68 protein-coding genes, 2 rRNA genes and 1 other annotated feature are annotated in these 55,277 nt (G+C 47.3%); of the genes, 67 read left to right on the forward strand and 3 right to left on the reverse strand.

Annotated elements, in window-relative coordinates; genetic code table 11:
- The 10 genes from A3848_RS19130 to pssA form a co-directional block, all read left to right on the forward strand.
- Positions 1–105, forward strand: a 23S ribosomal RNA gene (locus tag A3848_RS19130); the annotation flags it as partial.
- A gap of 77 nt (positions 106–182) precedes the next feature.
- Positions 183–299: ribosomal RNA gene (gene rrf, locus A3848_RS19135) — 5S ribosomal RNA — on the forward strand.
- Between the two features lie 415 nt (positions 300–714).
- Positions 715–1,887, forward strand: coding sequence for a GNAT family N-acetyltransferase (locus tag A3848_RS19140; protein ID WP_074086499.1), 1,173 nt, complete (start codon positions 715–717; stop codon positions 1,885–1,887).
- A 438-nt stretch (positions 1,888–2,325) separates the two neighbouring features.
- Complete coding sequence (locus A3848_RS19145) at positions 2,326–2,787, forward strand: CtsR family transcriptional regulator (RefSeq protein WP_025707278.1); 462 nt, start codon at positions 2,326–2,328, stop codon at positions 2,785–2,787.
- Between the two features lie 29 nt (positions 2,788–2,816).
- A complete protein-coding gene (gene mcsA / locus A3848_RS19150; protein ID WP_074086500.1) occupies positions 2,817–3,341 on the forward strand; it encodes a protein-arginine kinase activator protein McsA in 525 nt (174 codons plus the stop codon).
- A gap of 28 nt (positions 3,342–3,369) precedes the next feature.
- On the forward strand, positions 3,370–4,434 hold the full coding sequence (mcsB, locus tag A3848_RS19155) for a protein-arginine kinase McsB (RefSeq protein ID WP_074086501.1): 1,065 nt from the start codon (positions 3,370–3,372) through the stop codon (positions 4,432–4,434).
- Between the two features lie 36 nt (positions 4,435–4,470).
- On the forward strand, positions 4,471–6,939 hold the full coding sequence (gene clpC / locus A3848_RS19160; protein ID WP_074086502.1) for an ATP-dependent protease ATP-binding subunit ClpC: 2,469 nt from the start codon (positions 4,471–4,473) through the stop codon (positions 6,937–6,939).
- 227 nt (positions 6,940–7,166) lie between these two features.
- Positions 7,167–8,534 carry a DNA repair protein RadA gene (radA, locus tag A3848_RS19165; RefSeq protein ID WP_074086503.1) on the forward strand — a complete coding sequence of 456 codons (1,368 nt, stop codon included), beginning with the start codon at positions 7,167–7,169 and terminating at the stop codon, positions 8,532–8,534.
- A gap of 10 nt (positions 8,535–8,544) precedes the next feature.
- Positions 8,545–9,615, forward strand: coding sequence for a DNA integrity scanning diadenylate cyclase DisA (gene disA / locus A3848_RS19170; protein WP_074086504.1), 1,071 nt, complete (start codon positions 8,545–8,547; stop codon positions 9,613–9,615).
- Positions 9,616–9,680: 65 nt separating this feature from the next.
- Entirely contained in the window at positions 9,681–10,418 is a 738-nt protein-coding gene (pssA, locus tag A3848_RS19175; RefSeq protein ID WP_074086505.1) for a CDP-diacylglycerol--serine O-phosphatidyltransferase, read from the forward strand.
- A gap of 149 nt (positions 10,419–10,567) precedes the next feature.
- On the opposite strand, the gene A3848_RS19180 is transcribed toward pssA, so the two are convergent.
- A complete protein-coding gene (locus tag A3848_RS19180; protein WP_074086506.1) occupies positions 10,568–10,963 on the reverse strand; it encodes a nucleoside triphosphate pyrophosphohydrolase family protein in 396 nt (131 codons plus the stop codon).
- Positions 10,964–11,178: 215 nt separating this feature from the next.
- Here A3848_RS19180 and A3848_RS19185 point away from each other — a divergent pair, with 215 nt between their 5' ends.
- The 25 genes from A3848_RS19185 to tuf all read left to right on the forward strand — a co-directional run bounded on the left by A3848_RS19185 (position 11,179) and on the right by tuf (position 37,509).
- A complete protein-coding gene (locus A3848_RS19185) occupies positions 11,179–12,267 on the forward strand; it encodes a PIN/TRAM domain-containing protein (protein WP_074086507.1) in 1,089 nt (362 codons plus the stop codon).
- Positions 12,268–12,363: 96 nt separating this feature from the next.
- The gene (gene ispD / locus A3848_RS19190; protein WP_074086508.1) at positions 12,364–13,062 is read left to right on the forward strand and encodes a 2-C-methyl-D-erythritol 4-phosphate cytidylyltransferase; all 699 of its coding nucleotides are present in this window, start codon (positions 12,364–12,366) and stop codon (positions 13,060–13,062) included.
- Positions 13,059–13,547 (forward strand): 2-C-methyl-D-erythritol 2,4-cyclodiphosphate synthase, encoded by a 489-nt coding sequence (gene ispF / locus A3848_RS19195; protein ID WP_074086509.1) that lies wholly within the window; start codon positions 13,059–13,061, stop codon positions 13,545–13,547. The genes ispD and ispF overlap by 4 nt, the downstream gene beginning before the upstream one ends.
- Before the next feature lie 50 nt (positions 13,548–13,597).
- A complete protein-coding gene (gltX, locus tag A3848_RS19200) occupies positions 13,598–15,061 on the forward strand; it encodes a glutamate--tRNA ligase (protein ID WP_074086510.1) in 1,464 nt (487 codons plus the stop codon).
- A gap of 481 nt (positions 15,062–15,542) precedes the next feature.
- Positions 15,543–16,235, forward strand: coding sequence for a serine O-acetyltransferase (cysE, locus tag A3848_RS19205; protein WP_074086546.1), 693 nt, complete (start codon positions 15,543–15,545; stop codon positions 16,233–16,235).
- Positions 16,236–16,289: 54 nt separating this feature from the next.
- Positions 16,290–17,696 carry a cysteine--tRNA ligase gene (gene cysS / locus A3848_RS19210; RefSeq protein WP_074086511.1) on the forward strand — a complete coding sequence of 469 codons (1,407 nt, stop codon included), beginning with the start codon at positions 16,290–16,292 and terminating at the stop codon, positions 17,694–17,696.
- On the forward strand, positions 17,693–18,130 hold the full coding sequence (locus A3848_RS19215) for a Mini-ribonuclease 3 (protein ID WP_074086512.1): 438 nt from the start codon (positions 17,693–17,695) through the stop codon (positions 18,128–18,130). Before cysS ends, A3848_RS19215 begins: the two co-directional genes overlap by 4 nt.
- 39 nt (positions 18,131–18,169) lie before the next feature.
- Complete coding sequence (rlmB, locus tag A3848_RS19220; RefSeq protein WP_074086513.1) at positions 18,170–18,931, forward strand: 23S rRNA (guanosine(2251)-2'-O)-methyltransferase RlmB; 762 nt, start codon at positions 18,170–18,172, stop codon at positions 18,929–18,931.
- A 2-nt stretch (positions 18,932–18,933) separates the two neighbouring features.
- Positions 18,934–19,455, forward strand: coding sequence for an NYN domain-containing protein (locus A3848_RS19225; RefSeq protein ID WP_074086514.1), 522 nt, complete (start codon positions 18,934–18,936; stop codon positions 19,453–19,455).
- Between the two features lie 162 nt (positions 19,456–19,617).
- Positions 19,618–20,262 (forward strand): RNA polymerase sporulation sigma factor SigH, encoded by a 645-nt coding sequence (sigH, locus tag A3848_RS19230; protein ID WP_019908203.1) that lies wholly within the window; start codon positions 19,618–19,620, stop codon positions 20,260–20,262.
- A 485-nt stretch (positions 20,263–20,747) separates the two neighbouring features.
- Positions 20,748–20,897 (forward strand): 50S ribosomal protein L33, encoded by a 150-nt coding sequence (gene rpmG / locus A3848_RS19235; protein ID WP_074086515.1) that lies wholly within the window; start codon positions 20,748–20,750, stop codon positions 20,895–20,897.
- Between the two features lie 20 nt (positions 20,898–20,917).
- Positions 20,918–21,109 carry a preprotein translocase subunit SecE gene (gene secE / locus A3848_RS19240; protein WP_019908206.1) on the forward strand — a complete coding sequence of 64 codons (192 nt, stop codon included), beginning with the start codon at positions 20,918–20,920 and terminating at the stop codon, positions 21,107–21,109.
- A 21-nt stretch (positions 21,110–21,130) separates the two neighbouring features.
- Complete coding sequence (gene nusG / locus A3848_RS19245) at positions 21,131–21,664, forward strand: transcription termination/antitermination protein NusG (protein WP_020427084.1); 534 nt, start codon at positions 21,131–21,133, stop codon at positions 21,662–21,664.
- A gap of 75 nt (positions 21,665–21,739) precedes the next feature.
- Complete coding sequence (rplK, locus tag A3848_RS19250) at positions 21,740–22,165, forward strand: 50S ribosomal protein L11 (RefSeq protein ID WP_020427083.1); 426 nt, start codon at positions 21,740–21,742, stop codon at positions 22,163–22,165.
- Positions 22,166–22,246: 81 nt separating this feature from the next.
- On the forward strand, positions 22,247–22,939 hold the full coding sequence (gene rplA, locus A3848_RS19255; RefSeq protein ID WP_074086516.1) for a 50S ribosomal protein L1: 693 nt from the start codon (positions 22,247–22,249) through the stop codon (positions 22,937–22,939).
- Between the two features lie 68 nt (positions 22,940–23,007).
- Positions 23,008–23,161, forward strand: a sequence feature (ribosomal protein L10 leader region).
- 64 nt (positions 23,162–23,225) lie between these two features.
- A complete protein-coding gene (rplJ, locus tag A3848_RS19260) occupies positions 23,226–23,729 on the forward strand; it encodes a 50S ribosomal protein L10 (RefSeq protein ID WP_074086517.1) in 504 nt (167 codons plus the stop codon).
- Positions 23,730–23,794: 65 nt separating this feature from the next.
- A complete protein-coding gene (gene rplL / locus A3848_RS19265) occupies positions 23,795–24,154 on the forward strand; it encodes a 50S ribosomal protein L7/L12 (protein WP_074086518.1) in 360 nt (119 codons plus the stop codon).
- Positions 24,155–24,294: 140 nt separating this feature from the next.
- On the forward strand, positions 24,295–24,891 hold the full coding sequence (locus A3848_RS19270) for a class I SAM-dependent methyltransferase (RefSeq protein WP_074086519.1): 597 nt from the start codon (positions 24,295–24,297) through the stop codon (positions 24,889–24,891).
- A gap of 422 nt (positions 24,892–25,313) precedes the next feature.
- On the forward strand, positions 25,314–28,859 hold the full coding sequence (gene rpoB, locus A3848_RS19275) for a DNA-directed RNA polymerase subunit beta (protein WP_074086520.1): 3,546 nt from the start codon (positions 25,314–25,316) through the stop codon (positions 28,857–28,859).
- Positions 28,860–28,970: 111 nt separating this feature from the next.
- On the forward strand, positions 28,971–32,582 hold the full coding sequence (rpoC, locus tag A3848_RS19280) for a DNA-directed RNA polymerase subunit beta' (RefSeq protein ID WP_074086521.1): 3,612 nt from the start codon (positions 28,971–28,973) through the stop codon (positions 32,580–32,582).
- Between the two features lie 182 nt (positions 32,583–32,764).
- A complete protein-coding gene (locus A3848_RS19285; RefSeq protein ID WP_020427076.1) occupies positions 32,765–33,016 on the forward strand; it encodes a ribosomal L7Ae/L30e/S12e/Gadd45 family protein in 252 nt (83 codons plus the stop codon).
- A 132-nt stretch (positions 33,017–33,148) separates the two neighbouring features.
- Positions 33,149–33,568 carry a 30S ribosomal protein S12 gene (gene rpsL / locus A3848_RS19290; RefSeq protein ID WP_020427075.1) on the forward strand — a complete coding sequence of 140 codons (420 nt, stop codon included), beginning with the start codon at positions 33,149–33,151 and terminating at the stop codon, positions 33,566–33,568.
- Positions 33,569–33,613: 45 nt separating this feature from the next.
- Positions 33,614–34,084 (forward strand): 30S ribosomal protein S7, encoded by a 471-nt coding sequence (gene rpsG / locus A3848_RS19295; RefSeq protein ID WP_020427074.1) that lies wholly within the window; start codon positions 33,614–33,616, stop codon positions 34,082–34,084.
- Between the two features lie 48 nt (positions 34,085–34,132).
- Entirely contained in the window at positions 34,133–36,211 is a 2,079-nt protein-coding gene (gene fusA, locus A3848_RS19300) for an elongation factor G (RefSeq protein WP_074086522.1), read from the forward strand.
- Positions 36,212–36,318: 107 nt separating this feature from the next.
- Entirely contained in the window at positions 36,319–37,509 is a 1,191-nt protein-coding gene (gene tuf, locus A3848_RS19305) for an elongation factor Tu (RefSeq protein WP_039298612.1), read from the forward strand.
- Between the two features lie 127 nt (positions 37,510–37,636).
- Here tuf and A3848_RS19310 read toward each other — a convergent pair whose 3' ends face one another.
- On the reverse strand, positions 37,637–37,978 hold the full coding sequence (locus A3848_RS19310) for a cupin domain-containing protein (RefSeq protein ID WP_074086523.1): 342 nt from the start codon (positions 37,976–37,978) through the stop codon (positions 37,637–37,639).
- 36 nt (positions 37,979–38,014) lie between these two features.
- The gene (locus A3848_RS19315) at positions 38,015–38,467 is read right to left on the reverse strand and encodes a V4R domain-containing protein (RefSeq protein WP_074086524.1); all 453 of its coding nucleotides are present in this window, start codon (positions 38,465–38,467) and stop codon (positions 38,015–38,017) included.
- 171 nt (positions 38,468–38,638) lie between these two features.
- Here A3848_RS19315 and A3848_RS19320 point away from each other — a divergent pair, with 171 nt between their 5' ends.
- The 32 genes from A3848_RS19320 to rplQ all read left to right on the forward strand — a co-directional run bounded on the left by A3848_RS19320 (position 38,639) and on the right by rplQ (position 55,118).
- Positions 38,639–39,349: a Crp/Fnr family transcriptional regulator gene (locus A3848_RS19320; RefSeq protein ID WP_074086525.1), complete on the forward strand. Its 711-nt coding sequence runs from the start codon at positions 38,639–38,641 to the stop codon at positions 39,347–39,349.
- 611 nt (positions 39,350–39,960) lie between these two features.
- Positions 39,961–40,269 carry a 30S ribosomal protein S10 gene (gene rpsJ, locus A3848_RS19325; protein WP_017692074.1) on the forward strand — a complete coding sequence of 103 codons (309 nt, stop codon included), beginning with the start codon at positions 39,961–39,963 and terminating at the stop codon, positions 40,267–40,269.
- 42 nt (positions 40,270–40,311) lie between these two features.
- The gene (gene rplC / locus A3848_RS19330) at positions 40,312–40,935 is read left to right on the forward strand and encodes a 50S ribosomal protein L3 (RefSeq protein WP_036721840.1); all 624 of its coding nucleotides are present in this window, start codon (positions 40,312–40,314) and stop codon (positions 40,933–40,935) included.
- Between the two features lie 25 nt (positions 40,936–40,960).
- Positions 40,961–41,584, forward strand: coding sequence for a 50S ribosomal protein L4 (gene rplD / locus A3848_RS19335; RefSeq protein WP_074086527.1), 624 nt, complete (start codon positions 40,961–40,963; stop codon positions 41,582–41,584).
- A complete protein-coding gene (gene rplW / locus A3848_RS19340; RefSeq protein WP_039298634.1) occupies positions 41,584–41,877 on the forward strand; it encodes a 50S ribosomal protein L23 in 294 nt (97 codons plus the stop codon). The genes rplD and rplW overlap by 1 nt, the downstream gene beginning before the upstream one ends.
- Before the next feature lie 28 nt (positions 41,878–41,905).
- Positions 41,906–42,736: a 50S ribosomal protein L2 gene (gene rplB, locus A3848_RS19345; RefSeq protein ID WP_074086528.1), complete on the forward strand. Its 831-nt coding sequence runs from the start codon at positions 41,906–41,908 to the stop codon at positions 42,734–42,736.
- Between the two features lie 76 nt (positions 42,737–42,812).
- Entirely contained in the window at positions 42,813–43,091 is a 279-nt protein-coding gene (gene rpsS / locus A3848_RS19350; RefSeq protein WP_039298640.1) for a 30S ribosomal protein S19, read from the forward strand.
- Positions 43,092–43,122: 31 nt separating this feature from the next.
- A complete protein-coding gene (gene rplV, locus A3848_RS19355) occupies positions 43,123–43,455 on the forward strand; it encodes a 50S ribosomal protein L22 (protein ID WP_019908228.1) in 333 nt (110 codons plus the stop codon).
- A 13-nt stretch (positions 43,456–43,468) separates the two neighbouring features.
- Entirely contained in the window at positions 43,469–44,134 is a 666-nt protein-coding gene (gene rpsC, locus A3848_RS19360; RefSeq protein ID WP_074086529.1) for a 30S ribosomal protein S3, read from the forward strand.
- Between the two features lie 2 nt (positions 44,135–44,136).
- Positions 44,137–44,571, forward strand: coding sequence for a 50S ribosomal protein L16 (gene rplP / locus A3848_RS19365; protein ID WP_020427064.1), 435 nt, complete (start codon positions 44,137–44,139; stop codon positions 44,569–44,571).
- The gene (rpmC, locus tag A3848_RS19370) at positions 44,561–44,758 is read left to right on the forward strand and encodes a 50S ribosomal protein L29 (RefSeq protein ID WP_019908232.1); all 198 of its coding nucleotides are present in this window, start codon (positions 44,561–44,563) and stop codon (positions 44,756–44,758) included. Before rplP ends, rpmC begins: the two co-directional genes overlap by 11 nt.
- Positions 44,759–44,801: 43 nt before the next feature.
- The gene (gene rpsQ, locus A3848_RS19375; RefSeq protein ID WP_020427063.1) at positions 44,802–45,068 is read left to right on the forward strand and encodes a 30S ribosomal protein S17; all 267 of its coding nucleotides are present in this window, start codon (positions 44,802–44,804) and stop codon (positions 45,066–45,068) included.
- Positions 45,069–45,107: 39 nt separating this feature from the next.
- On the forward strand, positions 45,108–45,476 hold the full coding sequence (gene rplN, locus A3848_RS19380) for a 50S ribosomal protein L14 (protein ID WP_019908234.1): 369 nt from the start codon (positions 45,108–45,110) through the stop codon (positions 45,474–45,476).
- Positions 45,477–45,514: 38 nt separating this feature from the next.
- Positions 45,515–45,868, forward strand: coding sequence for a 50S ribosomal protein L24 (gene rplX / locus A3848_RS19385; protein WP_019908235.1), 354 nt, complete (start codon positions 45,515–45,517; stop codon positions 45,866–45,868).
- 30 nt (positions 45,869–45,898) lie between these two features.
- Positions 45,899–46,441, forward strand: coding sequence for a 50S ribosomal protein L5 (rplE, locus tag A3848_RS19390; protein WP_074086530.1), 543 nt, complete (start codon positions 45,899–45,901; stop codon positions 46,439–46,441).
- 48 nt (positions 46,442–46,489) lie between these two features.
- The gene (locus tag A3848_RS19395) at positions 46,490–46,675 is read left to right on the forward strand and encodes a type Z 30S ribosomal protein S14 (RefSeq protein WP_036589425.1); all 186 of its coding nucleotides are present in this window, start codon (positions 46,490–46,492) and stop codon (positions 46,673–46,675) included.
- 32 nt (positions 46,676–46,707) lie between these two features.
- The gene (rpsH, locus tag A3848_RS19400) at positions 46,708–47,106 is read left to right on the forward strand and encodes a 30S ribosomal protein S8 (protein WP_019908239.1); all 399 of its coding nucleotides are present in this window, start codon (positions 46,708–46,710) and stop codon (positions 47,104–47,106) included.
- Between the two features lie 30 nt (positions 47,107–47,136).
- Entirely contained in the window at positions 47,137–47,679 is a 543-nt protein-coding gene (gene rplF / locus A3848_RS19405; RefSeq protein ID WP_025706584.1) for a 50S ribosomal protein L6, read from the forward strand.
- 84 nt (positions 47,680–47,763) lie between these two features.
- Positions 47,764–48,132, forward strand: a complete 369-nt coding sequence (rplR, locus tag A3848_RS19410; protein WP_074086531.1) for a 50S ribosomal protein L18 — start codon at positions 47,764–47,766, stop codon at positions 48,130–48,132.
- Positions 48,133–48,158: 26 nt separating this feature from the next.
- Positions 48,159–48,656, forward strand: coding sequence for a 30S ribosomal protein S5 (gene rpsE, locus A3848_RS19415; RefSeq protein ID WP_036652980.1), 498 nt, complete (start codon positions 48,159–48,161; stop codon positions 48,654–48,656).
- Between the two features lie 14 nt (positions 48,657–48,670).
- Positions 48,671–48,856 carry a 50S ribosomal protein L30 gene (gene rpmD, locus A3848_RS19420; protein ID WP_019908243.1) on the forward strand — a complete coding sequence of 62 codons (186 nt, stop codon included), beginning with the start codon at positions 48,671–48,673 and terminating at the stop codon, positions 48,854–48,856.
- A 40-nt stretch (positions 48,857–48,896) separates the two neighbouring features.
- Positions 48,897–49,337, forward strand: coding sequence for a 50S ribosomal protein L15 (rplO, locus tag A3848_RS19425; RefSeq protein ID WP_020427058.1), 441 nt, complete (start codon positions 48,897–48,899; stop codon positions 49,335–49,337).
- Positions 49,337–50,635, forward strand: a complete 1,299-nt coding sequence (gene secY, locus A3848_RS19430) for a preprotein translocase subunit SecY (protein WP_074086532.1) — start codon at positions 49,337–49,339, stop codon at positions 50,633–50,635. The genes rplO and secY overlap by 1 nt, the downstream gene beginning before the upstream one ends.
- Positions 50,636–50,732: 97 nt before the next feature.
- Positions 50,733–51,377 carry an adenylate kinase gene (locus A3848_RS19435; RefSeq protein WP_074086533.1) on the forward strand — a complete coding sequence of 215 codons (645 nt, stop codon included), beginning with the start codon at positions 50,733–50,735 and terminating at the stop codon, positions 51,375–51,377.
- Between the two features lie 4 nt (positions 51,378–51,381).
- Positions 51,382–52,134 carry a type I methionyl aminopeptidase gene (map, locus tag A3848_RS19440; RefSeq protein ID WP_074086534.1) on the forward strand — a complete coding sequence of 251 codons (753 nt, stop codon included), beginning with the start codon at positions 51,382–51,384 and terminating at the stop codon, positions 52,132–52,134.
- An 11-nt stretch (positions 52,135–52,145) separates the two neighbouring features.
- Positions 52,146–52,454, forward strand: coding sequence for a KOW domain-containing RNA-binding protein (locus A3848_RS19445; RefSeq protein ID WP_074086535.1), 309 nt, complete (start codon positions 52,146–52,148; stop codon positions 52,452–52,454).
- Between the two features lie 2 nt (positions 52,455–52,456).
- Positions 52,457–52,672 carry a translation initiation factor IF-1 gene (gene infA, locus A3848_RS19450; protein ID WP_018753971.1) on the forward strand — a complete coding sequence of 72 codons (216 nt, stop codon included), beginning with the start codon at positions 52,457–52,459 and terminating at the stop codon, positions 52,670–52,672.
- A gap of 53 nt (positions 52,673–52,725) precedes the next feature.
- On the forward strand, positions 52,726–52,839 hold the full coding sequence (gene rpmJ / locus A3848_RS19455; RefSeq protein WP_003322638.1) for a 50S ribosomal protein L36: 114 nt from the start codon (positions 52,726–52,728) through the stop codon (positions 52,837–52,839).
- Positions 52,840–52,858: 19 nt separating this feature from the next.
- Positions 52,859–53,227 (forward strand): 30S ribosomal protein S13, encoded by a 369-nt coding sequence (gene rpsM, locus A3848_RS19460; RefSeq protein WP_036721817.1) that lies wholly within the window; start codon positions 52,859–52,861, stop codon positions 53,225–53,227.
- A gap of 19 nt (positions 53,228–53,246) precedes the next feature.
- Entirely contained in the window at positions 53,247–53,642 is a 396-nt protein-coding gene (gene rpsK, locus A3848_RS19465; RefSeq protein WP_020427052.1) for a 30S ribosomal protein S11, read from the forward strand.
- 131 nt (positions 53,643–53,773) lie between these two features.
- Complete coding sequence (locus tag A3848_RS19470; protein ID WP_025706576.1) at positions 53,774–54,718, forward strand: DNA-directed RNA polymerase subunit alpha; 945 nt, start codon at positions 53,774–53,776, stop codon at positions 54,716–54,718.
- 34 nt (positions 54,719–54,752) lie between these two features.
- Positions 54,753–55,118 carry a 50S ribosomal protein L17 gene (rplQ, locus tag A3848_RS19475; RefSeq protein WP_019908254.1) on the forward strand — a complete coding sequence of 122 codons (366 nt, stop codon included), beginning with the start codon at positions 54,753–54,755 and terminating at the stop codon, positions 55,116–55,118.
- Positions 55,119–55,277: the final 159 nt, after the last annotated feature.

Genomic DNA, 55,277 nt, shown 5'->3' on the forward strand with positions numbered 1-55,277 from the left:
CCCAGTATGTAAGACCCCTTGAAGACGACGAGGTAGATAGGTTGGAGGTGGAAGTGCAGCAATGCATGGAGCTGACCAATACTAATCGGTCGAGGGCTTATCCAAATCATAAAACGCAGATTCGTTTCGGATTCAGTTTTCAGGAATGAAGGTTCCTGAAGCATTTACGCTGTAAATGCCCGTTTGGTGGCGATAGCGGAGGGGTTCCACGCGTACCCATCCCGAACACGACCGTTAAGCCCTCCAGCGCCGATGGTACTTGGACCGAAGGGTCCTGGGAGAGTAGGACGCCGCCAAGCAGACAAGACCACTGTTGAGTTATTAACAGTGGCTTTTTTGCGTTGTGCACGGCTGTGGAAAAGCTGTGGATAATTTTCAGTAAGTCCAGAAAACTTACACACATGTGGATACAATTGCAGAGAGCGTTGTTTCCAGATTCCTGAGGTGCAAATACATAATTCTATGGATGAGTCAAGGGAAAAGCCGGATAATCCACGGTTTTTGTGGATAAAAAGTGGATTATGTGGACAAGTATATGGAAATAGTGGATAACTATTTTGCGGGATAATTAATTCAAAAAAATATGAATTAGTTCAGTTTTTTTCTGTGGATAACTTTTAGTGGGGGCCTTTTTCTCGAGATGATTAGCAACAGAGCCTTTTGCTTGTTATACTCTCATAGAGTGCATTACTAACAATGATGAGGTGAGCGGAAGTGGAAATCAGGCAATTGAAATCCGAGGAGTTTGAAGCAAGTCTAAGCTTGTCCGAATATGCTTTTAAATATAAGGTTGCGGGTGAAGAGCGGGCTGAAGAGAAGCTGAAATTTAAGCCGGAAAGAGTATGGGGGGTCTTCGAAGATGAAGTGCTTGGAGCACAATTGACATTGCTTCCGCTTCAGGTCTACATACAAGGCAGGGCCGTTCCTATGGGCGGGATAGGCGGGGTTTCTACATGGCCGGAGAACCGCAGACAGGGGCTTGTAGCCAAGCTTTTATCCCATACGCTGCAAACAATGAATGAGGCAGGTCAGACATTGTCCTTTTTACATCCGTTTTTGATTCCTTTTTACCGGAAGTTTGGCTGGGAGGTCTATTGTGAGTATAAAAAATACTCCATACCAGTGGATAAGTTTCCAAGGAAAACTGAAATTCAGGGGACTGTAAAGCGTGATTCCGCAGGTCTTGATACATTGGAGGAACTCTACAGTAGATTTGCCGCTGAATATAACGGTACTCTGCAGCGTGATGCGGACTGGTGGAAGCGGAGTGTATTGGATGATCAGATACACCACTGTGTTTTTTACTCGAAACTTGGTGAGCCAGAAGGATATGTGCTGTATAAACTAATCAATAATGAACTGATCATTGATGAATTTATTTACTTGAACGAAGTGGCGCGTCAGGGCTTGTGGACATTTCTTGCCAACCACGATTCAATGATAACTGGAGCTTCTCTCAAGCAAGTACCTTCTGATGATATTCTCCCATATTTGCTTCCGGACCCGCGCATTCCACAGGAAAATTATCCATACTTTATGGGGCGGATTGTGAATGCACAAAGGTTCGTGGAGAACTTCAACTTCCGACCCGTTAACAACCTTGAGAGTAGAACTCTGTATATTGAAGATGAGCATGCACCTTGGAACAATGGCTTGTGGTTATGGACTGTATCCGAGGACGGGGCAGCAACGTTAAGTTGCTTGGAAGGGGAAAAGGCCTCTGCTGAACTGAATTGCACCATAGGTACGCTTACTGTTCTGCTGTTAGGGTACAAGCGGCCGGGAGAACTGGCCAGATACGGGCAGCTAAAAGCAAACCCAGCAGAATTGGAATGGCTGGAAAAGGTCATCCCGCAGGCGAAAACGGCATTGTTTGATTTTTTCTAATCCTGTAATTTAAGACTCTCCCGTCTTCATAATGAAGCTGGGGGAGTTTTTTGCCAAATGAAAGTCAATCGAAATCACTATTCAAAACCTTGGTTTATTCACAATGGTTAGAATACAATTGCCCTAAAACGTAAAAAATAAAAGCAACCACTTGGAATTCAGTGAGAATGTGTTATAATATGAAAAAAGTCAAAGAAAGTCAAAGTCAACGCAGCTCGAATTCAATTTATTGAAGGAAGTAGAGACAATGGTGGCAGGCTCTTCATTAATGGCTTTTTTAGTATATCTCCGGAATGATGCTGTATTGCACTCTAAGTACTGAGGTATGAATGTAGTTTCGATTCGTGTCTCTGTTCTTGGGTTAAGTTCTATAGAGATCATTGCCGGACGGATGTACAGTCAGTTGCACTATAAGCTTTGAACACTGGAGGATGAGTGATGCGTAATATCTCTGATATTATCGAACAATATCTGAAGAATATTTTGCATGAAAGTCCCGAAGGTACGGTGGAAATTCAGCGCAATGACCTGGCGGACCAGTTCTCATGCGTGCCGTCTCAGATCAATTATGTCATTAGTACACGCTTTACTTTGGAAAAGGGTTATGTGGTTGAGAGCAAACGTGGCGGTGGTGGATACATCCGGATTCAGCGTTTTGAGCTGCCCCAGAATGTCGCCCTGTACGCACATCTCAATTCTACAATCGGAAAAGATATCGATCAAAATTCCGCCGAAGGACTGATTTATCAGCTGGAGGAGGCCCGGTTTCTAACCAAGCGTGAAGCGTGCCTATTGCGCGCTGCTGTTTCCCGGGAATGCCTGACGGTTAATCTGCCGTACCGGGATGAGATTCGTGCCAAGCTAATGAAGGCTATGCTTATCTCTTTATTGGGCAAATAATGGTCAAATCTTAAGGAGGGACACCGCTTATGCTTTGCCAGGAATGCGGGGTCAAACCGGCTACACTCCATTTCACAAAGATTGTGAACGGAGAGAAGACGGAGTTTCATATATGTGAAAGCTGCGCGCGGGAGAAAGGGGAGCTCATTCCTGGAACTTCTGGAGGATTCTCCATTCACAGTCTGCTGTCTGGTCTTCTGGATCTGGAAGGAGCAGGCAAGGGGAAAAATGCAGCTGCCCAGACCGTACAGAGTCTGAAATGTGAAAATTGCGGAATGACTTACTCCCAGTTCAGCAAGCTTGGTCGTTTTGGCTGCAGCTCCTGTTATAAATATTTTGACAGTACGCTGGACCCGCTCTTCAGACGGGTTCATGGCAGCACCGCTCATGTGGGTAAGCTGCCGAAACGTGCCGGAGCAAAGATCATGTGTAAACGCCAGATTGATGAACTGAAGCAGGAACTGCTGCATAGTATCGCACAGGAGGAATTTGAAACCGCAGCTGAGCTGAGGGATCAGATCCGCCAGCTTGAAAAAGAAATGCCACAAGAGTAAAGTCTTTGATATATAGGGGGGATACGACATGTCAAGTCTCCGGTTTACCGAACAAGCCCTTAGTGACTGGATGCGCTGCGGTGGCAGCCATTCCGAGATCGTCATCAGCAGCCGGATGCGGATCGCCCGCAACCTGGAGCATCTGCCCTTCCCTTTGCTGGCTTCGGCAGAGCAGTCGGAAGAGGTGCTGGACCAGCTCGCTCCTGTTTTCCAAGGAGAAGCAGCTGCGGATTTCGGCAACTTTCAACTCTTGAAACTGGATGAGCTGGATGAGCTGGACAAAAAGGTGCTTGTGGAAAAGCATCTCATTAGCCCTAACCTCGCTAACGAGTCACGGGGTGGCGCAGTCATCCTGAATGAGGACGAGTCGGTCAGTATTATGATCAACGAAGAAGACCATTTGCGCATTCAGTGTCTATTCCCCGGTCTACAGGTCAGAGAGGCTTGGGTAAGGGCGACAGCCATTGATGATATCTTTGAAGGCTCAGTCAATTACGCCTTTGATGATCGAAGAGGGTATTTGACCAGTTGTCCTACAAATGTGGGTACAGGGCTTCGCGCATCGGTTATGGTCCACTTGCCCGCACTTGTGATGACCCACCAGATCAACAGGATTTTATCCGCTGTCAATCAGGTAGGACTCACGGTGAGAGGGATTTATGGTGAAGGCAGTGAAGCGGTAGGGAATATCTTTCAGATCTCCAACCAGATCACGCTTGGCCAGACAGAAAGTGAAATTATCGAGAATCTCCATGGCGTAGTTACCCAGATTATTGAGCATGAGCGCAACGCGCGGGAACGGCTGTTGGTAGATTCCGCTTTGCGGATTACAGACAGAATCAAACGTTCTTACGGGATTTTGTCGTACGCGGCGGTGATGGAGCTAAAAGAGTCTGCACAACGGCTCTCCGATCTAAGGCTTGGAGTTGATCTTGGTATTTTGGAAGGACCGTCGATTTCAGTCCTCAACGAGCTGAATGTAAAGACACAGCCGGGTTTTCTGCAAAAAATGTTCGGCGACGAGCTTACAGCCACCGAACTCGATATGTACCGGGCGAAGCTGCTCCGGGAGACACTGGGATCACAACATTAATTATAGATATTTATTATCCGTGGAGGTGCAGGGGATATGATGTTTGGAAGATTTACGGAACGCGCACAAAAGGTGCTTGCGCTGGCGCAGGAAGAAGCCGTTCGTTTGGGACACAATAACATTGGGACAGAACATATTTTGCTCGGCCTGATTCGTGAAGGAGACGGCATTGCCGCTAAGGCTTTGATCGGTTTGGGTCTGGGTCTTGAAAAAATTCAGGACGAAGTGGAAACACTGATCGGTCGGGGACAAGAGCAGCCTACAAACATTGCTTATACTCCTCGTGCCAAAAAGGTTATCGAGCTGTCGATGGATGAAGCTCGTAAGCTGGGCCACACTTATGTCGGAACAGAGCATATCCTGCTCGGGCTTATCCGCGAAGGCGAGGGTGTAGCCGCCCGTGTACTCAATAACCTTGGAATCAGCCTGAATAAGGCCCGTCAGCAGGTTCTGCAGCTTCTGGGCAGCAGTGAAGCTACTTCGAGCCATAGCGGTGCTCCAGCCAATGTCAGCACGCCTACGCTGGATGGTCTGGCCCGCGATCTGACCGCTTATGCCAAAGACGGCAATCTGGATCCTGTCATTGGCCGCAGCAAGGAAATTGAGCGCGTGATTCAAGTGCTTAGCCGCCGCACCAAAAATAATCCGGTCCTGATCGGTGAACCTGGGGTAGGTAAAACAGCAATTGCCGAAGGTTTGGCGCAAAAGATCATCAACAATGAAATTCCGGAGACCCTGCGTGACAAGCGCGTAATGACTCTGGATATGGGTTCAGTAGTTGCCGGTACGAAATACCGCGGTGAGTTCGAAGACCGCCTCAAAAAAATTATGGATGAAATTCGTCAAGCGGGTAACATTGTACTCTTTATCGATGAGCTGCATACCCTGATTGGTGCTGGAGGTGCGGAAGGTGCGATTGATGCTTCGAACATCCTGAAGCCTGCTCTAGCCCGTGGAGAACTGCAGTGCATTGGTGCCACCACACTGGACGAATACCGCAAATATATCGAGAAAGACGCAGCTCTTGAGCGCCGGTTCCAGCCTATTACAGTGGATCAGCCGTCTCCGGAAGAAGCTGTCCAAATTCTATACGGTCTTCGTGACCGCTATGAGGCCCATCACCGGGTGAAGATCACAGATGAAGCTATCGTGGAAGCTGTGAAGCTGTCAGACCGTTACATTCCGGATCGTTTCCTGCCGGATAAAGCGATTGACCTGATTGATGAAGCAGGCTCCAAGGTAAGACTCAACTCTTACACGATCCCGCCAAATCTCAAGGAACTTGAAATGCGTCTGGATGATATCCGCAAGGAGAAGGATTCTGCTGTACAGAGCCAAGAGTTCGAAAAGGCTGCTGCACTGCGTGATACAGAGCAAAAAATCCGTGAGGAATTGGATACCACCAAGAACCAGTGGAAAGAAAAACAAGGCCGGACTGATTCTCAGGTTACACCAGAGGATATTGCTCAGGTGGTAGCCAGCTGGACAGGTATCCCTGTCAGCAAGCTGAAGGAAGAAGAGACTGACCGTCTGCTCAACATGGAGGCTCTGCTCCATGAACGTGTCATTGGTCAGGATGAAGCCGTGAAGGCAGTCAGCCGGGCACTCCGCCGGGCGCGTGCAGGCCTCAAAGACCCAAAACGTCCAATGGGTTCGTTTATCTTCCTGGGACCAACAGGGGTTGGTAAAACCGAGCTGGCGCGTGCACTTGCTGAAGCCATGTTCGGTGACGAGAACGCGGTAATCCGTATCGACATGTCAGAGTATATGGAGAAGCATTCCACTTCCCGTTTGGTCGGAGCGCCTCCAGGGTATGTGGGCTACGAAGAAGGCGGGCAATTGACCGAGAAGGTTCGCCGCAAACCATATTCTGTTGTGCTTTTGGACGAAATTGAAAAAGCTCATCCGGAAGTATTCAACATTCTGCTGCAGGTGCTGGAAGACGGCCGCCTGACCGATTCGAAAGGTCGTGTCGTCGATTTCCGCAACACACTGATCATCCTCACCTCCAATGTCGGAGCGCAGGCGATCAAGAAGAACTCGACACTTGGCTTTACGGCTGTACAGGATGCCGGAGCGGATTACACCAACATGAAGGGTAAAGTTATGGAAGAGCTGAAGAAGAGCTTCCGCCCTGAGTTCCTGAACCGTATTGACGAAATCATCGTCTTCCACTCCCTGGATGAAAAACACATTGCCGAAATTGTTACGCTTATGTCCGAGGAATTGCGCAAGCGGCTGCGTGAGTATGATGTGGACTTTGTGCTCACAGATGGAGCTAAAGCATTCCTGGCCAAAGAGGGATATGATCCAGCCTTCGGTGCGCGTCCGCTACGTCGGGCGATTCAGAAGCACATCGAAGACCGTCTCTCCGAGGAACTGCTGAAGGGCAACATTCAAAAAGGGGATTCCCTTAACATTGATGAAGTTAATGGTGAACTTATAGTAACAAAAGTGGAAACTCCGATTGCTGTTACACAGGAAAATGAGGTTGGAACAGAATAACCTTTACTTGGTTGAAACAAAGCTTCCGCTTCTCCGTATGGAGAAGTGGGGGCTTTTTTGCGTAAAGGTACCTCGATGTTTAATTAAGCAATCATTCAGGCAGGTTAATGAAGTAGGATTCAAAAGTAGATCTTAAGTGACCTTCCGTTCAGTGTGCAGAAATGGTAAACTTTGAGTAAGAGAAATTTATCCGCAATTTTAGCAAGTTCGGACGGATAGGAGAGCACATGGCAAAACCAAAAACTAAATTTTTTTGTACCGAATGCGGCTATGAATCGCCAAAATGGTTCGGGAAATGTCCCGGCTGCCAGGCTTGGAACTCCATGGTGGAAGAGACAGAAATTGTAGTCAAAACACAAGGCATGAATGCACCGATTTTTCAAAGTAAAGAAAAGGCGCAATCGATCATAAATATAGAAAGTGACAAAGAGCCGCGTATCCTGACAGGCATTGGAGAGCTTAACCGTGTGCTGGGGGGAGGGATTGTTCCCGGCTCTCTGGTACTGGTAGGTGGAGATCCGGGGATTGGTAAGTCGACGCTCCTGCTGCAGACTTCGCATGCGCTGACAACCCAGGGATTACGGGTGCTGTACATTTCAGGAGAAGAATCGGTCCGGCAAACAAAGCTTCGTGCGGATCGCCTTGGGGCGCTTTCTGCAGAGCTTTATGTGCTGTGTGAGACTAATATGGAGAGCATTGAAGAAGCGATTGAGCAGATTCAGCCCCAGTTCCTGGTCATTGACTCTATTCAGACTGTATTTATGCCTGAGGTAACAAGCGCACCCGGCAGTGTGACACAGGTTCGGGAATGTACGACAAGATTCATGCGGATCGCCAAAATTCGCGGGATTGCTACGGTCCTTGTAGGACATGTAACGAAAGAAGGGGCAATTGCAGGGCCACGCATGCTGGAGCATATGGTCGATTGTGTTCTCTATTTTGAAGGGGAGCGTCATCATACGTACCGTTTGCTGCGTGCAGTCAAGAACCGGTTTGGATCCACAAATGAGATCGGGATTTTTGAAATGGGAGAAATCGGGCTTACGGAAGTGGAGAATCCTTCTGAGCTGTTCTTGTCGGAGCGTCCGCTCGGAGTTGCTGGGTCAGCGGTTGTAGCCAGCATGGAGGGAACCCGGCCTGTGCTTGTTGAGCTTCAGGCACTTGTAGCAGCTACCCACTTCCCTTCTCCACGGCGGATGTGTACAGGTATGGACCATCAACGGATGGCTCTGATCATTGCCGTTCTGGAGAAGCGGATGGGGATGTTTTTGCAAAACCAGGATGCTTACTTGAATGTGGCTGGTGGGGTAAAGTTGGATGAGCCGGCTATTGATTTGGCAGTTGCCATTAGTATCGCCTCCAGCTTCCGGGATATTTCAACTAAGCCTTATGATGTTTTTTTTGGTGAAGTTGGACTTACGGGAGAAGTAAGAGGGGTCTCACGTGCGGAAACGCGTGTGAAAGAGGCAGCCAAGCTTGGGTTCCGGAGAGTCATTATGCCCGAGAAAAGCATGAAAGGCTGGAAGCATCCGCAGGATATCCAGATTATTGGCGTCAGCACCGTAGCAGATGCACTAGCGGTCGCGTTAGATTAGGGGGCACAGAATGACAAAGGAATTAGAAAATATGAACGATCTGCTCAGAATGGCGGCACCGGGAACACCTTTCCGGGAAGGGCTGGAAAATGTGCTGCGGGCAAAGACAGGAGCGCTCATTGTTGTCGGATATAGCCCTGAAGTGATGGAAGTTGTCGATGGCGGCTTTTCGATCAACTGTGATTTTTCACCCAATTACTTGTATGAGCTGGCCAAAATGGACGGTGCGATTATTTTAAGCGAGGATTTGAAACGGATTTTGTACGCAAATACGCAACTGATTCCAGATTCCTCCATCTCCTCAATCGAGACAGGAATCCGGCACCGTACAGCAGAGCGTGTTGCCAAGCAAACCGGCAAGCTGGTGGTTTCCATTTCCCAACGCCGCAATATAATCACACTGTACCAAGGCTCCATCCGGTATGCGCTCAAAGAAATCGGTTCGATCCTGGCCAAGGCCAATCAGGCGATCCAAACTCTGGAGAAGTACAGAGCAGTGCTAACACAGAGTTTGACCAATCTGTCTGCTTCCGAGTATGAAGGGATTGTCACTGTCGCTGAGGTGGTTGGAGTTATCCAACGCGTGGAGATGGTGCTTCGGATCAAGATGGAAATCAAACGCTATATCAACGAGCTCGGCAATGAAGGACGGCTGATCAGCATGCAAATGGAAGAACTGGTTGGAAATACAGAGGAAGAAGCATGGCTTCTGTACAGAGACTATGCAAGAGAGGAACAGGAGGACAAAATCCGCGAAATCATCTCCGGACTCAAGCGAACCAGCGACGACGATCTGATGGATGACAACCATATTGCCCGATTGCTGGGATATTCGTCTACGGCGATTGCTTCGGAGGAAGTGGTAACGCCGCGGGGCTACCGCTTGCTGAACAAAATCCCAAGACTGCCTAATGTGATCATACACAATCTGGTGGAAAGGTTTGAAATGCTGCCTAACCTGATGACGGCGAGCATTGCAGAATTGGATGAGGTGGACGGTATCGGCGAAGTGCGCGCCCGTAATATTCAGGACGGACTCAAACGGCTGCAGAAACAAGTTCTTATTGACAGGCAAATGTAAATAACATACAATCACGTAATATTGGAGACGTTGTTGCTCAATAGTAGGAAAATAGAGGTGAAGAAATGATACAAAAATCAATTCCGAGTTTGTTTACCATCGGTAACTTAATGCTTGGAATGTTTGGTATCATGATGGCGTTTGACGGTAAACTGAGCATGGCCGCTATCATGGTGATTATCGCTATGTTGTTAGACGGGTTGGATGGTCGTGTTGCACGGGCGCTGAAATGCGAAAGTGAATTTGGCAAGGAGCTGGACTCATTATCCGATGTCGTTTCCTTTGGAGTTGCGCCGGCGCTGATCATGTACATCACTAGCCTGCAGGATTTGAATTCTGCATTAGGCTGGACCGTAACGGCGATTTTCCCGGTATTCGGTGCGCTTCGTTTGGCCCGTTTTAATGTCCGTCCCGGTATCCCTGGATATTTTGTCGGGTTGCCGATTCCGGCTGCGGGAGGGGTGCTGGCTACACTAGCGCTTTTTCATAAGGATGTATCGGCCCCATTTATGATTGTAGTTACGCTGCTGCTGTCTTATCTTATGGTCAGCACGGTTAAATATCCGAATTTTAAAAAAGTGGGCCTGCCCAAAAAGGCGGTTGTTGGCGCCCCTGTTGTGATTGTTATAGCTGTTGCGGTTGCCGTGATTTTTCCCGAGCAAATCGCCAAGCTAATCTTTGTACTTCTTGCATTGTATGCATTGTATGGTTTTAAACAAAATATCGACCGGCTGACGGCTCGTCGCCGTCACCGTCGTAGACGGCGTTCAGAAGATAAAATATATCACTCCAAAAATGGATAATAAGTTGCTGCGGGACTAACATGCCCAAGAGAACTATAGGATTTTAATAATTATATATGTAAGGAAAAGAGGCTTTGCCATTCCCTGGAATCAGTGGATGGCGAAGCCTTTTTGCCGATCTGGCGGATGGAAAGAGCGCTTCAGGCTATTCAGGAGAAGTTAAACAATCCCAGAGTAGCACATTTCTGTGACTCCTTTTCTACAACCTCGTCCATATTAATGTTAAGCAAATTGCAGAGAGCAGACATATAGAACAGCTCACGGCCCAGCTCCGACGCAACCACCTCACGGCAGTTCTCGCACAGTTCGCCTTCAAGATGGGTTCCTGCAAGCTCCTTGGCTTGTTCAAGCCCTAGACCAGGCTCAAATATCTGTTTCTTTGCGTGCAGCTGAATACAGCCGCATTCGGTAATGGCTTTGACGACTGCACGATTGACGGAAGCGCTGCTCTGCCCGTTCTTGGACATTACATCCAGAAGACTACGGTGACGGAGCAGCAGTTCGGAGACTTGATCCTGGAAGGCCTGTAAACTTGGTGCGCTCATTTTCCATTCACCCCTGGGTTCGTAATTGAGTTCATTATATGTCAGTCCTTCCCCTGTTTTCAACCAGTATTAGAAGTTTACGGTTGCCTTTGCAGCAACGATATTGTTCAGTGTCAGAAAAAATAACGTTCCCCCGGATTACCGTCCTAAAAATTGGAACATACTGGTGATGTATAGATCATTTTAGGATGAATAATAAGGAGGTGCCAGAGGTAATGTGGAAAAAAATGATTTTGATGCTTGCCGCACTTTGCGGAGCCTGGTCAGGGTATACATTATACCATGCGGCAGAAAGAGGATTCCCGGAGGGAATGGGAAAACTGGGGAATAGCTTGCCTGTGCAGGGAAGCATTTTGTTTGCAGTGCTGGGAGCCATTATTTTTTTGTTTGCGGGGACTTTATGCGCGGAATGGGGAGGTTCTAAACTGCGGGAGGCGGTATTGTATTGTTCGCGCATCCCCATGAATGAATTGGCTGCAGGCGCTGCTGGGCTTACGGGAGGCCTTCTCTTGTCCCTGCTGCTATATCCTGCCATGGTTTGGCTTGGAAAGGCAGGAGAGCTGCTGCAGGTCGCTGCAACGCTTACGTTTGGGTACATGGGTCTCCGGGTCGGGCTGGAAAAGAAAGAAGAGTTGGCCTCTCTATGGACAATCGGGCGCTGGGGACAGGCTGCAGAACCGGAAGGCCGCGGCTTGGAAGAGCATAAGATTCTGGATACAAGTGTCATTATAGACGGACGGATCGCGGATATCTGCAAGACGGGTTTCATTGAAGGAACCATCGTAATCCCGGAATTTGTTCTGGAGGAGCTTCAGCATATTGCCGATTCATCGGATCTGCTGAAACGCAACCGCGGACGTCGCGGATTGGATATCCTCAACAAAATCCAAAAAGAGCTGGATGTGAAGGTGCTGATCTACGAAGGTGATTTTGAAGAAATCTCCGAAGTGGACAGTAAACTGGTCAAACTGGCTAAAGTGCTGCGGGGCAAGGTAGTAACCAATGACTTTAACCTTAACAAGGTGTGTGAGCTGCAAGGCGTGTCGGTTCTCAATATCAATGATCTGGCCAATGCGGTGAAGCCGGTGGTCCTGCCTGGTGAAGAGATCATAGTCCAGGTTATTAAAGATGGCAAGGAGCATGGACAAGGGGTTGCCTATCTTGATGACGGAACAATGATTGTGGTCGAGGGCGGCCGCGAATACATCGGTACAACGATGGAGGTTCTGGTAACTAGTGTGCTGCAGACTTCGGCGGGACGCATGATCTTTGCCAAGCCGAAGCTGATGGAAAAAGCGCAATAAACGGTTTCAGAGCAGTGAAAGCTTCTCCAATGGGTTGGAAATAGCCGCCAAACACGTTATGATGGGGGTATACGTGAAGGGCAGGAGAAGGGCAGAATGTCAAACAGTGTAGGTGCCGTGATTGTCGCGGCGGGCAGAGGAACAAGAATGGGGACTGCGGAGAGCAAGCAATATTTGCTGCTGCAGGGGAAACCGATTATCGTTCATACCCTGGAGGTGTTTCAACGGCATCCGCTCATCTCTGAAATCGTACTGGTTACGGGCCAAGAGGATGTGGATCGCTGCCGGGAGTGGGTAAAGGCCTACAAGCTTGACAAAGTGTCATCTGTAGTGACAGGAGGCTCCGAACGCCAGCATTCTGTTCATTTGGGTCTGAGAAAACTGGGGACCACCTGGGTAATGGTTCATGACGGTGTCCGTCCATTTGTGCAGGAGGAAGAAATTACTGCCTGTTACGAGTATGCCAAAGAGATCGGTGCCTCAGTGCTTGCTGTACCCGTAAAAGATACGATCAAGCAGGTGGACGGGGAGGGCAAAGTGCTGTCCACACCCGATCGGCGAAGTCTGTGGGCGATTCAGACCCCGCAGACTTTTCGTCTGTCCGAACTGATTATGGCGTATGAGTCGGCAGAGCGGGACGGATTTCTCGGCACCGATGATTCGAGTCTCGCGGAGCGCAGCGGTATTCCGGTTGCCGTAGTGGAAGGAAGCTACGCAAACATTAAGATCACCACACCGGAGGATCTGGATTTCGCTGAATTTACACAAAGAAACAGGGGAGAGGTACAAACATGATTGCTGTAGGACAAGGTTTTGATGTACACCAGCTGGTGGAAGGCAGGCCGTGCATTATTGGCGGTGTCACTATTCCTTATGAAAAGGGACTGCTTGGGCACTCTGACGCTGATGTGCTGCTGCATGCAGTGAGCGACGCTATTCTGGGAGCCTTGGGACTTGGCGATATCGGCAGACATTTTCCCGATACGGACCCGGCCTTTAAGGATGCGGATAGTCTGAAGCTGCTGGAGCATGTATGGGCGCTTGCCCGTGAACGCGGTTATAAGCTTGGGAATATTGATTCTACTATTATTGCCCAAAAGCCTAAGATGGCACCTTATATCCCGCAAATGATTGAGGTTATCGCTAAGGCACTGGGAGCTGAGACATCCAAGGTGAATGTCAAAGCAACCACTACCGAACAGCTTGGCTTTACCGGGCGTGGAGAAGGGATTGCAGCACAATCTATTGTCTGTCTGCTCCAAGATGTGATATCATCTTGAGATGGCTGTTTGCAGCCTAATTTTAACCATTATGAAGCGGAGGGAATGACATGACGGGTCAAGTCCGGGTGCGTTACGCACCAAGCCCTACGGGACATTTACATATCGGAAATGCCAGAACGGCGTTATTCAATTATTTGTTCGCCCGTAATCTGGGCGGCAAATTCATTATCCGGATCGAAGATACGGACGTAAAGCGTAATATTGCTGAAGGGGAAGAAAGCCAGCTCAAATATTTGAAATGGCTGGGAATGGATTGGGATGAGAGTGTCGATGTCGGCGGTGAATATGGTCCTTATCGCCAAACAGAACGTTTGGATCTGTACCGCATATACTGGCAGGACCTGCTGGACCGTGGTCTTGCATACCGCTGCTACTGCACAGAAGAAGAGCTGGAAGCGGAACGTGAAGAGCAGACCGCTAGAGGCGAGACTCCACGTTATTCAGGCAAACACCGGAATTTGACTGTAGAGCAGCGCCAGGCCTATGAAGCAGAAGGACGTATAGCAAGTATCCGCTTCCGTGTGCCTGAAGAACGCACTTATACCTTTGAAGATATCGTTAAGGGCAGCATTTCTATTAATACCAAGGAAATGGGCGACTTTGTTATTGTGAAGAAGGATGGAATACCAACCTATAACTTCGCTGTGGCTGTGGATGATCATCTGATGGAAATCACTCATGTATTACGCGGGGAAGACCATATCTCGAATACACCGCGTCAATTGATGATTTATGAAGCCCTGGGCTGGGAAGCGCCGCTGTTTGGACACATGACCCTGATTGTCGGTGATGACCACAAGAAGCTGAGCAAACGCAACGAATCCATTATTCAGTTCATTGAGCAGTACGATCAGCTGGGCTATTTACCTGAGGCACTGTTCAATTTTATCGCAATGCTCGGTTGGTCACCGGAGGGCGAAGAGGAGATTTTCAGCAAAGATGAGCTGATCTCCATCTTCACGGCAAACCGTCTATCCAAGAGTCCAGCCGTATTCGATACCAACAAACTGTCGCATTTGAATAACCACTACATCAAGCACGCGGATCCAAAGCGTATCGCGGCTCTGGCTATTCCACATTTGCAAAAAGCCGGAAGATTGCCGGAAACGCTTGGTGAGGAACAGCAGGCCTGGGCGGAAAGTCTGGTTGCTCTGTATCAAGAGCAGATGACTTCTGCATCGAACATCGTGGAGCTGTCCGAGCTGTTTTTCCGCAGTCATGTGGAGCTTGAAACAGAAGCTGCCCAGATTCTGGCCGAAAGCCAGGTTCCTGAAGTCTTGTCCGCTTTCCTGAATAAGGTGGAAGCTACTGACGACTTTACTGCCAGCAACATGGCCGTCCTGATTAAAGAAGTACAGAAAGAGACGGGACATAAAGGCAAAGCGCTGTTCATGCCGATCCGTGTCGCTTTAACCGGACAAACACATGGGCGTGATTTGAATATAACGATAGTTCTGCTGGGCCGTAGCCGGGTCATCGAACGTCTGAAATCGCAGATCAAAGGGGCTTAAGAAGGAATAACCGGAAGATGAACCCCTTGTCAGTCCGTTGTCTTTTAGCTAAGATAGAAGTATATGATAATAGCTGGGATCAGGAAAAGTATGCGTACAAGGGCAATTACCAGAGAGAATAACCGCTAAGGGATTTTCCCTTTGCAGGCTGGGAGTTATTCATTTGTCTGCCGCTGAATATGCGCCTGTGAGCTGCTCGGTTGAGCGTTCCTGCAATGGGATGTTAGACCGCGCCGGGAACGTTGCCGTTACAGACGCCAAGAGGGACAATAGCAATTACTGGCTTTGAAATGTGAATCCGGTGAATCATGCGAAGTCCAAGCAGAGTGGGACCACGGTTAAACGTCTCTGCAGCTTTATGCTGCAGGGGCGTTTTTTGTTGAAATTTATGAATAGAGAGAGAATGTGGGTTGTAGACAATACCTTCCTTATGCGTACCTGTAAACAGGAGGCGGGGAAGTCAAAGAAGAGGGGAACCGTGATGTTTAAGCATATCAAGTCGGACATTCGGGCAGTATTCGACAACGATCCCGCAGCCCGCAGCTGGTTTGAGGTTGTCTTCACCTACGCCGGACTTCATGCCATTTGGGCACACCGGGTAGCCCACTCTTTATATAAACGGCGCTGGTTTACTCTTGCACGCGTCGTTTCCCAGATCAGCAGATTTATGACCGGTGTTGAAATCCATCCAGGGGCAACGATCGGTAACCGCCTGTTTATTGACCATGGAATGGGTATTGTGATCGGAGAAACCTGCGAAATCGGGGATGATGTGATTATCTATCAGGGAGTTACTCTCGGGGGAACGGGTAAAGAAAAAGGGAAACGTCATCCGACCGTAGGCAACAATGTTGTGATTGGCTCCGGCGCGAAAGTACTGGGATCGTTCCGGATCGGCGATAATTGCAATATCGGTTCCAATTCGGTTGTTCTCCGTGAAGTGCCAAGCAACAGTACAGTTGTGGGTAATCCTGGACGGGTGGTCAAACGAAATGGAGAACGGGTATCTGACAGGCTCAACCACACCCAAATGCCGGATCCACTGATCGATTCCCTGCGTTTTTTACAGAAAGAGATCGAAGAGATCAGAGAAAAGCTAGGTACAGAGGACAAACAGAAACAAGAGCAGCGCCGCATAGAAAGCCAGCAGTATATCGGTGATTATGAAATTTAAGCATACCGGAATTCGGTAGAATCCGGGGTCAAACAGAAAGGATTGGGAACAAACATGGCATTGCAAATCTACAACACAATGACGCGCAGCAAGGAACAATTTGTCCCGCAGGAATCAGGCAGGGTGAAGATGTACGTATGCGGTCCAACCGTCTACGGCTATATGCATATCGGAAATGCCAGACCCGTAATTGTTTTTGATACGGTCCGGAACTATCTGGAACAGATAGGGTATGAAGTCAATTATGTGACCAACTTCACAGATGTCGACGACAAGCTGATTCGCAAGGCCGAGGAGATGAACACTACAGTAGCTGAGGTTGCGGAAATCTTTATCAATGCCTATTGGGAGGATCTTGCAGGGCTTAGTGTAAAACCAGCGACTATGAATCCCCGGGTCACGCAGAGCATGGAGTTGATCATTGAGTTCATTAAGGAGCTCGAAGAGAAGGGCTATGCCTATGAAAATGGCGGTGACGTCTATTACCGTACATCCAAATTTACCAATTACGGCAAGCTGTCCCGCCAGAACTTGGAGGAACTGCACTTCGGTATTCGGGTGGAAGTAGACTCGCGTAAAGAAAAACCCGAGGATTTTGTCCTCTGGAAAGCAGCCAAGCCAGGAGAAATCCATTGGAGCAGCCCATGGGGAGACGGACGTCCTGGTTGGCATATCGAATGCTCGGCCATGGCCCGTGAGTTTCTTGGCGACACGATTGATATTCATGGCGGCGGACAGGATCTGCAGTTCCCGCACCATGAGTGCGAATGCGCTCAGACAGAGGCGTTGAGTGGCAAGCCGCTCTCTAACTACTGGATGCACAACGGGTTCATTAACATCGGTGATGAAAAAATGTCGAAATCGCTCGGCAACGGTTTGCTGGTGAAGGATATCCGCCAGCGCTTCAAGGCAGGGACGATCCGTTATTTCATGCTTTCAACCCATTACCGCAATCCGCTGAATTTTACTGAAGAATCCATGCTGTCCGCAGAAAAAAGCGCTGAGCGTATCGCACTTGCGGAGAGTAATGTGAAGCACCGGCTTGAGCTTGATCCAGAAGGGGCCCAAGGCCAGGCAAGCGAGCAGATGACAGAACGGTTGGCTGCCATTGTAGGCAATTTCCATGCCAAGATGCAGGATGACTTTAACACTCCTGATGCCATTACTGCTATGTTTGACTGGGTAAGTCTTGCGAACAATACGCTTGCAAATTCAGAAGCGTTGTCTGCGGACTTCGCTGCGCTGCTGCAAGCTTTTGCCGAAATGAATGGTGTGCTGCGCCTGACCCCGGAGATTGAGGAAGAGGTCGCTGGAGAAGAAGTAGAAAGACTGATCGCTGAACGTGCCGAAGCACGAAAGAACAAGAACTGGGGACGCTCCGATGAGATCCGTGATGAGCTGAATGCAATGGGCATTCTGCTTGAGGATACTCCACAAGGAATGCGGTGGCGGCGGAAATGAGCGGACCATTTAATCTGGAGAGTGCCTGGTTTCCCTATGAGCCCTCCAAGCCGGTCCGACTCCTCTCTCCGCTGGTTCTGGCGTATGCTGGTGATGCTATCTATGAAGTGGCGGTTCGCCAGTATTTGATCTCGCTGCCGAATCTGCGTCCGAACCATTTGCATCGTACTGCGACCGGACTGGTCTCGGCCAAAGCGCAGAGCACAATCCTTACTTATCTGGAGCCGATGCTTACAGATGAAGAGAAGGATGTTGCCCGGCAAGGACGGAATGCCAAATCCGGAACCATTCCCAAAAATGCAGATGTGTTGGAATACCGGCATGCTACTGCCTTTGAGTGCCTAATCGGTCATTTGTATTACACAGGCCAGCAAGCCCGAATCCAAGAACTCGTTGACAGCAGTATACAGTATATGATGAACCGGCCTAAGTAAGGCTATAAGGGTATAGATATTAGAACAGGAGGCATGAACATGGAAGAATTAAGAACAGAAGAGGAAATATTGGCGGGCAAGCATTCAGTGCTTGAAGCGCTTCGTGCCGGTCGTACACTCAATAAGATATGGATCGCCGAAACAGCGCAAAAGCACTTAACAGCACCTATTATTGCTGAAGCGCGTAAAGCGGGAATAGTGATCCAACATGTGGATAAAAGAAAGCTGGACCAGCTTGCACCTGGAGTACAGCACCAAGGGGTAGTAGCACAAGCGGCACCCTTTGCCTATGCAGAGGTTGCGGATATTTTGGCAGCGGCAGAAGCTAAGGGAGAACCGCCGTTTCTGATTCTGCTTGATGAAATTGAGGATCCGCATAATCTGGGCTCCATCCTAAGAACAGCCGACTGCACCGGTGTGCACGGAGTTATTGTGCCAAAACGGCGGTCTGCACAAATCACGGCGACGGTGTCCAAAACTTCTGCAGGAGCTGTTGAATATGTACCAGTCGCACGCGTAACCAACCTCGGACAGACCATTGACCGCCTCAAGGAGCTTGGGGTCTGGGTGGTTGGAACCGATGTGGATACGGATCAGAATCTGTATGCTTCTGATATATTTACAGGTCCGGTAGCCGTGGTAATCGGGAATGAGAATAAAGGAATGGGCCGCCTGATCCGGGAGAAATGCGATGTGCTGCTGAAGTTGCCGATGGCCGGGAAGATCAATTCGCTAAATGCTTCAGTTGCCGCAGGCGTTATTATGTACGAGGTGCTTCGCCGCCGGCATCAGCAAGGATAGATATGGCCGACTGGCGCGATATTCTTCTTGTGGATGGCTACAATATGATTGGCGGCTGGCCTGATCTTGCCGCATTGTCACTTATAGGAATGCAGGGAGCGCGCGACCGGCTGCTGGATATGCTGGCTGAATATCAGGCGTTTTCCGGGCTGCGTGTCATAGCCGTTTTTGATGCGTACCGTGTGCCGGGACTGGGTAAATCCTTTGTGCAGGGGAAAGTCCAGGTGTTCTTCACCAAGGAAAAAGAAACGGCAGATGAATGCATTGAACGGCTGGTCGGTGAGTTCAATCACCGCAGACGGCAGATTTATGTGGCGACCAGCGATTTTGTGGAGCAGCATGTCATCTTTGCGCAAGGAGCGCTACGGATATCAGCCCGTGAGCTGCGGCTGGAAATCGAAGAAAACCAGAAACAGGTTAAGAAGGCCATCGAGCCCGGGAGCATCAGTTCCAACAGGCATTCACTGGAAGAAAAGCTGCCGCCTGAAGTTCGCAAACGGCTGGAGGACTGGCGCCGTCAGTAGAGGGACGGAAATTGAAGCGTTTTCGCGTAAAATACCATAATATGTTATTGAAGATTGATTTTGGACAATCTGCGGTTGACGGTGTAAGGTAACATAATATATACTGATCCTATATTTCGCGAAGTAACGATGTGTCTTGCGTTGCAGCCGGGGGGATTCTTGGTGAGTGTCGACCTCAAGGAAATAATGCTATCCGAGTATGATTTCATAAGCGATGAAGAAATTGTCGAGATCTTCCGTGGTGGCGACAGTGGCGCATTGGAGCATTTAATTAACAAGTACCGCAATTTTGTCCGTGCCAAAGCCCGTTCATATTTTCTGATTGGGGCAGACCGTGAAGATATCGTACAAGAAGGCATGATAGGCCTATACAAGGCGATTCGTGATTTCAAGGGCGACAAGCTTTCTTCATTCAAGGCGTTTGCCGAGCTCTGCATCACCCGTCAGATTATTACCGCAATTAAGACAGCTACCCGTCAGAAGCATATTCCGCTCAATTCCTATGTCTCATTGGACAAGCCAATCTACGATGAGGATTCAGACCGGACACTGATGGATGTCATTTGTGGAACACAGGTGCTTGATCCGGAAGAATTGATTATTAACCAGGAAGAGTTCATTGGTCTGGAAGATAAGATGGCCGAGATTCTGAGTGATCTGGAACGTAAGGTTCTAATGCTCTATCTGGACGGACGGTCCTATCAGGAGATTGCTGAGGATTTGAAGCGTCATGTGAAGTCGATTGACAATGCTTTGCAGCGAGTGAAACGGAAATTGGAAAGATATCTGGAAGTGCGTGACAATTGATGATACAATGTACAGGAAAGGCTCGGACATCGAGTCTTTTTTTAGTGTTTTGAGATTGTTCAATTGAATTGACACGAGATTATAGTCCGTTGCCGTCGACAGCAGGTTTATAGACAGTGCAAATGCTCCATAATGATAGGTAGTAATGGATAAGTCAATCCCAAAAAAAGAAGACCTTCGTTTTATCGGCGGGCTATAACGGCAGATTCTCCTGGAGGATCTGAAGAGGGTTCATGCAATTATGGATTCTGATCTTACAGGATGGACAGTGATTTGGCGTGAAAAGGTAAGGCCAGAGACTACGTACGCAATAAGGCTTCAGCACCCGAAGTTACCCAACGCGATGGGGGAAATCTTTCGTTGACACAGAGGTTGACATTATGCTAAAGTGTTTTAGGTAGGCCTAAATTCGCGGCTTTTTTTAGGATCAATATTTGCGTCTTCTAATTTCATAGTTAGAGGGACGTCTTCGGGAGGTGCACATCATGCGGGTAATTATCACTTTGGCTTGTACAAGTTGCAAACAAAGAAACTATGCGACAACCAAAAACAAGCGAAATCACCCCGACCGCTTGGAGATGAAGAAATTTTGCAAGTTCTGTAACGAGCAAACTCCTCATCGCGAAACCAGATAGTCTTTGGAGGTGTAGTCGGCGTGAAACGTAGTTTCAAGTCTTTGTTTTCCTTTTTCACTGAGAGCTGGAGTGAACTCAAAAAAGTTCGCTGGCCTAGCCGTAAGGAATTGAAAAACTACACATTGATCGTTCTCGGTACAATTGTAGTAATCGCTCTTTACTTCTGGGTTCTGGACATCGGTATTTCCGCTGTGATCGAAAGGATTATTTAGAGAGGTCCCAGGTGGCTTGGTATGGAAAAAAGATGGTATGTTGTTCATACCTATTCCGGGTATGAGAATAAGGTTAAGGCCAATTTGGAAAAACGCGTTGAGTCCATGGGCATGGAAGACAAAATATTCCGTGTTCTTGTTCCTATGGAAGAAGAACTGGTAAACAAGGACGGCAAGAAAAAAACCGTCATGCGTAAAGTTTACCCTGGTTATGTTTTGGTCGAAATGGTTCAAACTGATGATTCATGGTATGTAGTCCGCAATACGCCGGGCGTTACCGGATTTGTTGGTTCGACAGGTTCCGGGTCCAAACCTACCGCTCTGCTTCCGGAAGAAGTTGAACAAATTCTGAAGCATATGGGCATGGTTGAACCTAAAGCGAAGATTGATTTCGAAATTAAGGAATCCGTACGTATTATGGTTGGTCCCTTTGCGAATTTTGTGGGCTCTGTGGAAGAAATTTTGGCTGACAAGAGCAAGATCAAAGTGCATGTCAACATGTTTGGACGGGAAACCCCGCTGGAGTTGGATTTCACTCAAGTGGAGAAAATATAACAGTCGCAAGGGTTTCTTGTGGGAGAACGCTATTTAGTGTTCGAATACCACTATTTTTGCAAGGAGGTGTCACTCATGGCTAAAAAAGTTATTAAAATGGTGAAACTGCAGATTCCTGCAGGGAAAGCGAATCCAGCGCCTCCAGTAGGTCCGGCGTTAGGTCAAGCAGGTGTCAACATCATGGCATTCTGTAAGGAATTCAACGCTCGTACTGCCGACCAGGCTGGCTTGATCATTCCGGTTGAAATTACAGTATTTGAAGACCGTTCCTTTACCTTCATCACCAAAACTCCTCCGGCTGCTGTTCTGCTTCGCATTGCTGCGAAAGTAGAAAAAGGATCCGGTGAACCAAACAAGAAAAAAGTAGCGAAGCTGGGCCGCGCAGCGGTTCGTGAAATCGCTGAAACAAAAATGCCCGACCTGAACGCTGCATCTATCGAAGCTGCAATGCGTATGGTTGAAGGTACTGCCCGCAGTATGGGGATTACAATCGAAGACTAATATGTTTTCGATGAACCGGTCTTGCATGACCGTAATATGTGGGAGGAATTTCCGCTAATACCACAAAGGAGGAACATTTTCATGGCTAAACATGGTAAGAAATACCAGGAATCTGCTAAGCTAATCAATAGCGAAGCGACTTACGAGCCTTCAGAAGCTGTAGAGCTTGTGAAAAAGGCAGCCACTGCTAAATTCGACGAAACCGTTGAAGCAGCAGTTCGTCTGGGTGTAGACCCCCGTAAACAAGACCAAGCAGTACGTGGTGTTGTTGTCCTGCCACACGGCACAGGCAAAACACAACGCGTGCTTGTATTTGCAAAAGGTGAAAAAGCGAAAGAAGCGGAAGCTGCTGGCGCGGATTTTGTAGGTGATCAGGATATGATCAACAAGATCCAACAGGGCTGGTTTGAATTCGACGTCTGCGTAGCTACACCTGATATGATGAGTGAAGTCGGTAAACTTGGTCGTTTGCTTGGTGGTAAAGGTCTCATGCCTAACCCTAAAGCCGGCACAGTTACTTTCGATGTTACTAAGGCTGTTCAAGAAATTAAAGCCGGTAAAATCGAATACCGTCTCGATAAAGCAGGCCAAATTCACGCGCCTATCGGCAAAGTGTCTTTTAATGCTGAACAACTGAACGAAAACCTTAAATCCCTGATCGATGCTCTGAACCGTGCGAAACCAGCTGCTGCCAAAGGTGTATATCTTAAAGGCATCGCAATTTCGTCTACTATGGGACCAAGCGCTCGTGTGAATGCAGCTGCTTTCAGATAAATAAAGGTTGACTCTCTGGGTCATCTTTGATAATCTGTAACAGTTGTGAACTTTAAGGTGATCATTCTTCAACTTGAATATGCTTACCGTAGACAGTAGGTGCCGTGAGGCTTAATTCCCTACCGAGGTGTTGTGATAGAAACAAGAAGTGTATGGCGCTTGCCGGACCACTATCGTTTTATCAAGCCTTCGTGAATCTGCGGAGGCTTTTCTAATGCCTGCGTAGGACGGTGTGGTTTCTTCGAAAACAATCGCCGTAACATAATTTTTCAGGAGGTGTATACAATTGGCAAATGCAAAAGTAATCCAAGCTAAACAGGACGCGGTTGATGTTGTTACCGGCAAACTGCAGAACAGTGTTTCTACTGTTGTTGCGGACTACCGCGGATTGAACGTTGCCCAAGTGACTGAACTGCGCAAGCAGCTTCGTGAAGCTGGGGTTGATTTTCAAGTCCTGAAGAACACATTGGTTCGTCGTGCAACAGCTGCGGCTGAACTGACTGAACTCGATGCCGTTCTGACTGGTCCTACAGCGATCGCTTTCAGCGAAACAGACGCAGTAGTAGCCGCTAAGATTCTGAACGATTTCGCTAAAAAGAACGATGCTCTGAAACTTAAGGGTGGCGTTGTGGAGGGCCGTGTCATCGATGCGGACCAACTGAAAGCACTGGCTGAGCTTCCTTCCCGTGAAGGTTTGCTGTCTATGCTGCTTAGCGTACTTCAAGCTCCAATGCGCAACTTCGCGCTTGCAGTTAAGGCTGTTGCTGAGAAGGAAGAACAAAGCGCGTAAGCCTTTGATTCTAGTATTATAATCATTACCACAAATAAATTTAAATATAAAATGGAGGTTCAATCATGAGCAAAGAAACAATCTTGGAAGAAATTAAAGGCATGAGCGTATTGGAACTGAACGACCTGGTAAAAGCAATCGAAGAAGAGTTCGGCGTAACTGCAGCAGCTCCAGTAGCAGCTGGCGGTGCAGTAGCAGCAGTAGAAGAAGAACAATCCGAATTCGACGTAATCTTGACAGGCGCTGGCGCTTCCAAGATCAACGTTATCAAGATCGTTCGCGAAATCACAGGCCTGGGCTTGAAAGAAGCTAAAGACCTCGTAGACAACGCTCCAAAAGCAATCAAAGAAAAAGTAAGCAAAGAAGAAGCCGAAGCTACCAAAGCAAAATTGGAAGAAGCAGGCGCAGCTGTAGAAGTGAAGTAATATAACTTTTATGGTTTTGCACCGGGAATAGGTGTTATGCCTGTTCCCAGTTCTAGCAACCCCCTTGAACTTGTTCAAGGGGGTTGCTGTATAAGCTATGCCTTGCTAGAAAGAGCAGAACGAAAGGGAGGATATATAATATGTCGCAGCATTATTACTCGCAGCAGCCGGATGCGCGTCATGATAGACGCACCATCGATACGGTTCTAAGAGGAAAAAGCCTCCGCTTTACCAGCGACGCCGGTGTCTTTTCCAAAGGAGATATCGATTACGGCAGCCGTGTACTAATCGAAACGATGGATATTCCGGATGGAACCTCCGTACTTGATGTGGGTTGTGGTTACGGCCCGATCGGGATTAGCGCAGCTTATCTGGCCCCCAAGGGACATATCACGATGATTGATATTAACAGCAGGGCGGTAGAACTAGCTCGTGAGAATGCCCGGAACAATGGGATTAGCAATGTAACCGTATTGGAGAGTGATGTACTCTCTGCCGTGAAGGGACGGAAATTCGATGTGATTGTGACAAATCCTCCGATTCGTGCCGGTAAGACGGTGGTGCATCAAATTTTCGAACAAGCCTATGAGCATTTGAATAAGGGCGGAGCGCTGTGGGTTGTGATTCAGAAGAAACAGGGGGCACCATCGGCAGTAGCCAAGCTTGAGAGCATGTTTGAGGATGTAGAAGAAGTAGGGAAAGACAAAGGCTATCGGATTATTAAAGCACAAAAATAAAAATAAATAGCATGTTGACATGTATTGTCGATAGTGTTATTATTATAAAATGTCAGTATTAAGATAGGCTCCATGTCTTTAGTTTGCTGAAATGTCAAGTAATATATTGTCGCCGGTAAGCGCATGCCGTACGGCAAGTTTTTGCGAATTCAGTTCTCTATGTTCCTGTCACGGCGAGGGTCGCCGGGTCAATAGATAATAGCGCATAAACTGTTGCTTGGTGACGTATAATACCTACGTTTTAGGCAAATCTACGGATAAGGAGTATTTTGGCCGTGGAAAGATGCGCTCTTTTTTCGAAGATTTCGATAAGGGCTTTTCTTTATTTATGGCTGAGTCCTTGTGTTATGGTTCCATTATACGGGTCCAAACAAGGGTTCGCAATCAATTTTTAAGTGAGTAGACATGAGGGGTGAGTAAAGTTGGCAGGACATCTTGTTCAGTATGGTCGACGCACTCGGCGGAGCTATGCGAGAATTAAAGAGGTACTCGAGGTCCCTAACCTGATCGAGATCCAACAGAAATCGTATGATTGGTTTTTGGAGGAAGGTTTGCGTGAAATGTTCCAGGACATCTCGCCAATCCAGGATTTCACAGGCAATTTGGTACTTGAGTTCATTGATTACAGCCTAGGCGAACCGAAGTATACGGTTGACGACGCTAAAGAGCGGGACGTGACATATGCGGCTCCTCTGCGTGTGAAGGTGCGGCTCATCAATAAGGAGACCGGTGAGGTCAAAGAGCAGGAAGTGTTCATGGGAGATTTCCCGCTGATGACGGAGACCGGCACTTTTATTATCAATGGTGCGGAACGGGTTATTGTCAGCCAGTTGGTTCGCTCTCCAAGCGTCTATTTCAGCACGAAAGTAGATAAGAACGGCAAAAAAACCTACACCGCCACAGTAATTCCAAACCGCGGAGCTTGGCTTGAATTGGAAACGGACGCTAAGGACATCATGTATGTTCGTATCGACCGGACACGTAAGATTCCAGTTACTGTCCTTCTGCGTGCTCTCGGTTTCGGCAGTGATGCCGAGATTCTGGAACTGCTTGGGAATGATGAATATATTCGCAATACGCTGGATAAAGACAATACGGACTCCACTGAGAAGGCGCTTATTGAAATTTACGAGCGTCTGCGTCCGGGCGAGCCGCCGACACTGGATAACGCCAAGAGCCTTTTGGTCGCACGTTTCTTCGATCCGAAGCGCTATGATTTGGCTAATGTCGGTCGTTACAAAATCAATAAAAAGCTGCACATTAAGAACCGGTTGTTTAATCAGCGGCTGGCACAGCCTTTGGTTGATGAGGCTACTGGAGAAATTCTGGCGGAATCCGGACAAATGGTTGACCGCAGACTTCTTGATGAGCTGATCCCTTATTTTGAGAAAGAAGTCGCTGCCAAAACCTACCGAGTTACCGGTGGAGTACTGGACAGTGAAGATATCCCGTTGCAAACGATCGATGTATTCTCGCCGATCGAGGAAGGCCGGGTTATCAAGCTGATTGCCAACGGCAATATCGATAAATCCGTTAAACATATTACCCAGGCTGATATTATTTCCTCAATCAGCTACTTTATTAATTTGCTGCATGGTATCGGCAATACAGATGACATTGACCACTTGGGTAACCGTCGTCTGCGTTCCGTGGGTGAATTGCTGCAGAACCAATTCCGTATCGGGTTGTCCCGTATGGAACGCGTAGTGCGTGAGAGAATGTCGATTCAAGATGCGAATGCAATTACTCCGCAGGCTCTGATCAATATTCGCCCGGTTATTGCGTCTATTAAAGAGTTCTTTGGTAGTTCCCAGCTGTCGCAGTTTATGGACCAGACGAACCCGCTTGCTGAACTTACGCATAAGCGTCGTCTATCCGCACTCGGACCCGGGGGTCTGACCCGTGAACGCGCTGGCTTTGAAGTCCGCGACGTACATCACAGTCACTACGGCCGTATGTGTCCAATCGAAACACCGGAAGGTCCGAATATCGGTTTGATCAACTCCTTGTCCACCTTTGCCCGCATCAATGAGTACGGCTTTATTGAGGCTCCGTACCGTTGGGTGGATCCGAAGACCGGCAAGGTGACAGAACATATCGATTATTTGACCGCCGATGAAGAAGATAACTATGTAGTTGCTCAGGCAAATGTGCAGATCGATGAAGATGGAACCTTTAAGGAAGACATGGTTATCGTTCGTTACAACAAGGATTCAGACAACATTACCACTATGCCTAGTAACCGCGTTGACTACATGGACGTATCACCAAAACAGGTTGTATCAGTCGCTACGGCGCTCATTCCGTTCCTTGAGAACGATGACTCCAACCGCGCACTGATGGGATCTAACATGCAGCGTCAAGCCGTTCCACTTCTGATTCCGAAGGCTCCACTTGTCGGTACAGGAATGGAGCATAAATCCGCTAAGGACTCTGGCGTATGTATTGTCTCCAAATATGACGGTATTATTGAACGTTCTTCTGCCAACGAAATCTGGCTGCGCCGGGTTGAGATGATTGAAGGCAAAGAGGTTAAAGGTGATATCGTTAAATATAAATTACACAAATTTATGCGTTCGAACCAAGGTACCTGTATAAATCAGCGTCCACTGGCTAAAAGAGGCGACGTTGTGAAGAAGGGTGACATTCTTGCAGACGGACCTTCCACGGAAATGGGTGAATTGGCCCTGGGCCGCAACGTAGTTGTTGCGTTCATGACTTGGGAAGGTTACAACTACGAGGATGCGATCCTGCTGAGTGAAAAGCTGGTCAAAGAAGATGTATACACTTCGATTCATATTGAAGAATACGAATCTGAGGCTCGTGATACCAAGCTGGGACCAGAAGAGATTACCCGTGATATTCCAAATGTCGGTGAAGAAGCGCTTCGCAATCTCGACGAACGCGGTATTATCCGTATTGGTGCGGAAATCAATGCTGGTGACATCCTTGTCGGTAAAGTAACCCCTAAGGGTGTAACTGAACTGACTGCTGAAGAGCGCCTGCTCCATGCAATCTTTGGTGAGAAGGCACGTGAAGTGCGTGATACTTCCCTGCGCGTTCCTCATGGTAGTGATGGTATTATCGTTGACGTTAAAGTATTCACCCGTGAGAATGGTGATGAACTACCACCAGGTGTGAATCAATTGGTTCGTGTCTACATCGCTCAGAAACGTAAGATCTCTGAGGGTGACAAAATGGCCGGACGTCACGGTAACAAGGGTGTCGTTGCCCGTATACTTCCTGAAGAAGATATGCCTTTCCTGCCAGATGGTACGCCAGTACAGGTAGTACTGAACCCGCTGGGCGTTCCTTCCCGTATGAATATCGGACAGGTGCTGGAAGTTCATATTGGTATGGCTGCACTTCGTCTGGGGATTCACGTTGCCACTCCGGTATTTGACGGTGCGCGCGAGTATGACGTCTTCGATACGATGGAAGAAGCCGGCATGCAACGCAATGGTAAAACTGTGCTATACGATGGCCGTACAGGTGAACGCTTCGAACGTGAAGTAACTGTCGGTGTCATGCACATGATCAAACTGGCGCACATGGTTGATGATAAGATTCATGCCCGCTCCACAGGTCCTTACTCACTCGTTACCCAGCAGCCACTTGGCGGTAAAGCCCAGTTTGGTGGACAGCGTTTCGGGGAAATGGAAGTTTGGGCGCTTGAAGCCTATGGCGCTGCTTATACACTGCAAGAAATCTTGACAGTAAAATCCGATGACGTGGTTGGACGTGTGAAAACGTACGAAGCCATTGTCAAGGGTGAGAACTTGCCGGAACCTGGTGTACCCGAAGCGTTCAAAGTATTGATCAAGGAACTGCAGTCGCTGGGTATGGATGTTAAGATCCTCAGTGGCGATGAGCAGGAGATTGAGATGAAGGAACTGGACGATGAGGACGAGACGTCAGGCGACAAGCTGAGCCTGAATTTGGAAGGCGCGGAAGTCGGGATAGAGTAGTTCTAGTAAAGCTGAATTTCATTGAAATGAACCGTGCCCTCTGTTGACCTAACCGTCAAGAGAGGGCCTATGCGGTAATAAATCAAGATATAGATTAAGGAGGGTTGCTCCTTGTTGGACATCAACAGTTTTGAATTTATGAAAATCGGGCTTGCTTCTCCGGAAAAAATTCGCTCTTGGTCCCGCGGAGAAGTAAAAAAACCGGAAACCATTAACTATCGTACGTTGAAACCGGAAAAAGAGGGCTTGTTCTGCGAGCGCATTTTCGGACCGCAAAAGGACTGGGAATGCCATTGTGGTAAATACAAACGTGTACGTTATAAAGGCGTTGTGTGCGATCGTTGCGGCGTTGAAGTTACACGTGCCAAGGTTCGTCGTGAACGTATGGGTCACATCGAATTGGCTGCTCCGGTTTCTCATATCTGGTATTTCAAAGGGATTCCAAGCCGTATGGGTCTGGCCCTTGATATGTCCCCAAGATCGCTTGAAGAGATCATCTACTTTGCATCTTATGTTGTAACGGATCCAGGTGAAACACCGTTGGAGAAGAAACAACTTCTGTCCGAGAAGGAATACCGCAGCTATCGTGAAAAATACGGTTACGGATTCCAAGCCGGAATGGGTGCTGAAGCGGTTAAAAAGCTCCTTCAGGATATCGATATCGATAAAGAACTGGAATTCCTCAAAGAAGAGCTGCGCACAGCTCAAGGTCAACGCCGCAACCGGGCGATCAAACGCCTGGAAGTGATCGAGGCTTTCCGCAACTCCGGCAACAAGCCTGACTGGATGATCATGGATGTACTTCCGGTTATTCCTCCTGAGCTTCGTCCAATGGTTCAACTCGATGGTGGCCGTTTTGCTACGTCTGACCTTAATGATCTATATCGTCGTGTAATTAACCGTAATAACCGTCTGAAAAGACTGTTAGACCTCGGTGCGCCAGACATTATCGTGCAGAACGAGAAACGCATGCTTCAAGAGGCCGTAGATGCTTTGATTGATAACGGCCGTCGTGGTCGTCCTGTAACAGGTCCTGGTAACCGTCCGCTCAAATCCCTCAGCCATATGCTGAAAGGTAAACAGGGACGTTTCCGCCAGAACTTGCTCGGTAAACGTGTTGACTATTCCGGACGTTCCGTTATCGTAGTAGGCCCGTACCTGAAAATGTATCAATGCGGTCTGCCTAAGAAAATGGCGCTCGAATTGTTCAAGCCGTTCGTGATGAAAGAACTTGTTAACAAGGGCCTTGCCCATAACATCAAGAGTGCAAAACGAAAAGTTGAACGTGTCAGCCCAGAAGTGTGGGATGTGCTTGAAGATGTCATTAAGGAGCATCCGGTTCTGCTGAACCGCGCACCTACGCTTCACAGACTCGGGATTCAAGCATTTGAACCCATTCTGGTTGAGGGTCATGCTATCCGTCTGCACCCACTCGTATGTACGGCTTACAATGCCGACTTTGACGGTGACCAGATGGCAGTTCACGTTCCTCTGTCCGCTGAAGCTCAGGCTGAAGCACGTATCCTGATGCTGGCTTCCGGTAACATTCTGAACCCTAAAGATGGCAAACCGGTAGTTACACCTTCTCAGGATATGGTCCTTGGTACATTCTATTTGACCATGGACAACAAGGAAGAAAAGGGAAGTGGCATGATTCTGCGTACCGTGAACGAAGCTGTATCGGCTTACCAACGCGGAACTGCAGGCTTACATGCTCGCGTAGCTATTCCTGCCAAAGCTCTCGGCAAAACATGCTTTACGGAAGCTCAGCAGAATGCAATGCTAATTACAACTGTCGGTAAGATTATCTTCAACGAAATCTATCCAAGCAGTTTCCCTTACATCAACGAAGCAACAAAAACCAACCTGCTGCAAGGCACACCTGAGAAATATTTCATTTATGAAAAAGGCGCGGATATTCGCGAATTGATCATGAGCCTGCCGGATGCAAGTGCAGTAGGTAAAGAATATTTAGGTTTGATTATTGCCCGTTGCTTTGAGATTTACCATACAACCAAGACATCTATGATTTTGGATAAAATCAAGCAACTCGGCTTCACGTACTCCACTCGTTCCGGTGTTACTGTAGCCGTATCGGATGTTATTGTACCTGAAGAGAAAGTAACCATTCTTAAAGAATCGGAAGCTAAGGTTGATGTGGTTGCCAACCAATACCGTCGTGGTCTGATTACCAATGATGAGCGGTATGACCGCGTCATTGAAATCTGGTCGAAGACGAAGGATGATCTTACGAACATCCTGCTCAAATCGATGGACCGGTTCAATTCTATCATGCTCATGGTTGACTCCAAGGCGCGTGGTAACAAATCGCAGATTACACAGCTGGGTGGTATGCGTGGTCTGATGGCTACACCTTCAGGACGGATTTTTGAATTGCCAATCAAGGCGAACTTCCGTGAAGGCCTAACCGTCCTCGAGTACTTTATTTCCACTCACGGAGCTCGTAAAGGTCTGGCCGATACAGCGCTGCGTACAGCGGACTCTGGTTATCTAACCCGTCGTCTCGTTGACGTTGCACAGGACGTTATTGTCCGTGAAGAAGACTGTGGTACGGATAAAGGCTTCACTGTCAGCCGGATACAGGATGGCAAGGAAGTTATCGAGGATTTGTATGACCGTATTGAAGGCCGTTACTCCTTTGAAACTGTTCGTCATCCAGAGACGAAGGAAGTCATCGTTAACCGTAACGATCTGATTGACTCCGACAAGGCTGAGGAAATTGTGAACGCAGGGGTAACCAAGCTGCAAATTCGCTCTGTATTGAGCTGCCGTGCCCGTCACGGGGTCTGCAAGAAATGCTACGGACGTAATCTGGCAACAGGCAAACATGTGGATATCGGTGAAGCTGTAGGTATTATCGCCGCTCAATCCATCGGTGAGCCAGGAACCCAGCTTACCATGCGTACGTTCCATACCGGTGGTGTTGCCGGTGATGACATCACGCAAGGTTTGCCTCGTATTCAAGAGCTGTTTGAAGCCCGTAACCCTAAGGGTCAGGCGACAATTAGTGAGATTGATGGTGTAATCAAGGAAATCCGTGAAACCAAGGACCGTCGTGAAATCGAGGTACAAGGGGAAGCTGAGTCCAAAACCTACTCTATTACCTATGGCTCGCGTCTACGTGTTAGTGAAGGCCAGGAGATCGAAGCTGGGGATGAACTGACAGACGGTTCGATCGACCCGAAAGAAATGCTGCGCATCAAAGGGATCCGCGGGGTACAAAACTACATTCTGCAAGAAGTACAGCGTGTATATCGTAACCAGGGCGTTGAAATCAATGATAAGCACATTGAAGTTATGATTAAGCAAATGCTGCGCAAGATCCGCATCATCGAAGCTGGTGATACGAATCTGTTGCCGGGTGCTTTCTCTGATATTCATGAGTATGAAGCAGCCAACAAGGAAGCAATTCTGTCTGGTAAGGAGCCGGCAGTTGCCAAACCGGTACTGCTAGGTATTACCAAAGCTTCGCTTGAAACAGACTCCTTCTTATCTGCGGCATCCTTCCAGGAAACCACTCGTGTCCTGACAGATGCAGCGATCAAAGGTAAAGTGGATAAACTTCTCGGCCTGAAAGAAAACGTTCTGATTGGTAAGCTGATTCCTGCCGGTACGGGTATGAACCGTTACCGCAATGTCACGCTTAGCGATCCGAATGAAGAAAGCAAGCTGGAAGCTCTAGAGACGGTTCCTGCTGAATAGTTGAATAATCATAGTGGCAGTTTTACGCGTCATGGTCGTTATAGATCGTGACGCGGTCACTCCACTGTGAGTATTTATAAATTTATTGCCGAATTTCTTGACATCATCAGATGATAATGCTAATATGTCTAAGGTGCGTGAGTGGCCTTGTTATTCTTGTTCATTGGAGGTAATCATATATTATGACTGATGATATGGGATTGCAGGATGCTCAGGTCAAGATCGGTACCAAACAAACCGTCAAGGCGGTAGAGTTGGGCCAAGCCGCAGAAGTCTATGTGGCGGAGGACGGAGATCAACGGCTTACTTCCAGAATTGTTATGCTTTGCAACAAACAAGGCGTGAAGATCACTTATGTTGATACCATGCTGAACTTGGGCAAAGCTTGCGGTATAGAAGTTGGTGCTGCTATGGCAGCCGTCTTAAAACAATAGCAAGGAAATTGTTTTTGTACCGGGGTACACTCCGGCAGCAAAGACTTTTCATTTGTCTTTTTATGAACCGCCTGGGTCTGTGGACTTAATGTTCGTAAATGGATTATCATTTCAGGAAGGGGGTGGCACAACATGCCAACTATTAATCAACTGGTTCGTAAAGGCCGTCAAGCCAAAATCGAAAAGTCCAAATCTCCCGCTCTGCAAAAAGGGTTTAACGCCCTGAAGCGTGAGGCTACAAACTTGAGCGCTCCGCAAAAACGCGGTGTATGCACTCGTGTAGGCACAATGACACCACGTAAACCAAACTCCGCACTTCGTAAGTATGCCCGTGTTCGTTTGACGAACCGTCTTGAGGTGACTGCTTACATTCCGGGGATCGGACATAACCTTCAAGAGCACAGTGTAGTATTGCTGCGCGGAGGTAAAGTTAAGGACCTTGCAGGAGTTCGTTACCACATCGTACGTGGCGCTCTAGATACTGCAGGCGTAGCTAACCGGATGCAAGCTCGTTCCAAATATGGTGCGAAACGTCCTAAGGCTAAGAAATAAGATTGCAATACCTGAATAATAAACATTTAAGAAAGGGGGATATCCATGCCACGCAAAGGTCCAGTTACTAAGAGAGATGTATTGCCAGATCCATTGTATAATAGCAAGTTGGTTACTCGTTTGATCAACCGTATTATGCTGGGTGGTAAAAGAGGTGTCGCTCAAAGCATTCTGTACAATTCGTTTAAATTGATCCAAGAACGTACGGGCAAAGAACCGATGGAAGTTTTCGAAGCAGCCATCAAGAATATCATGCCGGTATTGGAAGTAAAAGCTCGTCGTGTCGGCGGTGCTAACTACCAAGTGCCTATCGAGGTTAAACCTGAGAGACGTACTGCTCTGGGATTACGTTGGCTCGTGAACTACTCACGCAACCGCGGTGAGAAGACTATGGAAGAGCGTTTGGCGGCTGAGATTATCGATGCTTCCAACAACACAGGCGCTTCTGTTAAGAAACGCGAAGATACGCACAAAATGGCTGAAGCGAACAAAGCGTTTGCTCACTACCGCTGGTAGGATCTAAAGCCGTTCAAATAACTTATATTTTGAAGGGAGACCCATTTCATGGCAAGAGAGTTCTCCTTGAAAAATACACGTAATATCGGGATCATGGCACATATTGATGCTGGTAAGACTACTACCACTGAGCGGATTCTATTCTATACAGGCCGTACGCACAAAATCGGTGAAGTTCACGAAGGTGCTGCAACAATGGACTGGATGGAACAGGAACAGGAGCGCGGAATCACTATTACTTCCGCCGCTACAACTGCTGCATGGAAAGGTCACCGCATCAATATCATTGATACTCCGGGACACGTTGACTTCACTGTTGAAGTTGAACGTTCCCTTCGTGTATTGGATGGGGCAGTAGGCGTTTTCAGTGCGAAAGAGGGCGTTGAACCTCAGTCTGAAACTGTATGGAGACAGGCTGACCGTTATGGTGTTCCCCGTATCGCATATGTTAACAAAATGGATATCATTGGCGCGGACTTCCTTAACGTCGTAGAAAGCATGCGTGATCGCTTGCAAGCCAACGCAGTTGCAATTCAACTGCCAATTGGTGCCGAAAACGACTTCGTTGGTATTATTGACCTGGTTGAGCAAAAAGCTCATATCTTCAAAGATGACCTTGGTCAAAATATCGAAATCACAGAAATTCCTGCTGATTATTTGGAACAAGTTGAGACTCTGCGTCTTGAGTTAATCGAGAAGGTAGCAGAACTTGACGAAGATCTGACTATGAAGTACCTGGAAGGCGAAGAAATCACAGTTGACGAAATCAAAGCTGCACTGCGCAAAGGCGTATGTGACGTTAAGATCTTCCCTGTAATTGTCGGATCCTCCTACCGTAACAAAGGTGTTCAGCTCATGATGGATGCTGTTGTTGATTACTTGCCATCCCCACTGGATGTACCTGCTATTCAAGGTCATCTGGATGACGGTACAGAAGCGGTTCGTCACTCTTCGGACGAAGAACCATTCGCAGCACTGGCATTTAAAATCATGACAGACCCTTATGTAGGTAAACTTACGTTCTTCCGGGTATACTCCGGTGTACTGGAATCCGGTTCTTATGTAGTTAATGCTACTAAGAACAAACGTGAGCGTATCGGCCGTATCCTGCAAATGCATGCGAACAGCCGCCAAGAAATCTCCATTGTATATTCCGGTGATATCGCGGCAGCAGTTGGTCTGAAGGACACAAGTACAGGCGATACACTTTGCGACGAGAAACACCCGGTAATCCTGGAGTCCATGAACTTCCCTGATCCGGTTATCGAAATCGCAGTTGAACCAAAAACCAAAGCTGACCAAGATAAATTGGGCGTTGCTCTCGGAAAGTTGACTGAAGAGGATCCAACTCTTCGTGCTCACACTGATGAAGAAACTGGCCAAACTATCCTGGCAGGTATGGGTGAGCTTCACCTGGATATTATCATCGACCGTATGCGCCGCGAATTCAAGGTAGAAACCAACGTGGGTAAACCACAGGTTGCTTACCGCGAAACATTCAAAGCACCAGCACGCGTTGAAGGTAAATTCGTTCGCCAGTCCGGCGGTCGCGGTCAGTACGGTCACGTATGGGTTGAGTTTGAACCCCTCGAGCCAGGTACAGGCAGCAAATTCGAAAGTAAAGTTGTCGGTGGTTCTGTACCTAGAGAATACATCGCTCCTGCACTTGCCGGTATTGAAGAGCAAATGAAAAACGGCGTTCTTGCAGGCTTCCCGCTTGTAGACGTTAAGGCAACCATCGTAGATGGTTCTTATCATGATGTTGACTCCAACGAAATGGCGTTCAAAATTGCCGGCTCGATGGCACTCAAAGCGGCTAAAGAAAAGTGCAAACCTGTACTGCTCGAGCCAATCATGAAAGTGGAAGTAACCGTCCCTGAGGAATACATGGGCGATGTTATGGGTATGCTGAACTCCCGTCGCGGTAGAATCGAAGGTATGGATTCCCGTGGTGGAGCGCAGATTATCCGTGCAAAGGTGCCTCTTTCCGAAATGTTCGGATACTCCACAACTCTCCGTTCTGGTACTCAAGGACGCGGTGTATTCTCAATGGAGCTTTCTCACTATGAAGAAGTTCCTAAATCCATTGCAGAAGAAATCGTATCCAAGAACAAAGGCGGAGAATAGTCTCCATTTTAACTTGCCGTCCGGATATCAATACTCAGTCATCTAGAATTACATGTAGGCGGGCGGCTCAAATATAAGGAACCCCACATTAAGGAGGAACTGTTCAAATGGCAAAGGCAAAGTTTGAACGTAACAAACCACACGTTAACATCGGTACCATTGGTCACGTCGACCATGGTAAAACGACTCTGACTGCTGCAATCACTACTGTATTGTCCAAAAAATACGGTGGCGCTGCTGTAGCATTCGACCAAATCGACAAAGCTCCTGAAGAACGCGAACGTGGTATCACTATTTCCACAGCTCACGTTGAATATGAAACTCCTAACCGTCACTACGCTCACGTAGACTGCCCTGGACACGCCGACTATGTTAAAAACATGATCACTGGCGCAGCGCAAATGGACGGAGCAATCCTGGTTGTATCCGCAGCTGACGGCCCTATGCCACAGACTCGTGAACACATCCTGTTGTCCCGTCAAGTAGGTGTTCCTTACATCGTCGTGTTCCTGAACAAATGCGACATGGTTGAAGACGAAGAGTTGCTTGAACTGGTTGAAATGGAAGTTCGCGACTTGCTGAGCGAATACGACTTCCCAGGCGATGATACTCCAATCATCCGTGGATCTGCTCGTGAAGCTCTTCAGAACCCTGAAGGCGAATATGCACAGAAGATCGTTGAAATGTTCGAAACGATCGACACGTACATCCCGCTTCCAGAACGTCAAACTGACAAGCCTTTCTTGATGCCTGTCGAAGATGTATTCTCCATCACTGGCCGCGGTACTGTGGCAACTGGTCGCGTAGAACGTGGAACAGTTAAAGTCGGAGAAGAAATCGAAATCGTTGGTATTCACGAAGAAAAGAAAAAATCCGTTGTTACAGGCGTTGAAATGTTCCGTAAATTGCTCGATTCCGCTCAAGCGGGCGACAACATCGGCGCATTGCTGCGTGGTGTAGACCGTAACATGATCGAGCGTGGCCAAGTATTGGCTAAGCCGAACTCCGTTAACCCACACACTGAGTTCACTGCTCAGATCTACGTTCTGACTAAAGAAGAAGGCGGACGTCACAAACCATTCTTTACTGGTTACCGTCCACAATTCTACTTCCGTACAACTGACGTAACTGGCATCATCAACCTGCCAGAAGGTACTGAAATGGTTATGCCTGGTGACAACATCACTGTAACTGTTTCCCTGATCTCCCCAATCGCTATTGAAGAAGGTACTAAATTCTCCATTCGTGAAGGCGGACGTACAGTTGGTGCCGGTTCCGTAGCTTCCATCCAAAAATAATTCGGCTCTATCCGTAAGGATAGATCTGAACTACAAGAGCAGGGATTCTTCTAACGAAGAGTCCCTGCTTTTTTACGCAAAAAAACTCTACCTCCAAATAGATTGAAAGTAGAGTTGGAACTATCTCCTATATCTCCTTAGAGTACATTGAATTAGGAGTTTTACTTAATACTACATGCAGGCTTGCGGGCTGATCACTGCTGTTTTTGTAAGCAAATGATTCATCACCGGCAATATGCAGAATTTCTCCTTCAGCGAAAGGATAATCAATATCATTCACTTGAATAGTCCCTTCTCCTTTTAACGCTAAGATGTATACTTCGGATCCTGGATGCTTGTGGACAGGTAACTGCTGATCTGGCATGAAATTAAGCACGAAGACTAAGCTATCCCCTTTTTGAAAAAGAATTCGCTTTGTAAAACGCTCATCCTGATAATGAATTGCTTCTGCTACAGTTTTTTTCTCCATGTCATTCCCTGCTTTCAATTGTTTGATTTGTTTAGATTACAGTTTAACCTCATATTCACAATGTTCATGGCCAGTTGCATTACACTTGATCTCTTTTACTGAAATTTTTCTTCCCAGTATTTTAGTTAGAGCTCCCTCCAGAATGGCTCCTTCCAAATCGCAAATCATTTTTTCCTCAGCAAGGGTGGGTAGACCTTTGCAGAAGCAATCCTCGACTGCAATGTTTATTTTGTGTTCATCTGAATGAACTATTCGGGGGAGTCCAATCTTGAGATCTTCGAATAGCATAATCAGTTCCTCTACAGAGGTAGCAGGCAGGCTCTCACCAATCTTCCTTCCTATAGTTAGTGTGGTTCCTTTACCGCCAAGCGGTAAGCCTTGATTTAAGCCAATAAGACGAATCGTTCGAAAGAGCTCCAGAGGAACCATATCCCCCAGCTGTGATCGATCCACTTTTTTCATATCATCAAAGGTGTATCGCAGATTCATTAATTTCATCTCCTTCTTATTGTTCTCTCTCTATACTTTTATTTTGAGGGATGTGAAGAGAATATTCCTTGATGTGGATCAAGTTTTTTGGAATTTGTGCGGGTAGTCACTCGGTTCCCTTAGCATTCTTGATATGTTGAGAGAAAAGTGAAGGAATAGGATGTGTAAACAATGAACTGTGATATTTTTGAATCGCTTTCCTGTGTCCGGGGAGTGCCAGTATTTCAGGCTCTTTCAGATGGAGAATTATCTGTAATTCAGTTCATAATCGAATCCAATTACTACAATAAAGGGCAACAGGTATTCAGAGAAGGCGAAGAATCAGATGCATTGTTTGTGGTTAAAAGCGGCCTGATCAAATTAACTCAATGTAATGCAGAAGGAAAACAGCATGTAGTGCGATATCTTTTCCCGGGAGATTATTTCGGGCAGTTTGCCTTACTGCATCATAAGCAGAATAATTTCACGGCGGAGATTGTTGAGAGCGGGAGTGTATGTCAGATGCGACGGAAGGATTTTCTGCCCCTTTTAGAACAGAACGCTTCGCTGGCATTCAGTTTTCTTATGTCAATGAGTGAGCAACTGCAGCAGGCGGAAGAGACGGCAGGAGTCATGCATATGTTTGAGGTGGAAAAAAGACTTGCGAGACTTCTAGTGAAACTTGCACATGGAAACAAATCGGGGGAAGTCAACACAGCTCAGAGGCAAGTCATAGAATTACCCTCTGCAAAAAAAGAAATCGCAGCTATGATTGGAACATCTGCGGAAACATTAAGCCGAAAACTGCGCAAATTAATAAGTGTTAACATAATTACTTTACGTAACAGAAAAGTGGAGATCATTGATATGGATTCACTTTTACGGATTGGGGGATATAAATAAAGCTGAGTCGCATTTCTTTATTGATGAACAATATATAAGAGATTGAAACCGAAATAGTGTCTTTTCCAGATCATTAACACCATAAGTTATTCAAACCGTACCCAAGCTGCTAGATTACTGAATTTAGCTTTGGGCACAAAGCTATGAGCATCGATACAAATGCGGCTGTAGGGCTGCTGGTGGAGTGTAGCGATGAAGTAGACAATACCTTGCCATAGTACTGTTCCGTCTGCTCTAGAGTCTCAGGGAATGACAATGAAGGACATGTACACTTACATAGCTTTAGATCGGATCAATCTGTTTTATGAGAGCAGAATCCAGGTAGGTTAGATGCAGGAAATTGTGACCGTTGAAGAGGCCAAAATATAGATTTGGAACATCAAAATGCCTATATTATAGAAAGAAACAGCGGATGAAAAAATCGTGAACTATTTTTGATTATCACTTGCAATCTTGCCGTCTATTATATATAATAATAAATGTTGTTCTGAGACGTTGCGATGATGTGAGAGGTTACTGACACACCCGGCCCCTTTGCCATGAGGTCGACGTCAGAAAATTTTCACGGAGTATGTCCGATAATAAATTGGGCGATAGAAGGAGGGACTAAAATGGCAAAGCAAAAAATTCGTATCCGCTTGAAAGCATACGACCACAGAATTCTTGATCAATCCGCAGAGAAAATCGTTGAAACAGCAAAACGTTCGGGTGCTGGTGTATCCGGGCCGATTCCGTTGCCAACTGAGAAGCAAATTATTACTATTCTCCGTGCGGTACACAAGTACAAGGATTCCCGTGAACAGTTTGAACAACGGACTCACAAACGTTTGATCGATATTGTGAACCCAACACCACAAACTGTGGATGCCTTGATGCGCTTGGATCTACCGTCCGGTGTAGATATCGAAATCAAATTGTAATACTATCATTGAGTAATTAAGAAAAGAAAAGAGGTGTCAACATTGAAAGGTATCTTAGGAAAAAAACTCGGTATGACTCAAGTGTTTACTCCAGAAGGTAATGTAATTGCCGTTTCGGTAATCGAAGCTGGACCTTGTGTGGTACTGCAAAAGAAAGACCTGAATATCGACGGATATGAAGCAGTGCAGTTGGGCTTTTCCGATAAGAAGGAAAGTCGCTCTAACAAGCCTGAACAGGGTCACGCCAAAAAGGCAAACGCAACACCTAAGCGCTACGTTCGCGAAATTCGCGGTGTTGACCTCGGGTCACTCGAGGTTGGACAAGAGCTTAAGGCTGACATCTTCGCAGAAGGCGAATTTGTTGACGTAACAGGTACTTCGAAAGGTAAAGGTTTCCAGGGTAACATCAAACGCTGGGGACAAAGCCGCGGACCAATGGCACACGGATCGCGTTACCACAGAAGACCAGGCTCCATGGGTTCCATTCAAGCTAACCGTGTTCCTAAGGGTAAACGCCTGCCAGGACATATGGGTCACACGACTGTAACGGTTCAAAAGCTTGAGATCATCCGAGTTGACGTAGAACGTAATGTATTGCTGGTTAAAGGCGCGATTCCGGGCCCTAAAAACAGCTTCGTGAAAGTTAAACAAACCGTTAAGAAATAATTTCTGAAGAAAGGAGGAACATGAAATGCCAAAAGTAACACTTTTTAATATTAGTGGTAACGAAGTTGGCGAAGTTGAACTGAGTGATTCAGTTTTCGGTATCGAACCGAACGTACATGTGCTGCATGAAGCTGCACTTATGCAAAGAGCTTCCCTTCGTCGTGGTACACACAAAGTAAAAGGACGTTCTGAAGTGCGTGGCGGCGGACGTAAGCCTTGGAAACAAAAAGGTACAGGTCGTGCTCGTCAAGGCTCCATTCGTTCACCACAATGGAAAGGCGGCGGCGTAGTCTTCGGACCAACACCACGCAGCTATTCCTGGAAATTGCCTAAGAAGGTTCGCCGGTTGGCCATCAAATCCGCGTTGTCCTCGAAAGTACTCGGGAACGACATCATCGTATTGGACAGCTTGACTATGAATGCTCCGAAGACGAAAGAATTCGCAGCGATTCTGAACAACCTTAAAGTGGGTAGCAAAGCTCTGATCGTAGCTCCTAGCTATGATGACAATGTAGCACTTTCCGCTCGTAACATCCCTGGGGTGAAATTCGTAGCGGCTGACGGCATCAATGTTCTTGACGTACTGACGTACGACAAACTGATCATCACTAAAGAAGCAGTTCTGAAGGTAGAGGAGGTGTTCGCGTAATGAAAGATCCGCGTGATATTATCAAGCGTCCGGTGATTACGGAACGCACATCCGAATACATGAGCGAATTGAAATACGCTTTTGAAGTGGATATCCGTTCTAACAAGACCGAAATCAAAAAAGCTGTTGAAGCTATTTTTAAAGTGAAAGTAGTTAGTGTGAATACAATGCGCGTGCCTGGTAAACTGAAACGTTACGGCAAATATTCTGGTTACACTCCAGAGTGGAAAAAAGCCATCGTTAAACTTAGCCCGGACAGCAAACCGCTCGAATTCTTTGAAGCGGTAGAATAAAACTCTGTGAAGTAAGGAGGGAACTATAGTGCCAATCAAAAAGTACAAACCGACATCTCCGGCAAGACGCGGCATGTCCGTGTCTACGTTTGAAGAAATCACAACAAACCAGCCAGAGAAATCGTTGCTTGCGCCGCTGAGCAAAAAAGCGGGACGTAACAACCAAGGTAAAATTACGGTTCGTCACCATGGCGGCGGACACAAACGTAAATATCGTATCATCGATTTCAAACGGACTAAAGACGGCATACCAGGTAGCGTTGCTACGATCGAGTATGACCCGAACCGTACTTCCAACATTGCTTTGATCCACTATGCAGATGGAGAGAAACGTTACATTATCGCTCCTAAAGGTCTGAAAGTTGGGGATAAAGTTGAGTCCGGCCCTGCAGCCGACATCAAAGTTGGTAACAGCCTTCCTCTGGAGAATATTCCGGTAGGTACAATTATCCACAACATTGAGTTGAAACCTGGCAAAGGCGGACAATTGGTTCGTGCTGCTGGTACTGAAGCTCAGTTGCTGGGTAAGGAAGAAAAATACGTATCCGTTCGCTTGAACTCCGGTGAAGTACGCAGAATCCTCAGCGTATGCCGCGCAACGATTGGTTCCGTAGGTAACGAAGATCACGAACTGATCAAAATCGGTAAAGCCGGACGCAGTCGCTGGCTTGGCCAACGTCCAGAAGTACGCGGTGTTGTAATGAACCCGAACGATCACCCACACGGTGGTGGTGAAGGTCGCGCTCCTATCGGACGTAAATCGCCTATGTCTCCTTGGGGCAAACCAACCCTCGGTTACAAAACGCGTAAGAAAAACAAGGCATCTGATAAATATATCGTTCGCCGCCGCACAAAATAAGACGCTTCTGATAAGTTAGCTTAACGCGAAGCGTCGATTCGCGGTTTGAAGAACCGGATGAAGGGAGGATTCACACATGGGTCGCAGTTTAAAGAAGGGGCCGTTTATTGATGGCTACCTGCTGAAAAAAGTTGAGGATTTGAACGAGGCTGATAAAAAAGTTGTAGTTAAAACTTGGTCCCGTCGCTCAACCATTTTCCCTCAGTTTATCGGACATACGTTTGGTGTATATGACGGCCGCAAACACGTGCCTGTATACGTAACGGAAGATATGGTAGGTCACAAGTTGGGCGAGTTCGCGCCAACACGTACTTACAAAGGCCACGCGGGTGACGATAAGAAAACCAGAAGATAATTAACGTCTTCGTTTGAGAGGAGGGAAAACAATGGAAGCAAAAGCACATGCTAGATCGGTGCGGATTTCCGCTCGCAAAGCGAAACTGGTTGTTGACTTGATTCGCGGCAAGCAAGTGGGGGAAGCAATTGCAATTCTTCGCCACACTCCAAAATCCGCTTCTCCGGTAGTTGAGAAATTGCTTAACTCGGCGATCGCCAATGCTGAGCACAACTACTCAATGGACGTGAACAGTTTGTTCGTTAGCGAAGTTTTCGTTAACCAGGGTCCTACTATGAAACGTTTCCGTCCGCGCGCCATGGGCCGCGCAAGCCGGATCAATAAACGTACCAGCCACATTACTTTGGTGGTATCTGAGAAATAAGGAGGGATAACACGTGGGTCAAAAGGTAAATCCAGTCGGACTCCGAATCGGTATTATTCGCGATTGGGAATCTAAATGGTATGCAGGCAAAGATTTCGGTACTCTTTTAATGGAAGACGTCAAAATCCGGGAATACCTTAAAGGCAAGTTGAAGGATTCCTCTGTTTCCCGCATCGAGATCGAAAGAGCGGCAAGCCGAGTGAACGTTACAATTCACACTGCTAAGCCAGGTATGGTAATTGGTAAAGGCGGAGCAGAAGTAGAAGTACTTCGCAGCGCAGTTACAGCAATTGCTGGCGGCAAAAAGGTTCACATCAACATCAACGAAATTAAGCACCCTGAATTGGATGCTATTCTTGTTGCTGAAAGCATTGCACAACAATTGGAGCGTCGTGTATCGTTCCGTCGTGCTCTGAAACAAGCGATTCAAAGAACTATGCGTTCCGGCGCAAAAGGAATTAAAACTCAAGTTGGCGGACGTCTTGGCGGCGCTGAGATTGCCCGTTCAGAAGGTTATAGCGAAGGAACAGTTCCACTTCATACGCTTCGTGCCGATATCGATTACGGAACGGCTGAAGCACATACTACTTACGGCCGCATCGGCGTGAAAGTATGGATCTACCGTGGAGAAGTTCTTCCCCCAGCTAAGAAACAAGCTGCTCAGGAAGGAGGCAACTAATCATGTTGGTACCAAAACGCGTTAAACACCGCAAGCAACAACGCGGTCACATGAAGGGTATGGCAAAAGGCGGTACAGAACTTAACTTCGGCGAATTCGGCCTGCAAGCTCTGGAACCATCTTGGATCACTAACCGTCAGATCGAAGCTGCCCGTATTGCAATGACACGTTACATCAAACGTGGTGGTCAGGTTTGGATCAAGATTTTCCCAGATAAGCCTATTACTCAAAAGCCTCTTGAGGTTCGTATGGGTAGTGGTAAAGGTAACGTTGAAAAATGGGTAGCCGTAGTTAAACCGGGTAAGATTATGTTCGAACTCGGAGGCGTGTCGGAAGAAATCGCTCGTGAAGCGATGCGTCTTGCCGCTCACAAGCTGCCTGTAAAGACTAAGTTTGTGAAACGTGAAGAATTGGGTGGTGAAGCAAATGAAAGCTAATGAACTTCGCAACTTAACCACTGCCGAGATTGAACAGAAGATCGCTGGTTTCAAAGAAGAACTCTTCAATCTCCGTTTTCAATTGGCAACTGGCCAACTGGATAACCCGACTCGGATTCGTGACGTGCGCAAGGAAATAGCTCGTGCTAAAACCGTTATCCATCAAAGAGTACTTGGGATCAGTTAAGTGACGGCGGATGCTTAATCCGTAATCAGGAAGGAGGCTAACTATGAGCGAAGAACGTAATGCACGTAAAGTGCTGATCGGTAAAGTAGTCAGCGACAAAATGGATAAAACCATCGTAATTGCTGTTGAAACCTATAAGAAGCACAATCTGTATCACAAACGCATCAAGTCCACGAAGAAATTCAAGGCACATGATGAAGAGAATGTTGCGAAAATCGGTGATATCGTGAAAGTCATGGAAACTCGTCCGTTGTCTAAGGACAAACGCTGGAGACTTGTTGAAGTGGTAGAAGCAGCGGTTATCATTTAAGACGACCTATGAAGCTTGATCGGAAGGAGGGAATTAATAATGATTCAACCATTTACACGTTTGCATGTGGCTGATAACTCTGGTGCGAAGGAACTGATGTGTATCCGCGTACTGGGTGGTACTGGACGCCGTACAGCAGCAATCGGTGATTTGATCGTTTGTTCCGTTAAACAAGCAACACCAGGCGGCGTTGTCAAAAAGGGTGATGTTGTTAAAGCGGTAGTTGTACGTACCAAACGTTCCGTTCGCCGTAAAGATGGATCTTACATCGCATTCGACGAAAATGCAGCTGTTGTTGTAAAAGACGACAGAAGCCCGCGCGGAACACGTATCTTCGGACCAGTTGCTCGCGAACTTCGCGATAAAGACTACATGAAGATCGTTTCCTTGGCACCGGAAGTAATCTAAAGGAAATGTCCCAAAAAGTGTCATAGGAGGTGTAATAAATGCCTAGAGTGAAAAAAGTTCTGGAATCCCATAACAATAAACTGCACGTGAAAAAAGATGATGTGGTACTTGTGATTAGCGGGAAAGACAAAGGTAAAAAAGGCCGTGTCATCGCTGCTTATCCTCGTGAAAACCGCGTTCTGGTAGAAGGCGTGAACATGGTGAAAAAACACCAGAAGCCGAACCAGTTGAATCCACAAGGTGGAATCATTGAGCAAGAAGCTTCGATTCATGTGTCCAACGTAATGCACATTGATCCGAAGAGCGGTAAAGTTACCCGTATTGGTTATAAAGTGCTCGATAACGGTAAGAAGGTTCGGGTAGCTAAAAGATCCGGAGAGATTATCGACTAATACAGTCCTAAAGAAAGGAGGTAAATCTTCATGGCGGCAAGAATGAAAGAACGTTTTCTGAATGAAATCACACCTGCTTTGATGCAGAAGTTCAACTACACGACTGTAATGCAAGTGCCTAAGATCGAGAAGATCGTCATCAACATGGGTGTAGGTGACGCTGTTCAAAACTCCAAAGTACTTGATGCTGCAGTTAACGATATGCAACTGATTGCTGGTCAAAAACCGGTAATCACTAAAGCAAAGAAATCTATCGCCGGTTTCAAACTGCGCGAAAACATGCCGATCGGGGTTAAAGTAACACTGCGCGGAGATCGCATGTATTACTTCCTGGACAAATTGCTTAACGTAACACTTCCACGCGTACGTGACTTCCGTGGGGTTTCGACTAAATCATTTGACGGTCGCGGTAACTATACACTTGGTCTTAAGGACCAATTGATTTTCCCCGAAATCGAATATGATAAAGTAGATAAAGCACGCGGTATGGACATCGTTATTGTAACGACTGCTAAGACGGATGAGGAATCCCGTGAGCTTCTGACTCAGCTGGGAATGCCTTTCACAAAATAAGGACGTTTCATCCATTTCTCCGAAAATGTTTAGGAGGTGTCAGGCTAAGTGGCAAAAACTTCAATGAAAGTTAAACAACAACGCGAGCCCAAGTTCAAAGTACGTGCATACACTCGTTGCGAGCGTTGCGGTCGTCCACATTCGGTACTGCAAAAGTTCAAAATTTGCAGAATTTGTTTCCGTGAGTTAGCTTATAAAGGCCAGATTCCTGGCGTGAAAAAAGCAAGTTGGTAAGAAGTTTATAAACGGGAAGGAGGTTTACACACATGACTATGTCTGATCCTATCGCAGATATGCTTACTCGTATTCGTAACGCCAACACTGTGCGTCACGAGACAGTAGAAATGCCTGCTTCGACAATGAAAAAACAAATCGCGGACATTCTGAAGCGTGAAGGTTTCATCCGTGACGCTGAATTCGTTGAAGACAGCAAACAAGGGATTATCCGTATCTTCTTGAAATACGGCCCGAACCAGGAGCGCGTTATCTCCGGTCTAAAAAGAATCAGTAAACCAGGCCTTCGCGTTTACACGAAGAGCAATGAAGTGCCTCGTGTACTCGGCGGCCTTGGAATCGCGATTATCTCCACATCTAAGGGAGTTATGACCGACAAAGAAGCTCGTCAATCTAAATCGGGCGGAGAAGTTGTCTGCTACATTTGGTAATAAACGTCACAAGATAAGGAGGTGCAACACATGTCTCGTATTGGTCGCAAACCAATCGCAGTACCTAGCGGTGTAGATGTCACTTTGGACAACACCGTTATTACAGTAAAAGGTCCTAAAGGCACTTTGACTCGTGAGCTTCATAAAGACATGAAGGTTACAGTTGAAAATAACGAAATCACCGTTGTTCGCCCGTCGGACAACAAATTGCATCGTTCACTTCACGGCACAACCCGCTCCGTTGTCAACAACATGGTTAGTGGTGTGACTGAAGGTTTCTCGAAATCTCTGGAGCTGGTTGGGGTCGGATATCGTGCAAGCAAATCCGGAGATAAAATCGTACTGAACGTTGGTTACTCCCACCCGGTTGAAATCACACCGGAAGCGGGTATCGAGTTCGAAGTTCCTGCGAACACGAAGATCATCGTTAAGGGCATCGATAAAGAACGCGTTGGCGCTTATGCTGCCAAAATCCGTTCCGTACGTGAACCTGAACCGTACAAAGGTAAAGGTATCAAATATGAAGGCGAGCGTATCATCCGCAAGGAAGGTAAAGCCGGTAAGAAGAAATAACCGGTTTAATCTTAATTGTAAGATACCCCGTGCATCTTAAAGTGAAGCTGTTTACGGCAAACTGAAGGGAGTGAAAGGGAAGTCATGATTACAAAAGAGGATAAAAACAAGGCTCGTCTCAAAAGACACCTGCGTGTTCGTAAGAAAATTCAGGGGACTGCTGAGCGTCCACGTTTGAATGTGTTCCGTTCGTCGAAACACATCTACGCTCAACTGATCGATGACGTGTCAGGCGTTACTATCGTATCTGCCTCGACACTCGATAAAGATCTGAGTGCTAACATCGGAAATGGCGGTAGCGTTGAAGCTGCAAGCAAAGTAGGTCAATTGATCGCTGAGCGTGCCAAAGAAAAAGGATATGCTGTGGTTGTATTTGACCGCGGAGGATACTTGTACCATGGACGGATTCAGGCTTTGGCTAACGCAGCTCGCGAAGCCGGTCTTGAATTCTAGAATATTTCTAAAAGGAGGTTAACGACTTGCGTGTAGATCCGAACAGTTTAGAACTGACAGAAAGAGTTGTACACATTAACCGTGTTGCAAAAGTTGTAAAAGGCGGACGCCGTTTCAGCTTTAGCGCACTTGTTGTTGTGGGCGACGGCAACGGCTACGTCGGTGCTGGTATCGGTAAAGCCGGCGAAGTTCCGGATGCCATCCGTAAAGGCATTGAAGACGCCAAGAAAAACCTGATTCACATTCCAATCGTAGGAACTTCGATTCCCCATCTGGTTACTGGACATTTCGGCGCAGGACGCGTGTTGCTGAAACCAGCATCAGAAGGTACTGGCGTTATTGCCGGTGGTCCTGTTCGTGCGGTATTGGAATTGGCAGGCGTTGGCGACATCTTGACAAAATCTTTGGGTTCTTCGAATTCCATGAACATGGTCAATGCAACTTTGGAGGGACTTTCCCGTCTGAAACGCATTGAAGAGGTCGCGAAACTTCGCGGCAAATCTGTCGAAGAATTGCGCGGTTAAGGAGGGGAACGTCAATGGCAAAATTGCAAATTACCCTCGTACGCAGCGTAATCGGACGTCCAGAAACACAACGTGTTACTGTTAAGACGCTCGGCCTGCGTAAGACCAACTCGTCCGTGGTCCACAATGACACTCCTGCAATTCGCGGAATGATCAATAAAGTGAGCCACTTGTTATCCGTTACTGAAATTGAAGGCTAAACGCCTCTCATAAATTAACAAATATAAGGAGGTGCAAACGATGAAGTTACATGAACTTGCTCCAGCTCCTGGTTCACGCAAAGAACGCAATCGCGTTGGTCGTGGTCCTAGTAGTGGGAACGGTAAAACTTCCGGCCGCGGTCATAAAGGGCAAAACTCCCGTTCCGGCGGCGGTGTTCGTCCGGGCTTCGAAGGTGGACAAAACCCACTCTATCGTCGTCTGCCTAAACGTGGTTTCATTAATCCTACCCGTAAAGAGTATGCGATTGTGAACCTGGAAGATCTGAACAGCTTTGCTGAAGGAACTGAAGTGACTCCACAGTTGCTTATTGAAACTGGTGTTGTCAAGAATTCCAAAAGCGGCATTAAGATTCTCGGTAATGGCGAACTAGCCGTTAAATTGACTGTACAAGCAAATAAGTTCTCTCAATCTGCGGTAGAGAAAATCGAGGCTGCCGGCGGTAAAACCGAGGTGATCTAATGTTCAAGACGCTTAAGAATATATGGCATGTTGAAGATTTGCGCAAAAAGATCCTGTTTACCCTGTTCGTTCTGATCATTTACCGCATCGGTTCGTTTGTACCGGTTCCCGGTGTGAACAAAGATGTACTGGAATCAACAAATCAGAGCGGGGACGCTTTGATGGGTCTTTTAAACACCTTCTCGGGCGGAGCGCTCAAAAACTTCTCTATCTTTGCGATCAGTATTTACCCGTACATTACTGCATCTATCATTGTGCAATTGCTCTCTATGGATGTAATTCCTAAGTTTGCCGAATGGGCTAAACAAGGGGAGCACGGGAAAAAGCAACTGGCGCAAATTACCCGTTACGGCACCGTAGTACTCGGTTTGATTCAAGCTTTTGCTACATCAATCGGGTTTAACCGGATATATGGCACTGAGATGATTCCAAATGCAACTTTTGCGGATTACCTGCTTATCGCGATCATCTTGACGGCTGGTACATCATTCCTGATGTGGCTGGGTGAGCAGATTACAGAAAAGGGAATAGGAAACGGGATTTCGATCCTGATTTTTGCGGGCATCGTCGCCGCCATCCCGGGATATATTACCACTACGGCACAATCAAGCTTTATTCAGCCGGATCAGGTATTCCTGAATATTCTTAAAGTCGTTATTGTTCTGATCGTGATTATAGCGATTATTGCAGGGGTTATCTTTGTACAACAAGGTATCCGGAAAATCCCTGTACAATACGCTAAACGAGTGGTCGGTAACAAAATGTACGGTGGACAGAATACACACATTCCGCTTAAAATCAATGCGGCAGGTGTAATTCCGGTTATCTTCGCCGTATCACTGCTTCAATTTCCAATTGTAATATCGAGCTTCTGGGCAAGTCATGAATGGGCTAAATGGGTTACTGCAAATCTTTATTATGATAAGCCGCTCGGCATGGTCCTCTATGTGGTCATGATCATCGGATTTACGTTCTTCTATACGTTTGTTCAGATGAATCCGCAGCAAATGGCTGACAATATGAAGAAAAACGGTGGCTATATCCCAGGCATTCGTCCAGGTAAAGCGACTGAGAAATATTTGACCCGGGTAATGTCTCGTCTGACTATGTCAGGGGCGATTTTCCTGGCTCTGATCTCTGTCCTTCCGGTATTCTTTGGTAACTTGTCTGGTCTACCCCGTTCGGTCAAGATTGGTGGTACCTCACTGCTGATCGTAATTGGTGTAGCATTGGATACGATGAAGCAGATCGAGAGCCAATTGATCAAACGCCATTACAAAGGCTTCATCAATAAATAGTCGATAGGTTCCGGCGAAGCATAGACTCACAGACTTCCCGGCACCTATTGTGCTGTTTCTTGCTTGGTGGCGAACTTTTGGGGGGAGAAGAGAAATCGTGAACATTTTATTCATGGGCCCTCCTGGGGCAGGCAAGGGGACACAGGCTGCTGTAGTTGTAAAAGAGTTGGATATTCCTCATATTTCGACAGGTGATGCTTTCCGCTTGGCTATCAAGCAAGGTACTCCGGTTGGACTTAAGGCCAAATCTTATATCGATCAAGGTCTGCTTGTACCTGATGATGTGACCATTGGAATTGTTGAAGAACGGCTGCAGCAGTCCGATTGCGAAAAAGGTTTCTTATTGGATGGCTTTCCAAGAACCCTTTCGCAAGCGGAAGCGCTGGAAGATATCTTGAGCCGCTTGAATCGATCGTTGGATCATGTAATCAACTTGAATGTGGACCGTGGACTGTTGATGGCGCGCCTTACCGGACGCCGAATCTGTACTGTTTGCGGGACATCCTACCATTTGATTTTCAACCCGCCGAAGCAAGAAGGCATTTGCGATATTGATGGCGGTGCATTGTATCAACGTCCGGATGACAACGAAGAAAGTGTAGGCAAGCGTCTGGACGAGTATGACAATAAGACAGCGCCACTGCTTGCGTTTTATGACAATAAAGGTCTTTTGCGTCAGGTGAACGGGGAAAACGAAATCAATGTCGTTTCTTCCGAAATCGTATCTTTGCTGCGAGGTTAATGTAATGATCATTTGTAAATCCGAACAGGAACTTGCCTTTATGAGGGAAGCTGGTCGAATTGTTGCCGAGAGTCACCGTCTGATCGCTGAGGCCATTGAGCCTGGGGTAACGACTGGAGAACTCGACAGAATCGCCGATCAATACATTCGCAGTCAAGGTGCTGTGCCGTCTTTCAAAGGTTACAACGGTTTTCCTGCCAGCATTTGCGCTTCAGTCAACGAACAATTGGTGCATGGATTTCCGGGTAAGCGAAAACTGGTCGAAGGCGATATTGTTACGCTGGACATTGGTGCAGAGTACCGCGGTTATCACGGTGATTCCGCCTGGACTTACGGGGTGGGCAGCATTTCCGAACAGGCCCAGCGTCTGCTGGACGTAACGGAAGGCTCCTTGTACGCGGGACTGGCGTTAGTCAAACCGGATGTGCGCTTGTTTACAATCTCCCATGCAATTCAACAATACATCGAGGACGCCGGATTCTCCGTCGTACGCGAGTATGTTGGCCATGGCATTGGGGCAGAACTGCATGAAGAACCGCAAATTCCGAATTATGGCATAGCGGACCGCGGACCACGTCTGAAACCGGGTATGGTGCTCGCGATTGAGCCGATGGTTAACGCAGGGGACAGATATGTCAGAACGCTGGAAGATAACTGGACGGTCGTTACGGTAGATGGTTCACTTTGTGCTCACTTTGAGCATACAGTAGCAGTTACACCGGACGGCATGGAAATTTTCACAAAACTGAATGCGTAGGTGATCTTCACGTGAATACTGGGAGCAGCCCGCAGATTGGTCAAATCGTGAGAATTCTCAAAGGCAAAGATGCCGGAGAGGCTGCCGTTGTTATCGCAGTTGTTGATAGCAGATTTGTATATATTGCCGATGGAGACAAACGCAAGTTTGATGCACCGAAGAAGAAGAATATTCAGCATTTGGAGCTCATACCCTTCATCAGCAGTGAGATTGTGAACAGTTTGGAAGAAACCGGCCGGGTAACGAACGGAAAGCTGCGTTTTGCAGTCATGAAGTATGCTACACCTGCTGGAAAAAGTGCTTATGAGAAAGGAGACTAACTGTGGCTAAGGAAGATGTCATTGAAGTGGAAGGTACGGTCATTGAACCGTTGCCGAATGCAACATTTAAGGTTGAGCTTGAGAACGGTCATCAAATACTTGCCCATGTGTCCGGGAAATTGCGGATGCACTTTATCCGTATCCTAACCGGAGACAAAGTGGTCGTGCAGTTATCGCCTTATGATTTATCAAAAGGACGTATAACTTACCGTAAATAGATGGGAACTACAACAAAAGTTTTGCTTCGCAAAACTTTGAGGAGGTAATTAACATGAAGGTAAGACCTTCTGTAAAGCCCATTTGCGAAAAATGCAAAGTCATCCGCCGCAAAGGGACTGTTATGGTAATTTGCGAAAATCCGAAACACAAACAAAAACAAGGTTAAGAAGGGGGTGTAGCGTAAAATGGCTCGTATAGCTGGAGTGGATTTGCCACGTGATAAACGCGTTGAGATCGCCTTGACTTATATTTTCGGAATCGGTAAAACGACTTCCCAGAAAATTCTTAATGAAACAGGCATTGACGTTAACACACGTGTCCGTGATTTGACGGAAGATGAAGTCAGCAAACTGCGTGAAACGATCGACAAAGAAGTTAAGGTTGAAGGTGACCTTCGTCGTGAAATTTCCTTGAATATTAAACGTCTTACTGAGATCGGCTGTTACCGCGGTGTTCGTCACCGTCGTGGATTGCCTGTTCGCGGTCAACGTACTAAAACGAATGCCCGTACCCGGAAAGGCCCGCGTCGTACGGTAGCAAACAAAAAGAAATAAGAAGAGGTGATAAGAGACAATGGCTAAACCGAAAAAAGTCGTACGTACTAAACGTCGCGACCGGAAAAATATCGAGTCTGGCGTGGCACACATCCGTTCCACGTTCAACAACACTATCGTTACGATCACGGACCCTCACGGAAATGCAATTTCCTGGGCAAGCTCCGGCGGTCAAGGATTTAAAGGTTCCCGTAAATCGACTCCATTTGCAGCGCAAATGGCAGCCGAAACTGCTGCAAAAGCAGCTATGGAACACGGCATGAAGTCCGTTGAAGTTATGGTTAAAGGACCGGGCGCGGGCCGCGAAGCAGCCATCCGTTCCCTTCAGGCCGCTGGCCTTGAAGTAAACCTCATTAAAGACGTAACTCCGGTTCCTCACAATGGATGCCGTCCGCCGAAGCGTCGCCGCGTATAGTGAAATCAGAATTGTGATTGTGGTATAATTCTGACGCATCTGCTAATAATAGGTGTTTAGGCATACTACATGATACACCTGATGGGGTGACAGTTTCATATAGGAGCGACGTTTGAAGGAGGGGTACACTCGTGATAGAAATCGAAAAGCCGAAGATTGAGACCGTAGAAGCCAATGATGAAGGAACCTATGGGAAATTCGTAGTTGAACCGCTGGAACGTGGATATGGCACGACTCTGGGGAACTCGCTTCGCCGGATCTTGCTTTCCTCCCTTCCGGGAGCCGCAGTGACTTCGGTCCAAATTGACGGCGTTCTGCATGAGTTCTCGACCGTTCCTGGCGTAATGGAAGATGTGACGGAAATCATTCTGAACCTTAAAGCTCTTTCCCTGAAAATCCATTCAGACGAAGAGAAAGTGTTCGAGATTGATGCTGAAGGTGAAGGCATCGTTACCGCAGGTGATATCCGTGCGGACAGCGATGTTGAGATCCTGAACCCGGATCTTCATATTGCAACGCTGGGACCTGGCGCGAGACTTCACATGCGAATTTTTGCAGGCCGTGGCCGCGGTTACGTCCAAGCGGACCGTAACAAGCGCGACGATCAGCCCATCGGAGTTATCCCGGTGGATTCCATCTATACGCCTATCTCCCGTGTGAATTATGGCATCGACAATACTCGTGTAGGTCAAGTGACCAACTATGACAAGTTGACGATGGAAATTTGGACGGACGGCAGTATCAGACCGGAAGAAGCTGTTAGCCTGGGAGCCAAAATTTTGAACGAGCACCTCGTTTTGTTCGTAGGTCTTACGGACGAAGCGAAAGACGCCGAAATTATGGTGGAAAAAGAAGAAGACAAAAAAGAAAAAGTGCTTGAGATGACAATCGAAGAGCTTGATCTTTCTGTGCGTTCTTACAACTGCCTCAAACGTGCCGGTATTAATACCGTGCAAGAGCTGACTACGAAAACTGAAGAAGATATGATGAAGGTCCGTAACCTGGGCCGCAAATCTTTGGAAGAAGTTCAAGAGAAGCTTGAGGAACTTGGTTTGGGACTCCGTACAGAAGAATAGCTGGCAGATTGCTTGAGTAAAGGAGGGAAAACAAATGGCATACCAAAAGTTGGGCCGTGATTCCAGTGCGCGTAAAGCATTGTTCCGGGACATGGTAACGGATCTGTTTCTTTATGAGCGTATCCAAACAACAGAAGCTAAAGCGAAAGAAGTTCGTTCTATCGCTGAAAAGCTGATCACTAAAGCGAAAAAGGGCGATCTTCATGCTCGTCGTCAAGTAGCAGCATTTGTCCGCCGTGAGACTGTAGACGGTGAACAGGATGCAATCCAAAAATTGTTCTCTGACATTGCTCCTCGTTACACAGAGCGTCCAGGCGGATACACTCGTATCCTGAAGCTGGGACCTCGTCGTGGCGATGCTGCGCCTATGGTTTATCTTGAATTGGTAGACCGCGCGTAGGATCACAAGTTATGATTTCCGGATGTACCCCTTATCGCACATGCTCTATGTAGTATGGGCAGAGAAGTATTTAACGTTATTGTGCTGCAGGGGCATTTAGGCCCTGCCGTACAATATCCGCGGGAATCACCTTGTATAGAGTAGAAGGAGCTCCCGCCG

This window comes from Paenibacillus sp. P32E, from assembly GCF_001909085.1.
Taxonomy (GTDB): domain Bacteria; phylum Bacillota; class Bacilli; order Paenibacillales; family Paenibacillaceae; genus Paenibacillus_AQ; species Paenibacillus_AQ helianthi.

What these genes read in the sequence shown, in the direction of transcription:
- rplF (WP_025706584.1), top strand. Translation starts at nt 47,137, where the DNA reads ATGTCTCGTATTGGTCGCAAACCAATCGCAGTACCTAGCGGTGTAGAT.
- rpmD (WP_019908243.1), top strand. Translation starts at nt 48,671, where the DNA reads ATGGCAAAATTGCAAATTACCCTCGTACGCAGCGTAATCGGACGTCCA.
- rplA (WP_074086516.1), top strand. Translation starts at nt 22,247, where the DNA reads ATGGCTAAACATGGTAAGAAATACCAGGAATCTGCTAAGCTAATCAAT.
- rpmC (WP_019908232.1), top strand. Translation starts at nt 44,561, where the DNA reads ATGAAAGCTAATGAACTTCGCAACTTAACCACTGCCGAGATTGAACAG.
- rpsG (WP_020427074.1), top strand. Translation starts at nt 33,614, where the DNA reads ATGCCACGCAAAGGTCCAGTTACTAAGAGAGATGTATTGCCAGATCCA.
- rpsM (WP_036721817.1), top strand. Translation starts at nt 52,859, where the DNA reads ATGGCTCGTATAGCTGGAGTGGATTTGCCACGTGATAAACGCGTTGAG.
- A3848_RS19225 (WP_074086514.1), top strand. Translation starts at nt 18,934, where the DNA reads ATGGCCGACTGGCGCGATATTCTTCTTGTGGATGGCTACAATATGATT.
- A3848_RS19315 (WP_074086524.1), bottom strand. Translation starts at nt 38,467, where the DNA reads ATGAATCTGCGATACACCTTTGATGATATGAAAAAAGTGGATCGATCA.
- A3848_RS19320 (WP_074086525.1), top strand. Translation starts at nt 38,639, where the DNA reads ATGAACTGTGATATTTTTGAATCGCTTTCCTGTGTCCGGGGAGTGCCA.
- rlmB (WP_074086513.1), top strand. Translation starts at nt 18,170, where the DNA reads ATGGAAGAATTAAGAACAGAAGAGGAAATATTGGCGGGCAAGCATTCA.
- A3848_RS19310 (WP_074086523.1), bottom strand. Translation starts at nt 37,978, where the DNA reads ATGGAGAAAAAAACTGTAGCAGAAGCAATTCATTATCAGGATGAGCGT.
- tuf (WP_039298612.1), top strand. Translation starts at nt 36,319, where the DNA reads ATGGCAAAGGCAAAGTTTGAACGTAACAAACCACACGTTAACATCGGT.
- rplK (WP_020427083.1), top strand. Translation starts at nt 21,740, where the DNA reads ATGGCTAAAAAAGTTATTAAAATGGTGAAACTGCAGATTCCTGCAGGG.
- rplN (WP_019908234.1), top strand. Translation starts at nt 45,108, where the DNA reads ATGATTCAACCATTTACACGTTTGCATGTGGCTGATAACTCTGGTGCG.
- rpsJ (WP_017692074.1), top strand. Translation starts at nt 39,961, where the DNA reads ATGGCAAAGCAAAAAATTCGTATCCGCTTGAAAGCATACGACCACAGA.
- pssA (WP_074086505.1), top strand. Translation starts at nt 9,681, where the DNA reads ATGATACAAAAATCAATTCCGAGTTTGTTTACCATCGGTAACTTAATG.
- ispD (WP_074086508.1), top strand. Translation starts at nt 12,364, where the DNA reads ATGTCAAACAGTGTAGGTGCCGTGATTGTCGCGGCGGGCAGAGGAACA.
- ispF (WP_074086509.1), top strand. Translation starts at nt 13,059, where the DNA reads ATGATTGCTGTAGGACAAGGTTTTGATGTACACCAGCTGGTGGAAGGC.
- disA (WP_074086504.1), top strand. Translation starts at nt 8,545, where the DNA reads ATGACAAAGGAATTAGAAAATATGAACGATCTGCTCAGAATGGCGGCA.
- rplL (WP_074086518.1), top strand. Translation starts at nt 23,795, where the DNA reads ATGAGCAAAGAAACAATCTTGGAAGAAATTAAAGGCATGAGCGTATTG.
- radA (WP_074086503.1), top strand. Translation starts at nt 7,167, where the DNA reads ATGGCAAAACCAAAAACTAAATTTTTTTGTACCGAATGCGGCTATGAA.
- mcsB (WP_074086501.1), top strand. Translation starts at nt 3,370, where the DNA reads ATGTCAAGTCTCCGGTTTACCGAACAAGCCCTTAGTGACTGGATGCGC.
- mcsA (WP_074086500.1), top strand. Translation starts at nt 2,817, where the DNA reads ATGCTTTGCCAGGAATGCGGGGTCAAACCGGCTACACTCCATTTCACA.
- rplW (WP_039298634.1), top strand. Translation starts at nt 41,584, where the DNA reads ATGAAAGATCCGCGTGATATTATCAAGCGTCCGGTGATTACGGAACGC.
- rplO (WP_020427058.1), top strand. Translation starts at nt 48,897, where the DNA reads ATGAAGTTACATGAACTTGCTCCAGCTCCTGGTTCACGCAAAGAACGC.
- rplV (WP_019908228.1), top strand. Translation starts at nt 43,123, where the DNA reads ATGGAAGCAAAAGCACATGCTAGATCGGTGCGGATTTCCGCTCGCAAA.
- cysS (WP_074086511.1), top strand. Translation starts at nt 16,290, where the DNA reads ATGGCATTGCAAATCTACAACACAATGACGCGCAGCAAGGAACAATTT.
- A3848_RS19185 (WP_074086507.1), top strand. Translation starts at nt 11,179, where the DNA reads ATGTGGAAAAAAATGATTTTGATGCTTGCCGCACTTTGCGGAGCCTGG.
- A3848_RS19180 (WP_074086506.1), bottom strand. Translation starts at nt 10,963, where the DNA reads ATGAGCGCACCAAGTTTACAGGCCTTCCAGGATCAAGTCTCCGAACTG.
- gltX (WP_074086510.1), top strand. Translation starts at nt 13,598, where the DNA reads ATGACGGGTCAAGTCCGGGTGCGTTACGCACCAAGCCCTACGGGACAT.
- cysE (WP_074086546.1), top strand. Translation starts at nt 15,543, where the DNA reads ATGTTTAAGCATATCAAGTCGGACATTCGGGCAGTATTCGACAACGAT.
- nusG (WP_020427084.1), top strand. Translation starts at nt 21,131, where the DNA reads ATGGAAAAAAGATGGTATGTTGTTCATACCTATTCCGGGTATGAGAAT.
- rpmG (WP_074086515.1), top strand. Translation starts at nt 20,748, where the DNA reads ATGCGGGTAATTATCACTTTGGCTTGTACAAGTTGCAAACAAAGAAAC.
- rpsQ (WP_020427063.1), top strand. Translation starts at nt 44,802, where the DNA reads ATGAGCGAAGAACGTAATGCACGTAAAGTGCTGATCGGTAAAGTAGTC.
- rpsK (WP_020427052.1), top strand. Translation starts at nt 53,247, where the DNA reads ATGGCTAAACCGAAAAAAGTCGTACGTACTAAACGTCGCGACCGGAAA.
- A3848_RS19285 (WP_020427076.1), top strand. Translation starts at nt 32,765, where the DNA reads ATGACTGATGATATGGGATTGCAGGATGCTCAGGTCAAGATCGGTACC.
- fusA (WP_074086522.1), top strand. Translation starts at nt 34,133, where the DNA reads ATGGCAAGAGAGTTCTCCTTGAAAAATACACGTAATATCGGGATCATG.
- rpsL (WP_020427075.1), top strand. Translation starts at nt 33,149, where the DNA reads ATGCCAACTATTAATCAACTGGTTCGTAAAGGCCGTCAAGCCAAAATC.
- rplQ (WP_019908254.1), top strand. Translation starts at nt 54,753, where the DNA reads ATGGCATACCAAAAGTTGGGCCGTGATTCCAGTGCGCGTAAAGCATTG.
- rplR (WP_074086531.1), top strand. Translation starts at nt 47,764, where the DNA reads ATGATTACAAAAGAGGATAAAAACAAGGCTCGTCTCAAAAGACACCTG.
- rplX (WP_019908235.1), top strand. Translation starts at nt 45,515, where the DNA reads ATGCCTAGAGTGAAAAAAGTTCTGGAATCCCATAACAATAAACTGCAC.
- rpmJ (WP_003322638.1), top strand. Translation starts at nt 52,726, where the DNA reads ATGAAGGTAAGACCTTCTGTAAAGCCCATTTGCGAAAAATGCAAAGTC.
- A3848_RS19215 (WP_074086512.1), top strand. Translation starts at nt 17,693, where the DNA reads ATGAGCGGACCATTTAATCTGGAGAGTGCCTGGTTTCCCTATGAGCCC.
- rpsS (WP_039298640.1), top strand. Translation starts at nt 42,813, where the DNA reads ATGGGTCGCAGTTTAAAGAAGGGGCCGTTTATTGATGGCTACCTGCTG.
- rplD (WP_074086527.1), top strand. Translation starts at nt 40,961, where the DNA reads ATGCCAAAAGTAACACTTTTTAATATTAGTGGTAACGAAGTTGGCGAA.
- secY (WP_074086532.1), top strand. Translation starts at nt 49,337, where the DNA reads ATGTTCAAGACGCTTAAGAATATATGGCATGTTGAAGATTTGCGCAAA.
- rplE (WP_074086530.1), top strand. Translation starts at nt 45,899, where the DNA reads ATGGCGGCAAGAATGAAAGAACGTTTTCTGAATGAAATCACACCTGCT.
- A3848_RS19270 (WP_074086519.1), top strand. Translation starts at nt 24,295, where the DNA reads ATGTCGCAGCATTATTACTCGCAGCAGCCGGATGCGCGTCATGATAGA.
- clpC (WP_074086502.1), top strand. Translation starts at nt 4,471, where the DNA reads ATGATGTTTGGAAGATTTACGGAACGCGCACAAAAGGTGCTTGCGCTG.
- rpsH (WP_019908239.1), top strand. Translation starts at nt 46,708, where the DNA reads ATGACTATGTCTGATCCTATCGCAGATATGCTTACTCGTATTCGTAAC.
- A3848_RS19145 (WP_025707278.1), top strand. Translation starts at nt 2,326, where the DNA reads ATGCGTAATATCTCTGATATTATCGAACAATATCTGAAGAATATTTTG.
- rplP (WP_020427064.1), top strand. Translation starts at nt 44,137, where the DNA reads ATGTTGGTACCAAAACGCGTTAAACACCGCAAGCAACAACGCGGTCAC.
- map (WP_074086534.1), top strand. Translation starts at nt 51,382, where the DNA reads ATGATCATTTGTAAATCCGAACAGGAACTTGCCTTTATGAGGGAAGCT.